This is a genomic window from Gottfriedia sp. NPDC058432, assembly GCF_042721555.1.
Taxonomy (GTDB): Bacteria; Bacillota; Bacilli; order Bacillales; family Bacillaceae_G; genus Gottfriedia.
Genome location: NZ_JBHXLC010000002.1, coordinates 194,261 through 251,931, shown reverse-complemented (window position 1 = coordinate 251,931; position 57,671 = coordinate 194,261). Strand labels below are relative to the sequence as shown.

Here is a 57,671-nt window from a genome sequence, read left to right as displayed (position 1 = left end):
ATTTTCAATGGAACGATTTCTAGGTAATTTCTTAGTTGTGTAGTTCCTTCCATAATAAGCGTTACGATATTACCGGTTCCTGATTTTCTTGCAAATCTAGGTCCAAGTTTAAAGATTTTCTCCAATACTTTCATTTTCATTTCGGTTGAAGCAATGTCCGCAAAATGCTCTGAACATTTTTGTTTGATCGTCGACATAATATATCGACAGACAAATGCACTGATGAAGAAAATAGTAGCGTATAAAATATCGCTACTATTTTTTCCATTGAACAATCTGACAATAGCTTGTGAAAGCATATATGCCTGAATAATGATTGCTGTTACTTGTATAATTGTTAAAAAAGATAGGATTATTAATAAACGATTAATCCCTTTATATTTAATAAGATCTTTTCCCATTAATAAGTCAAATCCTTCTCATCCACTCTTTTTCTGAACACATAATAACTCCAAATTTGATAACCTAATACGAATGGTAATAATGTACATGCAACTATTGTCATTACTTTTAACGAATAAGGACCAGATGAAGCATTATAAACAGTTAAGTCATACGTATTTTTGATTGAACTAATCATGACTCTTGGGAACAGAGAAGTAAACAATGTCCCGACTGTTAGTACAATACCAAGGCCCGACATAGCAAACGACCAACCATCTCGCTTTTTAAGGATGAATATTGTAGCAAGAATATAAGATACTACGATTAATAAAATAAGTGGAATTGTTATATGTGCTTTTACTTTAAACATATCCGTTTCAAAATATGCCATACCAGTAAAGGCAACTAAGAATAAGAACACTGGTATGATTACCATACGTGCTAGAGAACGTGCACGGTTTCTTAATTCTCCAACCGTTTTTAATGTTAAAAACATTAATCCGTGTAAGAGACATAGTAATGTCACAGTTACACCGCCGACTACAGTAAATAAATTAACGTAATCAGTAAACCCTGCAGAAATATTCATATTTTGATCAATCGGCATCCCCTTAAGGATACTTGAGAATAATACACCGAATAGAAATGGTGGTAATAAACTACCGAAGAAAATGACCCAATCCCAGGATTTTGACCATTTTGAACTTTCGACTTTCCCTCTAAATTCAAAAGCAACTCCACGCCCGATTAATGCCATTAAAACAAATACAAACGGAATATAATATCCACTAAACATTGTTGCATACCAATTTGGGAATGCTGCAAAAATTGCTCCACCTGCAGTTAATAGCCACACTTCATTTGCATCCCAAAACGGGCCAATTGTATTTATTAATATTCTTCGTTCAGTATCATTTTTGGCTAGTAGCTTTGTAGATATACCTACACCAAAATCGAAGCCTTCTAAAAAGAAGAACCCGATAAATAAAACTGCTACGAGTAAAAACCATAATTCATTTAACGCAATCATACGATTGTCGCCTCCCTTTCAAACGGATCGACCGTAGGAACTTTTTCAGTTTCAACATGGTGTGTTCCTTTTTTAATTTCTTTCACAAACAAGTAAACTAAAACAACTGCTAAAATTGCATACATTGTTGTAAAAGTTGTGATTGAAAAAATGAGTGATCCTTTTGAAACATTAGGTGATACAGATGCAGCAGTAGTCATTAAACCGAATACAGTCCATGGTTGACGACCTATTTCCGTCATAACCCATCCAGCTGTATTTGCAATAAACGGTAAAGAAATTAGTAAAATTGATGCCTTTAAGAATAGATTTTTTGATTCTATTTTTTTACGATAGCTAAAATATAAACCTAGCATCGCCATTAAAATCATGACCATTCCTGCTCCAGCCATAATTCTAAAGCTCCAGAAAACTGTATTAACTGGTGGAATATAATTTCCAGGACCATATAATTTTTCATATTGTTTTTGTAAAGTATTCATACCAGGTACTTTACCTTCGAACTTCTCATAAGCTAAATAACTTAATAAATATGGTACTTCAACCTCATATTTATTTTCTTTCTTTTTCGAATCAATCAGACCAAAGACCATCCAGCTTGCTGGGTCACCGCTATCTTTCCATAGCCCTTCACTTGCAGCCATTTTCATTGGCTGTGTTTTCATTAAATGTTTTGCTTGAGAATGTCCACTAAATGCAACACCAATTCCTGCAATTAGAGCGAACACCATTGCAAGATTAAACGCCTTTTTAAAAAGTTCTGTTTCTTGTTTTTTTAAGATTTTATACGCACTTACACCCGCAACAAATAACGCTCCAGTTGCTAATGCTCCAGCAATTGTGTGAGGAAACTCAACTTTAAGTTGTGGATTTGTAATGATTGCTAAGAAGTCGGTCATTTCTGCACGGCCATTTTTAATTGCAAAGCCTACTGGCTCCTGCATGAAAGAATTGGCTGCTAAAATCCAAAACGCAGACATTAAAGTTCCGAAAGCAACTAGCCAAATACACATTAAATGAATTTTTTTATTAAGTCGTTCCCAACCAAATATCCAAATTCCTAAAAATGTAGACTCCATAAAAAATGCTAAAAGTGCTTCAATTGCAAGTGGCGCACCAAATACATCCCCTACAAAACGGGAATATTCAGACCAGTTCATACCAAATTGAAACTCTTGAATAATACCTGTCACAACACCAACTGCAAAATTAATTAAAAATAAGTGCCCAAAGAATTTTGTTAACTTTTTATATTCCTCTTTATTTCGAAAAACATACAATGTTTCCATTATTGCTACCATAAATACTAAACCGATTGAAAGTGGAACAAATAAAAAATGGAAAATTGTTGTGGAACCAAATTGTATTCTTGCAAGCTCTAATACACTCACAGTACATCCCCCTTAGGATAAAAATCATTTCAAAAAAAATTTTCATTATGCCCGAGCAAAACTTTGAACATTTTTTCACAAATAATTCATTAAGTAAATTTTAGAGAACCACTCAATGGTACTCTTGTTACTTATAGTTTACTTTTTCAAAGGGGTTTTGACTTAATCTTATTTGTCTAAATAGTGTCTATAAATTGTCTATTTTGTGACATGATTCACATTCACTGTTTAAGTTACTTTTTTTTGATAAAATAGTCGCCACATTTTTATTCCTTATTACTTAGCTGATTAAATGAAAAAACATTATTGAAGCAATCCTATATTGGCTTTGCTTCAATATGTTCCGGTTAAACTAAATAGTTATTCAAATTAAAAGGTATTTACAATCTGATTATTTTATTTAACGGTATTTAAGATTTCCAACAACGTGAAAAAGAGCCTTCTTTCAAGGAAGGCTCTTTTTTGTATTAAATCAGAATACTAATGTTTTGAAAATGGAGTGTATCATGTCTGCAAACTAAAGTGTAATTACCAATTTTAATTATGAAGGTACCTAATTAAAGTAAAGAATCAAGTTATTTTTTCGTAATGTTTCCAAATTTGTCTATTCAATTTATCGAAAAGTTAGTAAAAACAATTACCAAGCCACATCGTTTTATTTAAGAAATTACTCAATTCAATAATGAAACGATTGTTTGTATAGATAATTGTTAGACTTAAATTGTTCTTCTCGACAGGAGCACAACACAATAATCTTAATTGGGGGATTTACAAATGAAAAAAACAATTACATTGACAGTTTTAATTGGATCTCTAATTTTTAATACACATACACATGCTGATACAAAACAATCTATTCAACAAAATCATTTATTTAATAATACCTTATACCAATACTTTATCTTACCTAAACTATCAATAGCGAAAACATTTTCTAATAAATTACCTTCAAATAATTCCATACAACTTAGTGAATTTTTTAAATCTAATATAGTAAGTAACCTTGACCAAACTATTAAAAGTTTTAAAGAGACGAGTAACAACAATAATCACCAACAAAATACAACAATAGAAATACAAAATATACCATTTAAACTTTCACAACCAATTACACCTAATATTCCACTAATACCTGTTCAACCAGTAACACCTAACGTTCCACCAAATCCTGTTCATCCAATAAAACCAAACGTTCCATCAAAGCCTGCTAAGCCTGTAATACCAAATGTTCCATCAAAGCCTGCTCAACCAGTAATGCCAAATGTTCCATCAAAGCCTGCTCAACCAGTAATACCAAATGTTCCATCAAAGCCTGCTCAACCAGTAATACCAAATGTTCCATCAAAGCCTGCTCAACCAGTAATACCAAATACTCCATCAAAACCAATAGATCCGGCACCTGAAAATCCATCTAAAATCGAAGTGCCTGCTTCTTTATCTGCATATGAATCAAAAGTTATAGAATTAACTAATATAGAGAGAACAAAAGCTGGTATAAAACCTTTTAAAGCTAATAATGAATTATCTAAAGTTTCTCGTATTAAGTCAAAAGACATGACTGATAAAAATTATTTTGATCATAACAGTCCAACTTACGGTTCACCATTTGATATGATGAAAAAGTTTGGAATTTCTTATAATCATGCAGCTGAAAATATTGCAAAAGGACAAAAAACTCCAGAAGAGGTAGTAAAAGCATGGATGAATAGTGCAGGACACCGTGCAAATATTTTGAACGCTAAATTAGATCAAATTGGTGTAGGTTATGACTCACGTTCTAATGCATGGACACAAATGTTTATTTCTCAATAAATTTAATTATATAAACAAAAGCATCATCGTTCTTGATGTTGCTTTTGTTCGTATATTCAAGTTAAAGAATACTAGCTATAGAAAGTTTTTTTATATATAAATTGATTACCGCATTTGTTTTACTTTTAATTGAATAGGTTATCTATTCCAAACAACTACCGGATAAAATATTAAAAACTCTTGGTCTTATAATGACTAAGAGTTTTTTTCATTAAGAATTAATCTGGTAATATTTCGTGTAAATGTAGTCTTTTAGTAAAGTATTGATCAATAAACTTTCTAATTCCAGTTAATTCAGCTTCGGTTGGAAACGTAGATATTTTTAAAACTGGTAAATGTTCCTTCAAAAATTGACCTTTTAATGTTGATATCACTAAATCTAAATGATTGTGTCTCTTAATTACATCTATATCTGATAAATCATAAATTTTTATATCAAGGTGTTTTCCAAAGTGATAATCAAGAAGTTCGTAAATATAATCCAATTCAATATAGGTTCGACAAATCAATACAGTATTGATCTTCATACTATTTTTTTTGCGAATTAAAAAGGCATGTACTAATAAAAACAATTCTAAAATTTCTAGTTTTCCATATGACATAGTTTCATTCTCAAGATGCTTTTTTACTAAATTACCAATTCCAATAAATAATGGATGTTCCTCGACGTAAGGTAAAAATGGAAGCGCAGTATTCATGCGAGTATCCGTATAAAACTGAGTATCATACTTTGTACGTTTAATTGTTGAAAAATATTTATAAAGAAAGTCATCATCCTGAGCTAAATCAAAGTGCAAATAATCAGATAATCCATTTAAAAAATGTACACGAGGATCTTCTTTATTCTCTTTCATTTTAATACGTATTTTATAAAGCTCTTCAGTCATATTATTTGGCATAACTTCACTTAAAAGGCAGAGACAAAAGTATAAAATTTCTTGTGTTTGTTGTTCTCTAGTTGGACACTTTTCCATAAAGGGAAACATTTTCTTTGCAATATCAAAATACGCAGTATTTTTATATTTATCATATATATCTTTAGAAAAAGAAATATAACACTCCATAGAAATTCTTAAATTAATAATTTCTAAAATAAAAGATAAACGTTGAATAGCTCCAAGATGAAGAGTAATCGAAAGATCAGTTGTATAATTTACAATTGCATCTCGAAAATTTTGGAGATCTATATTTTTTAGATCGTTTAGATAATCTAGACCCTTATATTCCAAGTATTGCATCATAAATCGACGTACCTTTTTCTCGTCACCACTTAATTTAAAAGGACTAGTATCAAGAGTAATACCAGCTTCTTCTACAACTTCTTTTATCTGATCCAACTGTCTATATACAGTTGATCTACTTATATGAAAAGCTGTCGAAATTTCATTAATCGTCACACCGTTATTAAGAATAATATACTCTAAGATTTGAAAATATGGATTCTCATTTTTCATATAAGCCCATATCCCCTCAAGGGTACCGTTCGGAGATTTAATTAAACGCGCTCCCTCTGTTTCACTTTTTTCAATGAACCACCCTTTAGGTAAAGCTGAATTTAAAAAAGTAATATCTCTCCAAATCGTACTTCGAGAATACCCTGTCTTCTCGGATAAATCTGCTAAACTACACCAACCATTTTTTTCAAAAAGAAAATAAATTAAACTTGCATGTCGTTCATCAAATCTGTTCATAATATCACCTAACGTTCTTTTATAAATAAGTATTTTATTTAGCTTTTCCATTTCAATAAACTGTTATAACAAGTGGAGAATACTACTTAATCATCACAAACTTTAAGGAATTATTGCATCAAACTTTCAGATACTCCCTTATTTTTTCCTCTGCACTTGATAGACTTATATATTTGGAACTTTTTAATTTTCTCATTTACCAGCGAATATTTTTTTAGTAAATTCCCCTTCATTTGTTCCTATAAAGTAATTTTTAATTCATTAGATAATGAATTAATGTCCCCGTTTGTATAAACGGAATAAATACGAACAAAATACTTTCTAGTATCGTCAAAACCAAGTGATTGAATTTCGTTTCCGCCATAAATCTTACTGGACTTTGAATACAATAAAAATGGATCAATAGCAAATTCCGTGCCACGTCCATCTGCTCGAAAGCCAATATCTTCTTTTTTAAAGTGCTGTTTTTTAGGATAGATCCCCTTACCTCTTGTACTCCAACTATTCTGATTTCCATCTACAGATAGATATTGATAGTAAATTCCATTAAATATAGCAATTAGGTACATAATTGCCTTGGAATCTGGATGCCAACTAATTGTAAAATAACCTGAAACGCCGTCATTATTTCTATTGGTTGAAACTATTGGCTTATCATAATCATTCGACTCGATATATTCGTGTGCACTCCTAATATTTCCTGGATTAGCAAAAATTGATCTGGAAGCAAAAGGTAAATAAACTTTCTGTTTTTTAAACAAAGAACTATTTAAGTTTGAATTTAGATGTCCGGTATGTGACATACATTTACACCTCCACAAAACATATTATTTATTTTAGTGTAATTCATAAAATACCTTACCTCTGCATCTTAAATGAGATTTCATATTTCAAATTAGAAATAATTTCCTTAAGTAACAATAATAATAATTTATAAAAAAGGATTGAAATCTTTTTTTATTAGACTTCAATCCTTTTTATTATTTTATCGTTTTAAGCTTCGATTTCACTTAATTGGTTTTTCTTTGATAATTTAACACGAACTGCAAAGGTTACATTTGTTAAGATAATGAATAACACTGCAAATCCACATAAATAGTAGACTTGATCCCATACAAACCCTTTGCTAACAGAACTAGAGATTAATTCTCTGAATCCTTTTATAGCATACGTCATAGGTAAATATGGATGAATCGTTTGGAAAAATGTTGGTGTTAATGAAATTGGGAAAGTACCTGAAGTTCCACCAATTTGTAATAACATCATAACAAACACTAAATATTGCCCTATATTTCCTAATGTAACAGTTAAGAATTGTATTAATGAAAAGAAGGTCAAGCTAGTAATCATTGTAAACACTACGAACAACCACACGTTTTTCACATCAAGACCCATACCATAAATTAAAACCATATCTGCTACGATCGATTGCATGATTCCCACGAAGATTAGAACGCTATATTTACTAAAGAACCAAGCTAATCCAGTAGTCGGAGCAATAGAATTCTTTCTCATCGGATAAACTGAAGTGAACATTAACCCACCTGCAAATAGCCCAATTGATAAGATATAAGGTGTTAAACCTACACCATATTCTTTTACATTATTCAATTTATGAGAAACTAGCTCTGTCGGTTCTGCAAAGAATTTATCGGTTTCATCACTTGTTTTAACTTTGTTTACTTCATCTCCACCATCTTTCAGAGATTTATGAAGTTCTGTTGTTCCTTTTGTTAAATCAGTAGCTCCTTTTAATAAGTCTCCAGACCCACTATATAGCTTATTTGTACCATCAGATAGTTGTTTAGAACCATCATTTAATTGATTGATCCCTTGGACTAATTGGTCCCCGCCTGTATTTAATTTACCTAGGCCTATTGAAAGTAACGAACTTCCTTCACTTAATTCCTTTGTACCATTGTATAAAGCATTACTTCCTTGAGCTAGTTGATTTGCTCCATTAGATGCTTCTTCCAATTTACTATTAAATAAACCTAAATTTGCATTTAATTCTTTTTGTCCAGCAAGTAGATTATTTGAACCTTCATATAATTGACCTTGTGCAGCTGCAATTTGATCAACACCATTTTTAATTTGATTACTTCCTTTTGATAGTTGATCTAAGCTATTAGAGATTGCTTGTAATTTCTGTAAATCCTCTTTACTTAAAGTACCATCTTGCAATCCATTCACAATTGATTTAAGTGCATCATTTGTAGCACCCAAATTCTCATTAAATCCCGCTTCATTTTTTTGAAGTTGGGTAGCGCCAGCATAAGATTGTTTTAATCCAGCATTTAATTGGTTACTTCCAGCTTCTAGCTTAGAAGAGCCGGCTTCGATTTTATTGCCGCCTCCGACTAGTTGTGATAGGCCATTATTTAAATCACTTGAACCAGCTTTTAATGTACCAGTTCCATCCAGAAGAGCGTTTAAACCAGTATTTAATTTATTAGCACCATCATTTGATTGTTTAATACCATCTGATAATTGTGTCGCTCCACCTTTCAGTTTTGTACTTCCATTTTCAAATGTGATCATGCTGTCATTTAATTTTTTTAAATTTTTATTTAAAACATCAGTTCCATCTGTTATTTTTGCTGCACCATCATTGATTTTACCTGCACCATCAGATGCTTTTACCATGCCATTTCCAATATCCTTGAAATTATCAAATACTGTTTTAGCATATTGTTCTGTAATTTCTTTTGAGATATTAGCATTTACTTCTTTCATTGCGGTTGTTCCAATTTGTGCACCTACGTAGTTTTTACCCGCATTCGTGTAATAATTTAATTTCATTTTTTTCGGTTTTTCGTCTAATAACGTTGCTGCATTTTTAGAGAAATTAGAAGGTAATTCGATGACTAAATAATATTTTTCATCGTTTAATCCTTTCATTGCCTCTTTTTTATTTGTAACTTTCCATTTGAATGACTTATTATCTTTCAATCCTTCTACAAAATCTTTCCCTACATTAAGCTTTTTATCATTAAACTCAGTACCCTTGTCATTGTTAACAATTGCAACAGATAGTTTTTCCGTTTTATTATAAGGATTCCAATAAGCTGATAAGAAAATTAATGAGTAAAGCATTGGCACAAGACCAATCGCAATGATTGTTGCAATTGTCATTGGCTTCTTAAAAATATTTTTCCATTCCTGTTTAAACACAAAATCACTCCCCTTTTAGACCAACTGACCATTTTTGTGTTTCGGTCAATTTATTGCATATAAATAGTCTAATACTCCTTTTATAAAAAAATTAAAGGAAATACTAAACCATTCTCTCGATTATTTTCAAGTTTATTCAAGACCTTTGTTTCCTATTAGCCCAAATAAAACTAATTGCACCATTTTATTTATGGCGTCGTCTGTAATATGCTTTGGGTCTTTATCCAAAACACTTTTTTGTAGATTAAGAATCGATATAATCGTCGTAATCATACTTAAACTTAAAATCGGAATTTCTAAATGAAAATTTGTTTCTTTCGCGTGCATTCTAGCTTCTATTTCTTCTTCAATTGGTGTTTTACGATAGATTTGTTGAAAGAAAATTTCTGATAGCTCAGGGTGTCGTAAAGTTTCACTGATCAAAATCTCAATTTGATTTCGATTCTTTTCCACCCATTTAATCCTTTTCTCAACATATAACCTAAGCAATTCTTCAATTGAAAGTTCACTAAAGTCCTCTTCCATCCAAACGTCTTGAATATCTGGTTTGACACAAGTAATCAATACATCCAGCTTGCTTTTAAAATACTTATAAATCGTCGCTTCGGAAATTTTACTTTCCTTTGCAATTTGATTAATTGTCGTACCATCATAACCATTTTTCGCAAATAGTTGGATAGACTTTTCTAGGATGTGATGTTTTGTTCTTTCTCCCTTATTCACTTTTTACCTCCATAAAAAACGTTGTTAAAAAGGCATTAACTCTTAGTATTTAGCGTGCTGCAAAAAAGTAAGTGTTTATTCACTTTTATAGTATATTAACCAAAATGAATTTCGTCAACAAAAAGTAAGTGAATACTTACTTTTTTAATCTTTTTTTAATGTTACCTTTTTTTTGGATAATCATTAAAAAAATCGTTGCCTTCATCGACAGAATAATTTATTATTACACTTTGTAGTCAAAATTATTGGATAATTTTGCTAATATTCTTACAAAGGAGAGGGATTCATGACAGATTTGGTTTCAGTACTCAACGACTATCTATGGGCTAAATTACTTGTTATTTTATTAGTTGCAATCGGCCTATTTTTAACAGTTTATTTAGGATTTATTCAGTTTAAATTCTTCCCTGAAATGATTCGATTATTAGTTGATGGTCGAAACAGAGACAAAGACAAAAAGACTGTTTCTTCATTACAAGCATTTATGATCGGAATGGCTGCTCGTATTGGTACGGGGAATATTGCTGGTGTTGCAACAGCAGTTGCATTAGGTGGACCAGGTGCAGTATTTTGGATGTGGTTAATGGCATTAATTGGTTCAGCTTCAGCATTTGTATAAAGTACATTAGCTCAGCTTTATAAAGTGAAAGATGGCTCTTCATGGCGTGGTGGACCTGCTTATTATATGGAAAAAGCTTTAGGTAATCGAAAGCTTGGTGTTATTTTTAGTATTTTAATTACTTTATCTTTTGGTCTTATTTTTAATGCAGTACAAGCAAATACGATTGCTGCCTCTATTAATAATGAATTTGGCGTAAATACAAAAACAACTGCGATTGTACTGGCTATTATTACAGCACTTATTATTTTTGGTGGCGTACATTCAGTTGCTAAATTCTCAACTGTTTTAGTACCTATTAAAGCTGGTGTTTACATTATTTTAGCTTTATGGGTAATGATTTCAAATTTCGATATTTTACCAGATGTATTTGGTGCAATTTTCTCTGAAGGAATTTTTACGTTTAAACAAATGTTTGGCGGCGTTATGGGTGCTGCAGTACTTCACGGTATTCGTCGTGGATTATTCTCAAACGAAGCTGGAATGGGTTCTGCTCCAAACGCAGCTGCAACAGCTGACGTTACTCACCCTATAAAACAAGGTTTTATTCAAGCTTTAGGTGTAATTGTTGATACATTTATCATTTGTTCATCTACAGCTATGATTGTATTAGTTTCAGGCGTTTATAAAACATCTGAATTATCAGGTATTCCATTAACGCAAGAATCTTTACGTGTAAGTCTTGGTGATTTCGCTGCAACATTCGTTGCAATTTCAGTATTCTTATTTGCATTAAGTACAATTATGGGTAACTATTACTACGGTGAATCGAATATTAGCTTCATGAAGCATTCGAAAAAATCAATTTACGTATACCGTTTTGCTGTAATTGGAATGGTGTTATTCGGAGCATTATATAGCGCTGAATTAATTTGGTCTTTAGCTGATATTTTCATGGGATTAATGGTACTAGTTAATCTTTACGCAATTACGCGTTTAGCTAAAGTTGTAAAAGCTTTATTAAAAGATTATGTTTCTCAAAAGAAACAAGGTTTGGATCCAGTCTTCTCTGCTGATAAAATCGATAACTTACCAGGTCGTGATCAGTTAGAGGCTTGGGTTGATGAGAAAGACGTTAAGAAAAACGTTGGATAATACATTCTGAGTATCTACCCTTCATCTTTTAAGATGAGGGGTTATTTTTTTATAACTCTTCCCTAAAAAAAAGCCACCAACGAATTATTGGTGAAGTTAGTTCATCTGCACTTAATTTTATATACTGTCCTAATCTGATTTTTCAAGAAGGTTTTTAGATTTTTTGTTACCTTCTCCTACTAATATTTTTATACCTAAATAAATCCCAAGTGAGTTTAATAGTATATCATCAATATCGAAACTTCCTACAACATATTTCTTTTGTAAAAATTCTATAAGTATGACTAATAATATAGAAACTAAAATACAAATAGAAACTTTCATCGTTCTATAAAAGTAATAATAAACTATACATCCTAGAGGAATAAAAATTACAATATTCCCCACAATATTTGAAAAGATATAAATAAAGTCAGCTTTACTGTCTAAATATCCTAAAATCGTTTTAAACGGTATATAATTGTTTCTATAATGATTTCCCAGTGAGTTTCTTGAAAAAAGAACAGAAACCAAAAATACTATATAAGTAAGTGTAAATGCTCCGAAACCAAATTTACTAATATAGAATTTCCTATTTTTTTTATAGTACAAACCCATATTTATGATTATATTAACAATTAATACTAAACATAAAAATAAACTATATCCCAAAAAAGCATTTGCATATGGAATAAGCCTTGAAAGAAAGTCTCCAAGAAATGCTCTCATAACAAAAAGTACAAATAATGTAGATATTAGTAATGTAAATAGATTATTTAGTTTTATTTTCATAAAAGCCAAGTTCCCTTACCAAAATTGGCCTTTAACACCTACATACGATTTATCCTCGCCTTTAATAACTTCAAATGAAAGTCTATACTGACCATTGCCTACCCCTTCTTGATATGTTACTGAAGTATTTCCACGAAATGTTTGTGAAGCACTATTTACAGGGAGGTATAACCCTACTATACTTTTCTTTAATGGTGTTATTTTAATTGATTTTCCCCCTGCACTATATTGTTCGTGTTTTACATGTAACCACCCTTTAGAAATATTAAATGCATTTTTCGATTCTAAATACCCAGTTAGTTTCCCATCATACTTCTGAGTCGCAGATGCTGATTCTACAGATTTTGCGAAAAAGGGAAGGGACAAACAAATTACAAAAATAATTTTCTTCTTCATACTGACGCTCCTTTTTTAAATTTTTTTGTTTATTAATCTAGCATTAGTTTCAATTAAAAAATCCAAAACTAATAAAATATTAATATATTTTTAATGTATCATTTTAAACTTGACCATCACCCGAATAATCTGAAAACTTTGTGTACTTTCCATATTTTTCATAGTTCTGTCACAATAAAGTAGTATTCTTCATATTTCCAACTAACACTTTCATAAAATATTTCACAAAAATAAAAAAAACCGTCCAAAATATCAGACGGTCCTCCCTCTTCATTATAAAGTTCCCTATCCTAATAAGCAGTCCAACCAGCATCACCAGTAATAACTGTACCATTAACAAAGCTTGATTCATCTGAAGCAAGGAATAAAGCTATTTCTGCAATTTCTTCTGGTTTACCTACTCGTGGATTTACTCCTAATCCTGCTTGAATACGTCCCATACCAAATTCGTTAATATTTGTCATGGAGGAACCGATATTTGTTTCAACTCCACCGGGAGCAATTGCGTTGCATCGGATTCCATTCGTTGCGTACATGAAGCCAGTATTCTTCGTGAATCCAACAACTGCATGCTTAGACGCTGTATAAGCCGCTCCAGCTCTCGCCCCTTGAAGTCCACCTGCAGAAGCTACATTAATAATAACTCCTTGCTCTTTTTCTAAAAAGATCGGTAAGACTTTTCTTGTTGAGCGCATTACACTTGTAGTGTTTACAGCGAAAACTCTTTCCCACTTATCATCTTCAATATCACCAGCAGGTTCAAAGTTATCCATAATTCCTGCATTATTAACTAGAATATCTAACGTACCAAAAGTATCTACGGCAGTATCAATTAGGTTTTGAATATCATTTTCTTGTGCTACATTTGCCATAATAGCTATAGCGTCCCCACCGTTTGATTTTATTTCTTCTACGGTAACATTTGCAGCATCTGCATTAATATCAGATACAACCACTTTTGCACCTTCTTTAGCATAAAGGGTAGCAATTGCTTTCCCCATACCAGAACCAGCACCAGTTACTACAGCTACTTTATTTTGAAGTCTCATGATTTTCCCTCCAATTAATTATGATGTATTATGCTTTAACTGTTACCTTTTTTAATTTTACTGTTGCCTCTTCAGAAGCTGCTTGTTTAACTTTCTTGATAAAGAAAGAAAGTAATAATCCAAGGACACCTATTCCAACAATCACCAGGTAAGCATCGTTTATTCCGTTAATTGAAGCTTCTTTTATAATTTGAGCTTGTGTTAATCCCTTAGAAGCCGCTGTAGGAATTAAATCCTGTATATGCGTTTTAGTACGATCTGTCATAATTGTAACTAGAAGTGATGTACCAACCGCTCCGGCAACTTGACGAACTGTATTTGTAATTGCGGTACCGTGTGCATTTAATTGCTTTGGAAGTTGATTCAAACCAGCTGTCTGAATTGGCATCATCATTAATGCCATACCGATTCGTCGTCCAGTGGACATTAGTACTAGATATGTGTAACTTGTCGAGTCCGTTAAGTTTGTAAAGCCAAGTGTTGTTGCAATTGTAATAATCATTCCGAAAATAGCTAGCCATTTCGCACCGACACGATCGAACAGCTTTCCAGTAACTGGCATTAAAAAGCCCATTACTAATGCACCTGGAAGTAATAGAAGTCCTGACTCAACCGGTGTATAGCCACGAATATTTTGTAAGTAAAGAGGAAGTAGCATCATATCTGCATACATTACCATCGTTACTGCGATATTAATAACTGTCGTTAATGAGAACATACTAAACTTGAATGCACGCAAATCAAGTAAAGGATTTTGCGAAACCATTTGTCTCCATGCAAAAAGGACAAGTGCCAATACACCGACAACAATCGTACTAATAACTTCTGAATTCGACCAACCTAAACTTCCAGCTCGGCTGAAACCGTAAAGCATTGCACCGAAACCAATTGTAGACAGTGTAACGCTAAGAAGATCAAATTTAGTTTTGATACGATCTGATACATTTCGCAGATAAATGAAACCAAGTACGATTACAAGAATAGCAAATGGAATCATTCCGTAAAACATCGTTTCCCATTTGTAATTCTCCATTATATAACCTGCAAGTGTAGGACCGATTGCTGGGGCAAATATTATCGCCAGCCCAACCATCCCCATTGCTCCTCCACGTTTTTCTGGCGGAAATAGCGTCAAAATAACGTTAGTAAGTAGTGGCATAATAATTCCTGCACCTGCAGCCTGAATCAAGCGTCCTGTTAACAGGACAGGAAAATCGGTCGCAATTGCCGATACAATTGTTCCTGCTAAAAAGATAATCATTGAAGCTTGAAATAGTTCACGTGTGGTGAAACGTAGCATTAAATAGGCTGTAATCGGAATTAATACACCATTTACTAGCATGTAGCCTGTTGTTAACCACTGTGCTGTTCCTGCCTTGATATGAAAATCAACCATTAGCTCAGGTATGGCAACACTCATAAGCGTTTGATTTAATGTTGCAAGAAAGGCACCTAAAATTAAAATGAACATAATAGGTCCTTTTTTTATCGAATTTGTGTCTATTCCCGTTGTTTTACTCAATCCCCCATCATTCCTTTCTCTCTTTATCATGGACATAATTTACAAAGTGTTTAATAATAAACATGATATAAATTAAATTATAATTAGTTAGTTCATTCTTACAACCGACAATATTTGAAGAAATGTATTGTAGTTATCACTCTTTTTAGTTTTGTAGTTAAAACTAAACATATTAAACACATTTAAAGAAATTGTAAATTTCATGGAAAAGGTGATTTGATTTGAAAGATAAAACAAAAATGGATCCTAGAATCATTCGTACACGTCAATTAATTAAAGACGCTTTTATCGATCTACTTCAGGAGATGGATTTAAACAAAATAACAGTTAATCGAATATCGGAGCGTGCAACAGTTAATCGAGTTACATTTTATCTACATTATCGTGATATACAAGATATGATGGAGAAAATGGCTTTGGAAATGGGTGAGAAGCTTGGACAAATTATGAGGGATTCACCAAACTATAATTCTATAGAAGAAACTGATTCGGTGAAGCTTTTAAACTTGCTTGAACATATTGCTAATAATGCAAAGTTTTATAAAGTAGTTCTTGCTTCTACTAAAACTCCAATCTTTACAGAGCAATTATTAAAAATCATTACTGAAACAATAACAAAACGAAGAGAAGTTGATTCTTTGCACATTAAGACAGATATTCAAAAGGATATTATTATCTGGTACGGGTCTTCAGCCCTAATTGGTACAATTGTATCTTGGCTAAGAAATGACATGCCTTATACCCCTCAGTATCTTGCTAAACAATTATCCCTACTTTTTAGAATCGGTAATAAGATGGCATAATTAGGAGAAACCTAACTACGTATAAAAACTGTAAGCGAACTTGCATACAGTTTTTTAGCCTTTTCTAACATAAATCGCTCAAAAATCGACAAATTAGTTTAATTATTAAAAAAATCTTTTAGAAAAAAAAAATTTATTTTTCATTAAACATAAATCTCTTCCCATATATGTAATAAGTTGGTAAATATGTAAATTATTGATTAGATAGCGCTATTTCACTCATCTCCAACTCTATAAATTTTACCGTAATTTTAATTTTCCTTAATATATCTTTAAGTATTACTTCACATGCTACACGCGTTTTCTAAATATACTAAATTTGTTGTTAAATGTAGAATTTTAGTATTAGGTACTATTTCTAAAATCTTGGATGGGAGGAGGACTTAGTTATGTATGAAGGAAAAATTATCAAATTTTATAGAGAAAAATACAAACTAACACAAGAACAATTAGGAAAAAACATTTGCTCCGTTACCCATATCAGTAAAATAGAATGTGCACAAACAAAGTACGCCCCTGAAATTATTAATTTATTATCAAACAGACTTGGAATTGATATGGAATTAGAAGTTGCTAATTTTATGAATATAAAACAACGATTACTTCACTGGCATGATGTTATCGTTATGCAGTTATTCGAAGAGATGGATCAGATCTACTATGAATTTGAAATGGAAGAATTAATCCAAATCTCTGAATATAATGATATGTATCAGTTGTTAAGAGCGAAATATTTTCTTGCGCACAGTAAATGCAATGAAGCTTATAAAATCATTAAAAAGCTACAAAAAAAAGAAGATAAATTAGCTCCATATGAAAGAAATTTATTAAAGCATATTTTAGGAATTTATTCTTTAGCAAAGCAAGAATACAGTAAGGTGATCGAAATTTTAAAGTCGATTGATAATACAGTTTATAAAAATCCTGAATATTTTTACCATCTAGCATCGGCTTACCATACTTTAAATTCTCCTGTGTTAGCCTATTATCATGCTGAAAAATCTCATCAATTTTTTAAGCAAATTAATAACTATCTTAGGGTAATTGATGCAGAGATGTTAATGATTATCCAGGTTCAAAGTGACACTTTAGAGGAAGAAATTATTAATCGTTTCAAAAATTTGATTAGAAGCTGTGAATTGTGTAATGCTCCTGATCGAAAAGCAAAAGCTTTGCATAATTTAGCCTATGTGTTTTATAGAGGTAAAAATTATAGGGAAGCAAGTAAATATTATAAACAGTCCATGATGCTAAAAGATCCAGAGTGTTCAACGTATTTACTATCGTTGGAAGGCTATCTTCGTAGTTCCTTTGATGGTGGTTTTTCTAACGTAGAAGAACTTGTGCATGACGCTGAAGCAGGCCTTTTCATAGCGAAAAAAAATAATTACATTTTATATATCCATTTATATAAACTTTTACTTTATTTATTAAAGTCAAAAGAAAAAGAGTATCATCATTATTTAAACAGTAAAGCTTTACCTATGTTTGAAAAAAATGGTTTTACTTTTTTAGTAGAACGCTCTAAAAAGGAATTATTTAATTATTATAAAAAGATGAATTTAAATGAACAAGCAATGGAGATTGCACAATTAATCGTAAATGCTTAGGACTTATATATTTTAAAAGTATGATTATTTGCAGATAAATACGCTGGATCTCATTTCGAGTACCAGTTTTTGATTTTTTCAAGAATAAAAAAAGAGACAAGAATACGAAGTTCTGTATTCTTGTCTTTTATTATTTTTAAGGGAAGTTTTTAATTTGAAAAAAGCCGATCTAATCGTTGCACTTTCATAAAGGGTGTTAATCAATCTTCGTAATGTCATAAGCACCCTTTTTGACTTTTTTGCTTGAGAGTAATTTGTACTGCTTGTTATTTCTTTACAACTTTAACCTTTGTTGCAGAACTTTCATTTCCAGTTGAATCCTTTGCATAGACAGATAATTCTGTACCTACTTTTTGTTGTTTAATTTGGATACTAAATATTCCTTTAGAATCAGCTTTTCCAGTTGCAATTACAACATCATTAATTTTTACAGTAATCGTTGCATTTGCTAAAGTTGAGCCCGAAATCTTTGGATCATTTTCATCGATTTGGTTAACATTCGGTTTATTTAGTGACCATTTTGCGTAAATTGTTGTGTCGCTCGATACTTTATCTGTTGCAAAATTCCATACTGTTTGACCTGCAGCGTCCTTGTACCATCCAGCAAAAGTGTAACCTGTTCTTGTTGGTACAGTTGGTTCAGCAATCATTGTGTTATAGTTTGCTTTTATCGCATCTACTGCACTTCCACCTTGGCTATCAAATTTAACTGTATACGAGTTAATGCTCCACTTAGCAAATAACTCTGTATCTGCTGTTACTTTATCTGTAGCAAAATTCCATACTGTTTGACCTTTAGCATCTTTATACCATCCAACAAAAGTGTATCCAGTTCTTGTTGGTGCTGTTGGTGCTGTCATAGTCGTGTTATAATCCACTTTCTTAGTTTCTACTAAGCCTCCATCTTGCTTGTTAAATTCTACTGTGAACTTATGAATCGACCATTTTCCGTATATTGTCTTTGCAGAATAGATCGAGTTTGTGAAATCCCAAGGAATTGTACATGCTTCATCTGCAAACCAAGCCAACTCATATCCATATACAGTTGGTTCTGTAATACGACGTACGACGATTTGGTCTTTTACTTCAAATGGAGCTTTTTCACCTTTTAGAACAAAGTGAATGATGTTTCCGTTTACGATTTTTTGCGTAACTGTAACATCTGCATATTCGTTTGCGCTAATGTTGATGATAAAATCGCCTATTTTTTTGAATACACTCTGATCAATTGTCAGTGTGCCATGTGTTGCATCGATTTTGTATTTTGTTGCGTCAATCGCTGTACCAACCACTTTGATACCCGTAATCGCATTTGCCCAATCTTTGTCGCTAAATTCGAGTGTGATCTCATTGCCTAACGCGTTATCAGTTGTATCTGCTGATACGATTGATGTTGCTAAGGCATATTTTGCATACAGTTTAATTGGTTTTGTGACAATGCTTGTGAAATCAAACGGAGTTGTTAACGCTTCGTCACTGTACCATCCCATAAATTTGTAACCAACTTTTGTTGGGTCAGTTGGCATTGTAACACGTGAGTCAACGATTTGCGGTTCGATTGCATCGCCTCCGTTTGTTTCAAATGTGACTGTGTAACCAATGACTTGGTCTGTCACCTGCGCGTCCAAATACCCTTCTGACGAAATGTTCACATTGACTTTTTGACCTGCTGTAAATAATGATTTATCAAGTGTAATTGAACCTTTGTGTGTTATTGAATCATACGTTAGTTTATAATCATACCCCGCATTTAGTACTTTTGAACCAATGCTGACTTTCTTGATATTATTTCGCCAAGTTCCGTCGTCTGTAAAGGCGATTGTAATATCACTTCCAACAACATTTCCTACGACATCTTTTGTGACTTGTGGTGGTGTTTTCATCCAAGCGATGTAATACGTTTCATTGTTTTTCAATACCTTACCAGTTCCTGTTGAAATTGGTACATCTTGTCCGCTTGTTCCGGCCGCATCATAATAAAGTGTTGGCATCATGGAAAGGGTGCCATTTTTTACTTTTGTTGCTGCTGTAGTCATATCAATACCAAATGCTTTTCCGTTGACTAGTTTGTCACTGAAGAATACATCACCTGGTGAATTTAATGTGCCTCCATTTAAATCAATGTGTCGGCGATAACCTAGCTTCACACTTGGAATTTGAACGGTTTCTCCTGTTGTTGACGTTAGTGTTAGTTGATAGCCAGTTGAACTTGGCGCTTGACTAAACGCAAACTTTTCAGCTGGATGAGCAGTCGCATAAGTTTCTGTCGCCGTTGTGAACGTTAACGTACCACTACCGTCACCATTATCAACTAAATTATACGTACTTGGATCTAATGTATACGTACTGTCTGTTGTTTCAAACGTACCATCTGCTTTCATTTTTTTGTACGTTGCGTCAATTTTTGCGATATCGTTCTTTGTCTTTAACCATGGTGTGTTCGTTGTATAGTCTGGGATTTTAATCGTAACAGGACCTTCACCCAGTACGGTACCACCTAAATTATCACCATCCGGTTTCGACACATCAACAGGTGAATAGTTTTGCGTGTAATTCACTTGCCATTTTGCAGCAACCTTTATATCTGAAGCATAGTTATTATATTCAACCCAAGGAGTCGTTAATGCACCCGTCACTGGATCGACATTATACCAACCAACAAAATTATAGCCAGGTTTGACAGAAAGTGGCGTACTTCGATTTGCAGAGATACTATTGAAAATAAACTGCCCTCCATTATATCGAGAGTTGCTTGGTTTAAATCCGAATGAAATTGGATTTATCGCGCTTCCACCTTTTGAGTCAAACGTAATGCCATATCCAATTGGTTGAGCAGCACTCGTGCCATCTGCACCAATCGTTACTGTCGGATAAATGGTTCCATCTAAACCGGTTGAGTTGATCTCGAATTTATACAATTGAGGTAAATAGTTCGTTCCACCTGGATTAATCGCTGCATTATACGACGTATTGACATTCGGATCAATTGTTGCATTTGTTTTAAATAAATCGGCTTTAAATGTAATTTTTCCTGGTTGTGAAATGTCGTAATAGGCATTCCCATTTCCATCTTTTAGATTCGTAATATCTAAGCCTGTTGTAAAATTTGCTGTTTTTACAACGATTTTAGTGATGCCATTTCGCCAATTTGCGTCATCACCAAATGTATAGTTAAACGTGATATCGTTTCCGATATGCGCTTTTGCTGGATCAGTGACCATTGGAATGGTAGGCGTTGGAATTGGCACTGATGCAATTGTAAAGCTATTCGTAACTGGTTGATAGCCAGTAGCCGTGATACGTACCGTGTACGTACCAGTCGTATTAAATAATGAACCATGTAATGCTAGTGTAGCTGGTACATTTACGATCCCTTGTATCGGGTCATTCTTGACGTAGCCGGATGTAATCGATATAGCTGGAACGGTTGTATTTGGTACAACTGCATTCGTTACGTCAGTGAAATTACCGCCTAGTCCTAATTCAATCTTTGTAATCGCTTTTCGCCATACAACATCATCTAACATGACATTGCTCGTTGGGATTAACGAAACAGTTGAACCATTTTTCAAGTCTTGTAAAGTTGGTAATTGCGTTACGGATGTTTTTTGAGTTGGACCTGCAAAATTTAGCATTGCCATAACTTCTTTTAGACCATTACCCGCAGATAAGTTATAGGTTTTAACTTTCGAATCATCAGAAGAAGCAGTATGTGTTCCTCTATTTGATGTAATCGATAGATTATCTGTCAAAGTAAGTTGTGGTTCTGGGACTACCTTACCTGCATCAACCGCACTTTGATTTTTCTGACCAAAGTTTTTAAAGATATAGTAAAAATCATTGTAATCAATATTACTGAAAGAGTAACTGCCAAATGAATTCAGTCCTGAGAAAGCCCAGCTAATGTCATTATTTCGATGCGCAGTAGAATTTGTAAAGAAATCCGCTTTTTCCTTAGAAGATGCTGATACACCTTTTAGAAAATCAAAATCAGCATATGCTTGGATTTCTGAAACTAAATCCTTCATATCAATCACATTATCGCCATTTACATCTCCACCAAGTAAAAGTGGTGTGTTCATCGATGCAAAATCAAAGTATGAGCCTGATTGATATCCGAATTTGTTGGAACCAATGACTGGCGTTGTTTGATATCCTTTAAAATGACCTGGCATATTCGTTTCAATTGAATACGGCTTGTCGCTTGCTTTCACAGTAATGGAATACGTACCTGTCGTTTGACTTCCGATTTGAACGGTGTTTGCGTTGCTTGTGTTATCCGTTACATACGTATTACCATCGGCATCCTTTGCCGTAACGATTGCACCTGAATCCTTCGTAATATTCGTAAAACTTCCGCTTAAACTGTTTGCTTTGAAGCTTTCCGCAAACAGACCTCCCGTCACTTGTGACTTCGGTTGTTTGACAAGTGGCATATTCGTTGGGAAAGCCGGAACGTCTGTGTCTTTTCCATCAATTGTGAAGCTCGATGTTTCGACAGCGAAACTTTCGTCAATTGGGCCAACAAATGCACTTGTATCTGTGTAAGTCAAATCTGCTACTAAAATCTTCATGTCTTGCGTGTCTTTCATCAGTGCGCCTGATTCAGAAACACCAGAAATCGTAACATCGATTGAATCTCTGCCTGTTTGTTTATCTAAATAAGGCTGACCAACTGTTAGTGTAGGTGTAATGCCTTTACTACTTAAATAGTTACTATATTCGTCAGAAAGCTTAATGTTTGAAAATTGAAGTATATGATCCGCCTCAATTGTAAAGGTACCGCCAGTCATTCCAATTCCATTTTTCGTCGCTAGTGATACTTTAAATGGTTTATTCGGTTCAACGACCACATTCCCTTTGCTTTCTAGTGCTGGGTCCACGCCTCCAGAAGCTGTGACGGTTAAATACGGCGAACCTTTTTTGATGAAGTAATACTTTTTCTTCGTTGAATACCAGTCGCCTGCTCCAGCATAGTCGGAAGGATAGATCACATACTTCATTCCACTTGCTTTAATGTCCTCAGGCTCTAAGCCAAAACTGAAACGACCGTTTCCATCCGTTTTAAAAATGTGTGTGACAAATGGACCATCTTGATAACCAAACACTGTGTTCTGCCCTTGATCGACAGGTGAAGGCTTAAGCGTATCGTAATCTTTTAATGTCGTTTCGCCATTATTTTTCATGACATCAATATTCGAGTCATAAACGGTTCCATAAAACTTTTTCACCTCTTGTCCTGGATTGTATCCTGTAGGGTCGATTTCATAAATACCCGGCTGCGAATCACTTTCCATCGTTAAGGTAGGTGCTTTGTAGTCGACATAAAGCGTGTCTTCTTTTGTGAACTTTTTCCCATCTTTGTCAGTTGCGATCATCTCAACCGAATAGGCACCTTCTTTTAGCACCGCAGGCGTTTTCCCGATTCCAGCTTGATCAAGTGAGCCATTATATGGTTTTGTAAATGGTAAATAGAGTCCATTAACAAGCATTGTTACAGGACCATAAACGACTCCAGGGCCAGCCCCACTTATATTACTCACATTTTGTACGACTCCGATATAGTTTCCATTTTTATCTTTCAATAGAACATAGGCACTATCCATTGAGCCGTTTACAGAAAAGGTATATCCTGATCCAGGTTGTCCCGCATTTGGGTTATAGTTTCCAGTATAACGCTCAGATAGTGTCATAGCCTTGATGTCTACGTTAAAATTAATTCCTTTTTCAGCAATCGTGATGGTAAATGGCATGCGGTATGATTCGTTCGCATCATTTGCATTCACAACATTTACATATCCTTCATACGTACCGTCTAATGCGTTTGCTGGTACGGTAATTGTCGCTTTCGCTTTCACTGAGCTTTTTCCGTCCACACTGACAGACGTTACATTTGACTCACCAGTCGAAAAGTCGATTTTCACATTATTTCCAGTACCTTGTCCAACTGGATTTGAACTCGCAAATTTTGTTGTGATGAACGTTGAACTTAGTTTGAACGTTTTACTTGTTGAACCTTGGTTTGTAATCGTGAAGTCTTTTGATTTGACAACATCATCAGAGCCGGTTTTCGCTCCTTCTCCTCGTCCATTAAAACCAAACGAGAAGCTACCTGTCGTGTTATCGATTGGCGTATACTGATCTTGCCCATCTATATTTGTAGTACTTGTTGCTTTATCTAATACTTGGATTTTGATATCTGAGTGCACCGCTCGAACTGGATCAACACGTCCTGCACCAACTTGGTACACACTGTATGTTTTTGAATCGGTACTCACGTCTTTTGCTGTATTCATTAATGCCGTTTTCACATCGGCTGGTGTGTAATCTGGATGTGCAGCTAATACAAGCGCTGAAATCCCTGTTACGTGAGGCGCAGCCATTGATGTACCTGACAATGATTGGTAGGCATATTTATAATCTTTATCACTATTTGGTTCCCACACATCGTATGGTTGAGTTGAGAAAATGTCAACACCTGGTGCGATGACGTCTGGTTTGATGCTCCAATCTTTTACTGGTCCTGTTGAACTAAACGACGCCAATTGATCAGCCGGTTTGTTGAGTGGGGCATCAAGCGTCATTGGGAACGTAATCTTTGCGTTCTGAGGATCGGCTTTGATTGCGCTCACAAGTGATTCACCTTGTGCTTGTGTAATAGAAATTGCATATACATTGTCAGCGCTAATCCCTAAAAAGTTTGGATTATACCCTTGGGTTTCTTCATCCGCTTGGTTATCCCAAATGATCATCCCTTTTGCCCCAGAATCTTTCGCATTGGCCATTTTTTGAGTTAATGTATCGACTCCGCGTTTCACAAGGGCAATTTTTCCGCTCATGTCTCTTCCTGCATAATCATCTTTGCTTCCTAGACCAACATCGACGATTGGAATCGACAATCCTTTGAACGCATCATCAGCGTCTGCAAAATGTTTCCCGAATAAACGCGCTTGATAAGGCGTATTACCGAATTTTACGGTTTGCACAGGAATTTGTTCTGGAACAGTACTTGCACCAACCGTAATGGCAAGTGGTGAAGTCCCTGGTGAGCCAAGTGTCGCGACGCCTGGTCCTGAATTTCCCGCAGAGATTGAACAAACGACACCTTGTAATGTTGCGTTGTTAATCGCGATACTAGTCGGGTAAAATGGGTCATTAATATTTGCACCGAGTGATAGATTCACTACATCCATTTTATCTTTTACTGCTTGGTCGATTCCGCTTAGTATGGCATAAGAAGAACCATGTCCACCCGGTCCAAGTACGCGGTACCCGTGAAGTTCTACATCTGGTGCAACACCGTCCGCTGAATAAACATTATTATTATTTGTTGTACTCGCTGCAATCGTACCGGATACGTGAGTACCATGCTCCGTAATATAATCTTTGTAATTAGGAGCCGGTAACCCTTCTTCTGGATTCGGATTTTCTCTTGCTGCTACCCAATCCGGATAGATCGTTTCCATCGGGTCATGATCATCTACTTGGATCACGGTTCCATCTGCATCCACTTTTGAGTTAATAAAGTCGTGCCCTTCATATAAATGACCGTCCGCATCGTGTGTTACTTTATATAAATCAGGATGGTTGTAATCAACCCCTGTATCAAGTACCCCGACTTTTACTCGTTGACCTTGTTTTGGACCTGACAAGAATTTCCCTGTGATTCCTTCAGCGTGTAGTTTATCGACACCCAATAATGAAAGCCCTGCAGTTGGTTTTCCGGTTGCTGTCGCTTCAGTCGCAGTCTGTGTTTCGCCAGATGAAGGCGTTCCTTCTTCTACTTCGTATTGAACCACTGACCAGACAGATGCAACGTCCGCCTGGCTGGCAATCGCTTCAACCATACTCGGTGGTACCGATAGTGCAACCCCGTTAAATGCATCCGTGTATTCTCTTGTGATGCGGATATCCGTCTGAACTTCTTTTCCACCAGTAATTTGCTTAGTTGGTTGCGTCTTGACAAACGCTTTAAATTTCGAATGTGCATCAGCAACTTTTTGTTTTGCATCTGAGTAATCAGCAACAAACGTCTGTGCACTTGCGCTTCCTTTTTCAAGTGATTGCTTTATGATTTGAATTTTTGCTGGATCCACTTTAAATTGAACGATGACGTCAATATTTTTTCCGCTTTTTAAATCTTTCTGATCGACGTGGATTTTTTGTGTGTTATCTGCACCAGTTAGCTTATTGATGCTCGCTTTTTGTTCTGGTGTTAATCCGGCCAAAATGCGGTTCACTTCATCTGCTGTAAATTTCCCATCAGATGGATTTTTCTGATCAACATTCGACTCCGCGTGTGCAAGAATGGTGCTTTGCGGTAAAACTATATTTAGCAACATCGCGCTACTTAACGCAACAGCCGATATTGTTCGTTTCTTTTGTCTCTTTTTCATGTTACTCCCCCCACTATTAGTCGTCCTGATAATTATTTAATATAATATTTAAATATATTAAATAATTATCTTCTGTGACTTAATAATACTTTAAAAAGTAATGAAGCTACATTGGGGGAATTTGCAGAAAATTGTAGTTAAACGACGAACAAAAACATTAGTAATGAAATAAAAATTATCATATTTTATCATTTTCCCTTCGAAACTAGTCTTTTCACCCCGTTTTTTCAACCTGATAGACCTAAAAATTCAGTTATATTGACTTTTTGGTAAATTAATATCAAAATAGTCAAATTTGGGGGAATTCTCACTATTTATTAAAATCTTGATTATGTATTTCTATATTCCATTATTTTTATTAATAAAATTTACTTTTTATTATTAATTTTTCGACATTTTTCCAATCTACGTTAATGGAAAATGAATTTCATGCTAGGTGATTCAATCTAATTCAATAAAAACGGAAGGAGTTTAAAAAAATAAAAACCTCTTAAAATCCAGGTATATCCGTGTTACTGTTGTATCCATGTTCGAAATACAGAATGCTCTACTCCGATAGGTTTCGAATGTTCCTTTGCTCTTCATCCCCTTCTAAGTAGCGTTTTATGGCAATCAATTTCTCCTCAATTGTAAATTTAATCATAAAAATGCACCTCCAAATATTAGACAGTGTCTAACATTTGGGGTGCACTTCATTTGTGTGAGATTTTACTATTCATGCCTGCTTTGTTTGTAATCCAAATTACCAGAAGATAGGGCAAATTTACATTCGATCAACATTTAAAATATGTACCTTGAAATGTGGCTTGATCTTCATTTTAGGATAGTCCGCTTCCCAATTTAAATTTTTCCAAATTTTCGGGTGAAACGCCTTAATCCTTTCGCCTATTCCAAGTATATCACAATTCGCTTTTTGCATGATTTGAATTGTCTCTAACGCTTTTTTGTCTAATTGTTTACCTAGTTCTTTTTCGGTTTTATTCACATATTTTGCATCAAGTTGGTGATATGATTTTCCTAATTTGATGACAACGATGTCGATGTTAACATTGAGATTCACATTTGGTGGTCTTTTTGATTGCTGTATCACACGAATCGTTGAAGTTCCTTTTTTTAATGAAAAGCTGTAACTTCGATAAGAGTTCTTTTCTTCACTAACTTTCTCTAATTTACCACTATATCGTTGTCTTCCTTTTTCTTTCCCGGTAATTAACATCATCATACTCAATTGTTTTTTATTAAGTTTTACATCTGTATTCTTCCCGTGGCTAAATAATAGCGCACCATCTAATTCTGTACCTTTCTCATTTTGTTTCACAACTGGAATCGCAAGACTTGATAATTCGTATTCTTTTGATTCTAATAATTGCATCATCGTTACACTATTAATGATATTATTTTTATCTAACGCCGAGTTAAACCTAACAAAATTACCAGCGAATTTTCCATTCTTTTTTGGAGTTGTCTTTAAAAATGTTGCTAAGTCCCCTTTGAATATTACAACCGGTGAGTTAATTGACGCATACGGTGCATGTAATAAAAAATCAAGTTGCAAAATTGGATCGCTTTTCATAAAAGATTCACTCATCAAATAAATCCCTGTGTTGATCCCTAAAAAAGGCGCTTGATCGATATACTGCCCTTGACTAACGGCTTCAATAACATTAGGTCCTTTTAAAGCAACCGTCTCAGAAAGTGGTTCACCTGTACCCGGACCAGTACTTTTTATGTTGGTGATGACATAATCTAATTCGACTTCACGATTCTTTTCATTCCAATTGAGTCCTGCTATATCGACAAATTGTAAATTTCTTAAAGGTAAGCGATCCCAACAGCCTGTTAAAAGGGGCAACAATAAAAGTAAAATGGCAACTTTTCTCATACTTTTGCCACCTTTTCACGTAGAATCGAACCAAGTAAAAGAAATGTTGGTATCACGACAATCATGATGAAAGAAAGTACATTGTGAACATCTGAATAACGAAACATTCGTTGACGATCAGCGCAAAAACAAGCAATGACAAAGCCAAAAACGCCAATCACCCAAACCAATAAAGAATGACGATTGATTTCTTTTTTTCGTATACTTGCGACATACCGTGCGGACAAAAACAAATACATATAGACGGTTGCTGTTATGACAGATATCCAAGTTGTGATAAAGACGATATCTAAACTCTGCACGACAGGCCATCTAAATTTACGAAGAATGAACACCATCGGTTCTGTGATAGTATCCAATTGGCTTTCGCTAAAATTATAGATGACGATGACGCTTACCAACACATAAAATAATGTCGTAATTCCGTTTGCAATTGACATCGCAAATAAAATCTCAATCTTTTTTTTGCACTGTACAAATGGAAAAACGTAAAGAAGTAATTCGAATCCAGTATACGCCCAAAATGTTGGAATCGAGTCCTTTAAGACCGCCCCGATACCATGTGTGCCAATCGGTAAGAAATGAAGCCAGTTCCCTTTCCCCATGCCACTTATGATGATAATCACCGCACAAATAACAAACAATGTGAGGACGGATTGTGAGACAGTCGAAATACTTCTTAAAGAAGATGATGCAGTATAGGCTGACATCAGAAACAAAAAACCGACAATTACAATCCAAGGTGTTTCATACAAAACCCACCGATGAAGGATATCTGTATATGAAATTACAACAATGATACAATTCTGTGCGCAAAAAAAGGCAAACAAAAAATTTAAAATGACACCAATTGGTCTTCCGACAATCTGATAGAGATACTGCTGAAATGTTAATGTAGGATAACGCTTACCTAGTCCATAAATCACAAATATCACTACTTGTGAGAACACACCTCCAACCAAAACAGACATCCACGCATCATGTCCTGTATGGCGAGATTCTGCGTATGGGATCGACAAAACGTGTGCACCAATTTGCGTTGTAATCACAAGACATATCAGTTGGTTAATTGAAATCTTTTTTAGATGGATCATCGTCAACTACCCCTTCGGATCATTTAGTCTCGTTAGATCTTTTGCGACACTTTCAATTGGTCGCTTTTTTAGAAGTTTGATTGGTGCTCGGAATAAGGTATCTTTAATCGCATCTTTGGTAAACCAAGCATAAAAATAAGGAATCCCTATCGTGTGGATCCGAGCTAAATGCGTCACTAACAAAAAGAAGCTAATCTCTAACCCAATCAATCCAAAAATAGACGCCATCACTAAGAAAGGATAAGTGATGATTCGTGCGACATTACTCATTTCGTATGAGGGAATAATAAAGGAAGATACACCCGTTAGCGCAGTAACAACTACCATCATATTTGAAATCAGATTCGTTTGAACAACGACTGTACCAATGACAATTCCGCCAACAACACCAATTGTTTGACCAATTGGACTTGGTAGTCGAACGGCTGATTCACGTAAGATTTCGAGCGTAACAAGCATGATCAACGCTTCTAAAATCGGAGGTAAAGGAACCAATTGCATTGAATTTTTAAGTGATAAGGCAATTTCAAATGGAATAATTCGTGGATCGAATGTGACGAGTGCTACATACAATCCTGGCAATGAAACGGCAAAGATGAAACAAGAGATCCGAAGGAACCGAAGCATACTACCAACAATCCAACCAACTTGATAGTCATCGGGTGTTTGGAAAAAGGACCAAAATGAGACTGGAAGAATAACACATTCCGGTGACCCATCTGTTAAAATAGCAATTTTTCCATCCATTAGATAAGATCGGATTCGGTCAGTACGTTCAGAGATGAGAAATTTTGGGAATAGAGAAAATTTATCATCATTTATTAATTCCTCAACAAAACCAGGTGACTCGACATAATCAATATCAATACTTTCAATTTTTTTCTCAAATTCCATTAAGACTACTTCGTTTGCTAATGAATGCAGGTATAAAACGCACACTCTTGAATTTGAACGACGCCCAATTGTGTAACTCTTAACGATTAAATCTGGCGTTTCTACTAGTTTTCGTAACATGTTTAGATTTGTATCGATATTTTCATTTAGTGCTTTATGAGAACCGCGTAAAACACGTTCATTTAATGGAATGGAAACGGTACGATCATTTGATAGTTCAGTGTCTAATAGATAACAGATTGTTTCTCCATATTTTTGAACTACTGTTTTTCCTGCAACTAGTGCTTTGGACACTTCTGATAACCATTCGGTTTCTTGACAATCTAGAATTGTGACCGCTTCACGAACACTGGTGTAATGGGTATGAAGCAACGGGCGGATGATGTGTTCTTGCACTAGGGTCGTATCAATCATTGATTTCAAATAATAAAGACGATACCATTGTTCACCAACTCTAACATCACTTGTTTTAAAATCAGATGTATGGAATAACATGTCTCGAATGTTTTTTTCATTTGCATCTAGAAGTGGTTCGATTTTCAAGGTGGATCCCTCCCATCCTAAAGTTATCCTTATTTATCCCCTTTTCTTTTGTTTCCCTTACTAAGCAATGAATGTTAATTTTGGATTAAAATACCAAATGGTTGTATTGATGGTCTATTTATCATGTACAAATCTTAACTAGGGAAGTTGATAAGACAAACAGTAAAGATACAAAAAAAGGAACGAAACGTAGAAACACTGATGCTTTTCGTTCCTTTTATATCAATTTGGGCCAGAATACCGTCACTTCAACACGTAGTGTAAGTGGGAATATTCATTCATTAACTGGGCGAAGTCAAACCCTGATCAATGATCGTACGCCTTAGCCATCGATGAATCCTCAGATTTACAACAGTGAATGGAAGTTTATATCGCACTCCCATTGTAGTGAACAAAGAAAACAAAAGCAGATAATGAAGTCCACATCGTAAAAGAAAAACAGTCGAACATGTTATTCATCTTTAAATATTTAATAAAACTATAATTAACTGTAGTTACTCCTAAATAGAAAAACCTCTTAAAACATTGATAAATCAAAGTTTTAAGAGGTTTTCGCATTAATATTTTTAAGCATAAAAAAACCACCAAACAGTATGTATTGGTGGAGACGGTGGGAGTCGAACCCACGTCCAAGAATATCGGCACTTAAGCTTCTACGAGCGTAGTCACTGTATTAGAATTTCGCATACCATTCGGCCCAATGACAGGCTTCCTGATAGCTAGTCTGATTAATCTCTTCCTTTCCCCTCAGACGGTGAGGTCCGGCGTAGCCCACTAATGAGTGAACCCCTCTAAGCTATGCACATGGGCGATACATAGGAGGAGCCTTTAGTGCAATTAAGCAGCTAAAGAGAAATTGTTGTTTTTGCCAGTTATTGGCTTTTGCGTTTTAACGAGGCCGACCCCTCGACTCGCAACTTAAGCTCGAACTACCCCTGTCGAATCCGTAACGTCCCCATATAAAATGCTCCCAGAACTTACTTGAGATCTGTTCGCTATGAGTGACTTACGAAGCATAAAGCAAAGGCTTCATAATTTATAAAAACTACACATCGTGCAATTTATGTTGCTGATTAACTTACAAACTTATTATAACATATCCACTTGAAGTTGCTATTAACAATTGTTTCTAATACATTAGTTTAGTTACCAATACTTCAACAATTATCCATTTTGATTTTTTGACGATCAGAACTTTAAGATAGTATCCTCTCCCCTCCTACGTAGAAACATTTTATGTCTAACTTCTAAACATTCCATTCATTTCTTTAGCTTGCCTCTATCCGAATCAACTTATATATTCACGATTGATAGATCGCCTTAGCTCACTATTTGATTGTTCTAATTTAAATTCAAGAAAGGTTATTATTTTATATAGATGAACGTACTAAAAATATAGCATATTTATAAAACTATAATTATCTGCAGTTACTCCTAAATAGAAAAACCCCTTTAAACACTGATATATCAATGTTTAAAGAGGTTTCATTATTGATATTTAAACAATAAAAAACCACCAAACAATATGTATTGGTGGAGACGGTGGGAGTCGAACCCACGTCCAAGAATATCGGCACTTAAGCTTCTACGAGCGTAGTCAATAGATTAGAATTTCGCATACCATTCAGCCCATTGACAGGCTTCCTGATAGCTAGTCTGATTAATCTCTTCCATTCCCCTCAGACGGCGAGGTCCGGCGTAGCCCACTAATGAGTGAACCCCTCTAAACTATGCACATGGGCGATACATAGGAGGAGCCTTTAGTGCAATTAAGCAGCTAAAGAGAAATTGTTGTTTTTGCCAGTTATTGGCTTTTGCGTTTTAACGAGGCCGACCCCTCGACTCGCAACTTAAGCTCGAACTACCCCTGTCGAATCCGTAACGTCCCCATATAAAATGCTCCCAGAACTTACTTGAGATCTGTTCGCTATGAGTGACTTACGAAGCATAAAGCAAAGGCTTCATAATTTATAAAAACTGCACATCGTGCTCGTTTGTGTTGCTGATTAACTTACAAACTTATTATAGCATATCCAACTCAAGTTGCAATTAACAATTGTTTCTAAAAGAAAAACAGAATTCCAGTGCTTCAACATTTATCCAATTAGATTCGCTGACGATCTCTGAATGCACGTTCCACTTCACGTTTTGCTTCTTTTTTCTTTAAATCATCACGCTTATCATATTGTTTCTTACCTTTACCTAATCCAAGTAATAGCTTAGCATAGCCATTTTTTAAATAGATTTTCAAAGGTACTAACGTATAACCTGTTTCCTTTGTATAACCGATTAATTTCACGATTTCTCTATTATGTAGTAGTAATTTTCTAGTTCGTAATGGTTCGTGATTATAACGATTTCCTTGTTCATATGGACTAATATGCATATTATGAAGCCATACTTCTCCGCTCTGAACACGTGCAAAGGAATCCTTTAGATTAGCTTTTCCAGCTCGTAATGATTTTATTTCAGTACCTTGTAAAACGATGCCAGTTTCATACGTTTCTTCAATAAAGTAATCATGATACGCTTTTTTATTTTGAGCAATTACTTTCCCTTCACCTTTTGGCATAAATAACACCTCTCTATCTTTACTTATTTTACCATAATTTATGTTTGTATACATAAAGCAGTGGACAAATTTATCCACTGCTTTTTACTTACTATCGTTTTTTATTACCTTTTGCTACTTTTTCGTAAAAAGGCTTGTTCTTTTTACTCTTGCTTTTGCTTTTCGTTGGATTAAAACGATCATCGCGTTTATTTCTCGATGATTTACCACCACGTCCGCTTTCTTTCTCTTCATTTCGAGGTGAACTATCGCCTCGTCTTCCACGAGAACGGCCACTGCGAGAGCTGTCTCCATTTTGATCTGAAGAACCTCTGCCGCGTCCACCTCTTCCTCTGCCGCCACCAGAGCCACCGCCAAGATTAACCGGCCCTCTACCGCCGCTTCTACGAGGTTTGTTCGATTTCATGCCAACAATTTCAAAATCGATTGCTCGTTCCTCTTTATTAACATTCACTACTCGAACAGAAACTTCATCACCGATTCTGAAAATTTTCCCTGTTCTTTCACCAATCATAGCGTACGTACGCTCGTCATAGTTATAGTAGTCATCTGATAAATCAGCAACTCGAACTAATCCTTCAATTGTATTTGGCAGTTCAATAAACATACCGAAATTTGTTACAGAGCTGATAATACCTTCATACTCTTCACCAATTTTATCAAGCATGTACTCTGCTTTTTTCAAATCATCGGTTTCTCTTTCTGCTTCAACTGAGCGACGCTCCATATTTGATGCATGCTCTGCGATTGCAGGTAATTTATCATCCCACTCACGTTTTGTCTCATTATCCATTTTTCCTTCGATTAAATATTTACGAATTAATCGATGAACAATTAAATCCGGATATCGACGAATCGGTGATGTGAAGTGAGTATAATACTCCGCTGCTAATCCAAAATGACCAAGATTATCAGCCTCGTATTTCGCTTGTTTCATTGAACGAAGCATAACTGTTGAAATGACTGTCTCCTCTGGTTGCCCATGAACCATATCTAGAACCTGTTGCAACGCTCTCGGGTGAATTTCATTTCCAGCACCTTTTACTGTATAACCAAATGATGCAATAAATTCAAAGAATCGTTGTAACTTTTCTTCTTTTGGATCCTCGTGTACACGATACATGAACGGTACATTTAACCAATGGAAATGTTCAGCAATTGTTTCATTCGCTACTAGCATAAATTCTTCAATTAGTTTTTCTGCAGTTGAACGCTCACGAATGACGACATCTGTTGGATGACCATCTTCATCAACTAAAACTTTTGATTCTTTAAAATCAAAATCGATTGCTCCACGAGTCATACGTCTATTACGTAAGATTTTCGCTAACTTAGCCATTTCCTCAAACATTGGGACTAACGGTTCGTAACGTTCACGTAATTCAACATCTTGCTCATCTAATATTTTATTTACATCGCTATATGTCATTCGTTCAGTTGTTTTAATGATACTTTCAAAAATTTCATGCTTAACAACTTCACCTTTTTGGTCAATTTCCATTTCACATGAAAGTGTAAATCGATTTACTTTTGGATTTAATGAACAAATTCCATTAGACAAACGATGCGGAATCATCGGTATAACTCGGTCAACTAAGTAAATACTTGTTCCACGATCATGTGCTTCTTGATCAATCGGTGAGCTATCTGTCACATAGTAAGTAACGTCTGCAATATGTACTCCTAACTTGTAATGACCATTTTCAAGCGCTGTTACTGTAACGGCATCATCTAAGTCCTTTGCATCTGCTCCATCTATTGTTACAATTTGTTCACCACGAAGATCGCGACGAGTGCCAATAGCTGATTCATCAATCTCATCCGGTACTGCATTTGCTTGATCCATTACTTCCTTAGGGAATTCTTGAGGTAAATCAAACTTATGAATAACCGATAGAATATCAACACCAGGATCATTTTTATGTCCAAGTACTTGGACTACAATTCCTTCTGCACTTTTCCCATTCTCTGGAAATTGAGTAAGTTCTACAACAACTTTATGACCTTCTACAGCACCTTGAGAATTGCTCTTTGTAATAAAAATATCGCTTCCGAATCGTTTATCATCAGGAACAACGAAGCCAAAACTTTTCTGAGCCTGGTATGTACCTACCATTTTCGTTTGACCACGTTCAATAATTTTTACAATTGTCCCTTCTCTACGTGCATCACTTTTTTCTTTTGTAATACGAGCTAAAACGATGTCTCCATGTAAAGCACCATTTAAATCTGACGGCGAAATAAATACATCTTCTGCCCCTGCTTCTTCTGGAATGACAAACGCAAAGCCTTTAGCATGGCCAGTTAATTTACCTCTTACTAAATGAGATTGATCAGGTAAGCTATATTTATTATTTCGAGAACGTACAATATAACCCTCATCTTCTAAAATAACGAGCGTTTTTACTACTTCTCGAAAGTCACTTGCTTCAGTCAGCTCCATAGCCTCTTCAATACCTTGAATATTTAAAGGCTTATAGTCTTCACTTTTCATCAATTCTAATAATTTTTCTTTCCATTGCTGATTCATAATTTTCCCTCCTTTTTTCTAACTCTTAAAGGATATTTAGTTTAAGTTTGTCCAGAAAGATTTCATTCTACCATTCCAATTCATTAAGAAATGCTAGTACATCTTCATGTAACATGTCTTTTTCCTGTCCAAGCGTAATAACATGTGTTGAATTTTCGTACCACTTTAATTTTTTCTGATCAGATTGCACTTCATTATAAATAATATTTGCGCTGTCAGTATTAATCATCTCGTCTACAGTAGATTGTACGACAAACGTTGGTGCATATACTGTATCAACATTTTCACGCACTTCTTTAATTAAACCTTGAAGAGCCTTTAATGTATTCATCGGAGTTTTTTTAAACTCTTCCATTTCTACTTCAATTTGTTCAGGAGATTTCCCTTCACGTTTTTTAAACTCTCTTGTGTAAGCTAAGACACCTTCATACATAATTTCTTCACTTTTTATATACATCGGCGAACACATTGTGACAATACCATTCAAAGGAACAGTATAACCTAGCTTTAGTGCAAATACTCCTCCTAAAGATAGACCTACCGCCGCAATTTTTTGATGTCCTTTATCCTTTAAAAACTGATAAGCTTCCATTACATCCTTCCACCAGTCTTCTGGTCCAGTATGAACAAGCTCATCTGGTGGTACACCATGTCCTTTATAGTGCGGTGCATGACAAGTATAACCTTGTTTTTCTAAAAAACGGCCAAGCATTCGTACATCCGCAGAATGTCCTGTAAATCCATGTAATAATAATACTGCTCGATCTCCACCTTCAAACGTAAATGGCTTCGGCATTGTTACTCTCATATATACTCACTCCAAAACTTTTCTATCCATTTTTCTTTCGTTACTTTTATATTATCTAAAATGATTTTGTTTATTTAAATTAATAATCGATATCTTCAATATAAATAATTGATAATAATATTTAACTAATTTTACGTAAAGAAATTGTTCTTTTATTTTACCTTTCAATTCAATAATTTACCAATAAACAGTTTTTTTAATTAACTAGTTATGATTTAATGAAAGGTGTGGTAATAATAATGTTGGTAATTTAACCAACAAAAGGAGGATACGTTATGTTTAATAATGTTGAAGAATTTATTACTGAATGGAAAATGGAAGAAGCAAACACAATCAAGTTACTAAATGCTATGACAGATGAGTCACTTGATCAATCAATTGGTGAAGATTTTAGCTCTTTAGGAGAATTAGCTTGGCATATAACTACAGCAATTAAAGCGATCATTTCACAATCAGGATTACAATTCGAAGCATCCATGAGCAAGGAAGAGATGCCAGCAACTGCGAAGGAAATTACTGAAAAATACGCAGAAGCAAGTAAAGCAATGGTTGAAGCAGCAGAAAAAGAATGGAAAGAAAAAGACTTAAATCAAATCATTAATGCTTTTGGATTCCTTGAAATGCCTATCCATGCATTACTACGTATGGCAATTTCACATCAAACGCATCACCGCGGCCAAATGACTGTATTAATGCGACAAGCAGGATTAGCTATTCCTGGAATGTACGGTCCAAGTAAAGAAGAATGGGCTGCAATGAAGGGATAATTTTTTGTGGCTAATTGTGGGACGACCTGGTTTTTAGGTTGTCTTTTTTATTACTCCAAATCGAACTACATAGTTTACAATTTTAGAAAAATAAAAAAGCCACCTTTTTGGTAGCTTGTTTTATTACAGTTTAAAATACGTTACAGCAATTGTTAGAATGAAGAATAAAACCGCTACAACAACTGTGATTCGTTGTAAAACTAATTCGAAACCACGAGCTTTTTGCTTGCCAAACAGTTGCTCAGCACCACCAGAGATCGCACCTGATAGGCCGTTACTTTTACTAGATTGAAGTAGAACTAAAACAATCATAAGTACTGAAACAATAATTAATAGTACAGATAAAAACGTATGCATTTCTTCACCTCCACAGTAAAATACTGTTACTTCCTATTCTACTATGAAGAATACTATACTTCAATATGAGAGTACAACACTTATTTAATGTTTTAAGATCGTTTCTTCAATCCAAGTTTTTACATCCTGATGTACTTCATCTTTATTTGTTTCATGAAGCATCTCATGGCGACCTTCTTCATATAATTTCAACTTTACATTTGAACATCCAATATCTTTATATAACCCATATACCTTCTTTACACCTTCACCATTTTGACCAACTGGATCTTTATCTCCTGAAAAAATATAAATTGGCAATGAAGTTGGTGTCTTCGTTACTTCCTCTTTACGATGTATAATTCCGATCCCTTTCAACAGTTCGCGATAATAGCTTGCAGAACAAATAAAACCACAATATGGATCTTTTATATAGCGATCAATCTCAGCTTCATCTCTTGTTAACCAATCATATTTTGTTTTAGGAAACTTAAAATGATTATTGAAGTTTCCAAAGGTTAAAAAGTCTAAAACCTTACTTCTCTTACTAGCTCCAATTAAAAATGCTTCTGCGCTTGAAATAAAAACTCCTAATTTTCTTAGTATTCCTGGATCGCATCCAGTTCCAGAAATAATTAGCCCATCGTATAGTCCCCCATTTAATTGAACAACTCGTCTGCTCAAATAAGATCCCATACTATGCCCAAATAGAATTAAAGGAATATCTTTCAGTTCTTTTCTAATCATCTTACTTATAAAAATGATATCATTAGCAACTTCATCCCAGCCGATTTCTTCACCAAAAAAACCTAAATCATCCTCAATAGCCGCTGTTTTTCCATGACCTCTTTGATCATGAACAAAGACTGCAAACTGATTATGAACTAAATATTCAATAAATTTTTCATAAGCTCCACCATGCTCTGCCATTCCATGTACAATTTGAATCACAGCAATTGGTTCAGCAGGAATATATTTTCGCAAATAGATTTTTGTTCGATCCTTCGCCGAAATTAATCCTTCCCAATTATTCATTTTTATGCCCCTTCATCTCATATGTTGTAAAAGATACTAATAAGAAAAAACAAGTGAAATAGATTATTTCTAATCGTATGTAATTAAATGTAAATTCATCACCTAATAGTCTCCAAAAAACAATTACTATTGTAACAATAACAATCATAAATGGAAGTAAATATGTTTTTATAGTATACCAAAGAAAATCTTTTAAGTATGCGAAAAATTTCATAATTATCCTCCCAACTTATTGCCATTCTTATCCATAATTCAATACTAATCCATATTTCCTAATTCTATAGTTTAATTTTTAACAATTTAGCATCAATTTGGTGAACTTTTTATGTCAAAGTTAAGCTCATATTTAGGATTTTAAACTAAGCATGTTTTGTATTGAAGTTTGAATTGAGATAAATACAGAATGAATGGGGGATTCGAAATGAAAAGAGGCATTCAAACATTTTTAAGCATTTTCTTTGCTATTGTAATGCTTGTCTTATTCGTCATATTTTTCATAAAAGACGATTCTTATCGCTATCCAATCGCACTAGGTGGCCTCGTTTGTGCACTCGTGCCACTCATATTAGATAAATTTTTTAAAATTCGATTTGCATTTTCGTTTATTCTCTCTTATTTTGCTTTTTTAATAGGGTCCCTATGTCTTGGTTCAATGCTTAGATTTTATAGCTTAGGCTGGTGGGATACGTTTTTACATTTTCTAAGTGGAACACTAGTCGCATTTTTAGCAATTGATTTATTGGGAAAATTGACAACGAAACAGTCTCAAAGCGGAATGTCAGCTGGATTCATTTTTCTATTTGTATTTGCATTCGGAGTATTTTGTGGAGCCTTATGGGAAATTTGGGAATTCAGTAGCGACCAATTTTTTGGAACTAATACCCAAGGCGGTGGTAATTTTGATACGATGACAGATATAATCGCAGACTCAATCGGAGCACTCGTTATCGCAATTGGGTTTGCTAGAAGGTCGAGAAAAAATAAGTAGATAGTTTCATTTCATTAAAGAACAGACATAAACTTCATAAAAAGGCCCACAAGAATATTAAATGCTTGTGGGTCTTTATTAATATCTTATTCCCTGCTTTTTCTGTCATTTAAAATATTTTGAATCCCTTTAATCCTACTCTTAATTAGTTACTATTTGGATCTGTATTATCAAGATAAGTTGAACCCACAGTCTGTGATTATTCTTCATCATCCCAAACATTATAAGCCAAATTAAACAATTCACTTTGACTATTATATTTCTCATCTCCAGTACTTTTTACATACTGATATACCCCATTTTCATCTTGCTCACGTGCTTTTGCAGTATCGAAGAGCATCATAAGTAAGATACTCATAATTCGCTTTTTTATATGATCAGCGAAAATTGGAAAAAAGATTTCAACTCGTTTTTCCATATTACGTGTCATTAAATCAGCAGATGATAAAAAGATTTTCTGCTCCCCATTATGATAAAAATAATAGATTCGACTATGCTCTAAAAATCGCCCAACGATACTAATGACACGAATATTTTCACTCACACCTTTTATTTGAGGACGCAAGCAGCAAGTTCCGCGAACAATTAAGTCAATCTTTACCCCAGCTTTAGATGCTTCATATAGCTTCATAATAATTTGCTTATCAGTTAAAGAATTCATTTTGGCGATGATTCTTCCATTTCCATATTGTTTATGAAAAGCAATTTCCTCATCAATCATTCGAATAAAATCATGACGAATACTATACGGAGCGACAGATAAATGCCTAAAGTCAGGCTTTTCCATAAACCCACTTAAGAAGTTAAAAAAATTTGTAGCATCTACTCCGATTTGTCGATTAGCAGTCATTAGTCCCATATCTGTATAAATTTTTGCTGTTGCATCATTATAGTTGCCAGTGCCCAAGTGTACAAATCGTTCAATTCTTCCATTCTTTTTACGAACAACGAGTGTGATTTTACTATGTGTTTTTAAATGAGTCATTCCATAAATAACATGGCAGCCCTCTTTTTCTAATTCCTTTGCCCAATGTACATTGTTTTCTTCGTCAAAACGAGCTTTTAACTCTACAAGAACAGTTACTTGTTTACCATTTTCTGCTGCACGCTTTAACGCCTCAATAATAGGAGAATCACCACTTACTCGATACAAAGTTTGTTTAATCGCTAAGACGTCAGGATCATTTGCTGCATCTAATACAAAATCTAATACCGGCTCAAATGATTCGTACGGATGATGAAGCAATATATCTTGTTCCAATATTTTTTCAAATATATCCTCATCAGTTTCAAGATCTTGTGGTGGCTGTGGGATTAATGTTTCATATACTAAATGCTCTTTATATTGTTCTAATTCCTTATAAAAACTAAATAAAAAGGTTAAATCTAGTGGACCATCAAGCTTATATACATCCTTACCGTGTACATCAAGCTCATCTAATAAATAGTTTAATATGTAATCACTCGCGCCAGACTGTCCAATTTCAAGTCGAACCGCCGAACCCCATTTTCGTTTTTTTAACTCTATTTCTATTTCACGAAGTAAGTCCCTCGCACCTTCTTCATGAATCGTCAAATCAGCATTTCTTGTAATTCTAAACTGCGCTACTTCTCGTACGATAAAACCTCGGAACAAAAGATGTATATAAGCAGTAATAGCATCTTCCAATAAAATATAACAATGCTTTTCATCAAGTGTAGGTATTGATATAAATCTTTTTAACAAAGAAGGGACTTGTACAATTGCAAATTTATTGCGCTTTTCTTCCTCCCCTGTCATATCTTCTAAATAAACTGCCAAATTTAAGCTTTTATTTAATAGCATTGGAAATGGTCTATACGCATCGATTGCCATTGGTGTTAATACGGGAAGTACTTGCTCTTCAAAGTAATTTTCTAAATAATCTTTTTGACGATCACTAAGCTCATGATATTTTACTAGATGAACATTCTCCTCTTTTAATTTTGGAATTAATGTTTCTGTAAATGTTTTATATTGTAAATTTACAAGTTCATGACCAACTGTTGAAATTTGTGAAAGTTGCTGTTTTGGTGTTAAACCAGCCTTATTTTCTGGCCTATTAAAACCTGCTTTTACTTGATCCTTTAGGCCAGCAAAACGTACCATAAAAAACTCATCTAAATTCGAACTAAATATTGCCAAAAATTTCAAACGTTCAAGCAAAGGATTATGTACGTCTAAGGCCTCTTCTAAAACACGTTCATTAAAAGCAAGCCAACTTAATTCTCGATTATTATAATATTGTGGATCTGCTAACTCTATTTTTCTACCACTATACTCTTTTGTCGCTATCATCATTTACACCCTTTTTGAACATATTCTAGAAATACGATCTCTTTATTTTTTAATTAATATCTACTCCATAATCCTACAATAATAAAATTTACCCATTATTAACGCCATGTTAATAAATTGTAAATATATGAAAAAATTGTTAATTCATGACAATTTTTAATTAAAATAAAAAAGCACAATCTGATTACTCAGATTTGTGCTTTTCAAAATGGATATATGTTGTTTTATTAAATAGTTTTTCTAATTGCTTTATCTGTTTTTCAGATTCAATTTCTTCAACTGTTGAATCGTCTATACATTTAAGTTGTACGATCAAGTCATCATTGTTTAATTTAAATTCAATATTCTTTACTACTTCTCTTTTCGATGCGTTTAGACTATTAGCAAACTTTAAAAGGATCCCTAAAAAGCGTAGTTTCTTAAGCTCATCCGCTGTAAACCACTCAAGAAACGGTTTAACATATTGCTTAAAGCTATTTTTATTTTTATATGAAGCCATTAAGGCAATTTTTATGCGATCTTTATGGCTTAATCCTTCAATTGTACGATTAGATAATAAATAGAAAGTATGCTGACTACTTGATTCTTCGTCTATGTATTGTCCAAGATTATAGACCCGAGTTGCTAGATTTATGTCTAATATATCTCCATACTTTATTTGATATAAATTGTATAAATTTATTTGCTCTACTAATTGGTTTACTAAAACCTTAATATGATTTACGTGATTTATATTTACATCATAATCTTTCTCTAAATCACTAAAACTTTTGTCTAATACATTAGGAAGTAACTTTTCTCCGTTTAATATACACTCTTCCATAAAGATACCATCTCTCAGGCCTTTATTACTGAAAATAAAGCTCTTTGCATTAACAATTGAATAAAGCTCTTTAAAGACCTCAATTGCAGGAAGAATGATATCAGCACGATCTTTTGATAGACCTTCCGTTCTTAAAATATGGTCAAACTCTAATGATGAAAGATGTTTTTTTATGAAGTTTATCTCTTCAAAATTCATCTCATATTGATGTATACCTGTAATCGGGTAATTAACCAAACTTTGATGGATTTGTACTACATTTCGAGCACTTCCCCCAACTGCGACAATCGGAACTTGCTTTTCTCTAAGCCAATCTAAAGATTCAAATTGCTTTTGTATAAATTGAGTAAGTTGCTTCATTTCTTCAGCAGTTGGAATATTGCTTGATATAAAATCCTGCTTTAAAGATAATGCTCCAAATGGAAAACTATGAAAATGGATCATTTCACGATTCTTAAAATAAGTTACCTCTGTGCTACCTCCACCAATATCAATTGTAACTCCCTCTTGTATTGGAGTAGAATTTACAACGGCAAGAAATCCATAAAACGCTTCATCATAACCCGATAAAATTTGTAATGTAAAATCAGTTTTTTCGGCCACTAGTTGAATCAATTCGTCTCGATTAATGGACTGTCTAATCGTTGCAGTCGCTACACATTTAACTTCACTAATTTTATGATGACGAGTGATTTCCTGAAACATCAGAAGTGTTTTAAGTAATATATTCTTTCCTTCAGTATTCAAAACTTCTTGATCATTTAAATATTTACGTAAACGTGCTACCGTTTTAATATTCTCAATTTCTTTTATACGCCCGCTTTTACTTTTTTCATATATAACAAGTCTGATTGTATTTGAACCTATATCAATGATGCCGTATTTCTCTTTCAAACTTCTCATCCTTTATTTAAATATTTAGTAAAATTTCTAGTTCCTCCATTATATCAATAGATAGGCAATAAATAATCCTTTCTTGTTGAATAGGTACTTTTGTCATACTATCAAATAAATTATCTATTCGACTAATTTACCAAGACTCTTTAATATTCAATTTTATTTTAAATTCACACTTGGATTTCAATGGTTATATACTCCTCGAAAGTCACAATAAAAAACCCGATTACTCTTAACGAATAATCAGGCTTTAATTAATAGTTTTCTGATTTTGCCTCAACTATGACATTCTTCATAATCTTGAACATTGGTACCATAATGATGATTCCAATAACAAATAATAATGCTGAAACTTGATAAATAGAGACTAAAGAAAAATGCTCCTTTAAAATCCCTGCCAAGCTCATTGTAATGACCATAGCTCCCATAAATAATGGTGTTAATATACCGTTTACCCTACCTACAAACTTTTCATCAGTATTTTTTAAGATGATTGTATTAATACCAATATGCAATGCAGGCATAAATAATCCGATAAAGAATTCAGCAACTAACGTTAGCCAGAATATCTCAGACCAACCTATTACAAATATTCCAATCGCATTGACCGCCATACCGATTAATAATAAAACATGCGGTGCCAACTTATTAGATATTACCATTATTAGGCCACCACCTATAATCATAGCGGCTCCATTTGCAGCAAATATCCATTGTAAATATTCCTTATCCAATCCTAGTCGCTCAGTTACTAAAAAAATCGCTAATGGATGTATAAGGCCTATACCTAATCCTGCTGCTGCAAATACTCCACCTAAATAAACGAGAATTTTACGAGACCAAACGTATTGGAATCCTGACTTCATCTCTTCCATTAATGATGTTGTATGTTCTGCCTTTTCTTCTTCTTGATCTTTAGGTAACCTTGTTAATACTAAAGCTGACATAAGAAAAGCAATACCTACAATTGCCATCGATACATGCATTCCAGCTTGTTGAAATACGAACGTACCTAATACTGGACCTAAAATCATAAAGACTGCCATCATCGTTTGAAATATAGACATACCTGCTTGCATTTGCTCACCTGGTACATGAACTTTAAATAACTTCATATTGGAAGGCTGAGAAAACTGGGACAAGATTGCTGAAACTAATGTAGCAAAAAACACAAACTTCCAAGTTCCATATAAAAGTGCTAACAAAATAACAAATATAGATACAGCACTTAAAAGATCGCACCAAATCATTGTACGCTTTGGTTTCCAGCGATCGGCAAAAGTTCCACCGATAAAAGAAAAAATAAAAATCGGCGCAAATTCAGCAACTGAAATCAGTGATACGGCTGTTGCATCGCCATTTGTCTTTTCCACAACAAATAATAATATTGCAAAATTACGAATCCAAATACCAACTTGAATAAACAAACCTGCTGAAAGAATCGTCTGGATAAAAGGATTTTTTAACAAAGAAGCCATTGAAGGATTTGAAGCTGTTGGAGTAGATGTAGACATTTTTTCCCCTCTCTTATTTTTAATTCATTCCGAATTAATCTCAATCAAACACAGGAACTAATGTTCGCGTATTCTTATTTTAACATTAGGATTCTTTAATAATCAATCCTAATTATTACAAATACAAAAATTATCTAACGGATCAATTAAATAGATGATGACACCACTTACATTAAATTTAAACTCATTGAAGAAAGAAAGGAAATTAATATCTGATCAGCAGCCTTACTCATTTTGTATGTATCAATTATTAGTAATCTAATAGATTTCACAGAAACAATTTATTCAACTCATTAATATTGACTTTTTATTGTTACAATTATATTATTACCCCTTTTATACTAAAACTTATCTTCTAACATGCTTTCACCTCTTTTTCTCACCACTCCATAATTTAATAATTTATTTCCTCATTAGACTTTACTTCGATACATTTTCTTAATCTTTTCATACTTGTTTCTAGATAATTAGTAATTAATTTAAGCAATGTACTACTCATTTATCTAGCTTTATTTTGATAGATTTGTGAACGCTTTTTATTGAGGTTTAAATCTTAATAATAATGACCACTTATATTATTAAACATCTTACTAATAAAGGAGGTTATATTTTTTATGAACAACAATAGAAAAAAAGTTTCTCAGTATTTGGAGAATATAGAAGAAAAAAAAAGATTCATAGTTGAAAAGTTTCTCGAAGATAATAAAAACTTTCTATTATTTGTATCATATCTAGAACATCCGGATATAGAAAAACAAAGAATTATAGATTCTTCTTTTAAAAAGTTTTTATTTGAATTTAGAAAGAAAAGTTACTTTAAAAGTCTAATACGCTATAAATCTATAGATTTCGATAAGCGAATAAATAAATTGAATAACAGAAATATATTATCAATAGATAAACCTATAAAACTGGACGTAATAAGTATAAAGAACAATATTATCGTTAATGAAAATCCTAATATCTATAGTAGCTTGGATTCTTTTGAACAAATAGAAAACGATGTCTTAAGAAGTGCAATAAAAACTTTAACACCAAAGCAGCAACAAATTATTAAATTAATATATTTTCATCATTTATCACAAACTGAAGCTGCTAGGATGACAAACTCTTCTCCCCAAAATATCAATAGAATTCATAAAAAAGCTATTGAACAAATTAAGTCTAAATTTAATTCATAAATGTTTGGAGTTGTGCTTTAATGCCTAGTCACGAGGATTTTCAAACTTTATTAGACGATCTCAAATTTTATATTAACAGCCATGTTAGGAAAGTAACTTATGCCAATCAAGAAGATTTAGCGCAAGAAATCAAAATATTAATCTACGAGAAATTTTTAAATATCAATAATATTATCTCTGAACCACCTGGTTTTTTTGAGTTTATAAACGAGCAAAAAATTGACAATGAAAAATAATATAAAGGAGAAAAAGATGCCTGAGGTAATACCTAATATTACATTTGTGATTTTCCAATAGTAGTACTTATTTAACTATTATATTGGTTTAAAAAAAGTAGAATTACTAGCACATTTAAAGCAATTAAAGGTAATTATAAACAAAAAGAATTAAGGAGTTAAATTAAATGAAAACTACTAAAACCTCCGAGTTTAGAACTCTATACAAAAAGTTTCAACCAATTTTTTTAAGTTATAACGATATTCAAGACCTATATCATGTATATACAAAGCAACCTCACAATACTAGAGATATAGTAGAAGATTTTGAATCTTTTGGGAAAGAAAGAATCTTACAGATATTATCTGAAACACTCGGAGCAAAATGTAACTTTACAATGTTTCAAGAAATAAATTTATTTAATATTGATGGTATAAAATCAATTTTTTACCATACTCTGAAAGATATAAAAATATATGAGATTTTAAATTTGTTAAAGAAAAAAGGAAAACTAAAATATGTTTTATATGTTTATAATCTTGATTTAAAAAATGGTAATAAGACCGAATTCGAACAAACTATACAAATAGCATATATCTGGTAAGGGTAAGGTATTCATACTAAAAATTTTAGATCCTTATTTAATTAATAAGGTTTTTTTGTTTGTTTACTTTAAAATTAACCTGACTTAAGAAACCCTCAACTATATCTACAACTTCATTATGCGTATTTTTAAATGAACCCAAATCTAGAAACTCTTTTATCTTTCCTCCTGCGGTTACAATCTTTACTAAAATTTTATCTTTTCCATAAATCATTATCGTTGTAACTAATTTACAACCTAAATTAATAGAAAACTTTTCAAGTATAAAAATAACCCCGTCGCTTAGTGCAACTTTTTCGATAATGTTAAAATTTTTAGCTCGAATGCATTCTTCCACATTCTTAAAATTAATATCTTTAAAACAATTAATACTCATAAACTCTTTCTCATATTTCCTCATTATAATACCTCCTATTTATTGTAATTTATATTATTATTTTACTTGATTTTACTAAAGTAATTTAACATCAAAAGTTACAAAAAAATGTCATTGATGTTAATCAATGACATTTTTTACTATTAGATGAATTGTGCAGTTTGTTTTGTTGTATAGCTCCATGCATTACCAGATGCAGAACCTGTAAATGTCTTATAAACCGCAGTTTTTATTCTTAAGTATTTATAGGTTCCACTTTTAAGCTTTGACATATTAGAAGTATATTTTGCATTATCAAGCGCTTTTTTAACACCATCTGCTGCCCCTAATAATGTTATTGCAATACCTGCTACTGCATAGATAGCTGCTGCAAAAAATACTCCTATTATCGTTACTACTATACCTGCCCCACCGAGACTTATAGCAGTTACAATATCTTTATAGCCTCCTGAATTTTTTCGAATAAATTCATCATTTAATTGTTTATATGTCTTATCAACATTACTTAAGTTTTTAACAAAAAAAATTTCTCCAGGAACTGGCATTCGAATCTCTCCTATTAATTTAATTTTTTAAAACAAAACATCAAAACCGGTATTTGTGTTTGTATATATAAGTGAAAGATTCAAGGATTTTTTCAACCTATGTGCAATAAATTAAAAAAATTTAAAATTAATCAATAAAAAAAAGAGAAGGTGACGATCCTTCTCTTTTTAACGTGTCTATAATGGATTATGTTTTTTTGTTAATGCACTTAGTTTTGATTCAATTATTTTCTTAAGTTGTAGAAAGATTTTAATCCTTGGTATACTGCGCTTTCGCCTAACTCGTCTTGAATACGTAATAATTGGTTGTATTTAGCGATACGGTCTGTACGAGAAGCAGAACCTGTTTTAATTTGACCAGCATTTGTAGCAACTGCGATATCAGCGATAGTGCTATCTTCAGTTTCACCAGAACGGTGAGAAACTACTGCTGTGTAACCAGCACGTTTAGCCATTTCGATTGCATCGAAAGTTTCAGTTAATGTACCGATTTGGTTAACTTTGATAAGGATTGAGTTTGCGATACCTTTTTCAATACCTTCAGCTAACTTTTTAGTGTTTGTAACGAATAAATCGTCACCTACTAATTGTACTCGGCTACCTAAACGTTCAGTTAATAATTTGTGACCATCCCAGTCATTTTCATCTAAACCATCTTCAATTGAAAGGATTGGGAAATCATTGCAAAGTTGCTCGTAGAAATCAACCATTTCAGCTGAAGATACGCCAGTACGTCCTTCACCTGCAAGATCGTATTTACCAGTTTCTTTGTTAAAGAATTCAGAAGAAGCAACGTCCATTCCTAAGAATACTTGCTCTCCAGCTTTATAACCAGCTTTATCAATTGCTTCCATGATTACTTCTAAAGCTTCACGGTTTGAACCAAGGTTTGGAGCGAATCCACCTTCGTCACCAACAGCTGTGTTTAAACCTTTATCATGTAATACTGCTTTAAGGTTGTGGAAAATTTCAGTACCCATACGAATTGCTTCTTTAAAGCTTTCAGCACCTACAGGTAAGATCATGAATTCTTGGAAGTCTACGTTATTATCAGCGTGAGAACCACCGTTGATGATGTTCATCATTGGAACTGGTAATTGTTTCGCGTTAAATCCACCAAGGTATTGGTATAATGGTAAACCTAATTCATCAGCTGCTGCACGAGCTACTGCCATAGATACACCTAGGATTGCGTTAGCACCTAATTTACCTTTGTTTTCAGTACCATCTACTTCAATCATACGACGGTCGATTGAAACTTGGTCAGTTACTTCGTATCCAACGATTTCTTCAGCTAAAATATCATTAACGTTAGATACAGCTTTCTCAACACCTTTACCAAGGTAACGAGATTTGTCTCCATCACGTAATTCAACAGCTTCGTATTCACCAGTTGAAGCACCACTTGGTACTAATGCACGGCCAAAACCGCCATCTTCTGTATAAACTTCTACTTCTACAGTAGGGTTACCACGAGAATCTAATACTTCGCGAGCATAAACATCAATAATCATTGACATAATAAAATCTCTCCTTTTAGTTGCGTTATACGCTTAATTAAAAACTTTTTATATTAACTGTTCACTTATTTAATAAGTGATTTACCAGTCATTTCTTTTGGTTGTTCTACTTTTAATAAATCAAGAACTGTTGGAGCTAAATCACCTAAAATACCATCTTCACGTAACGTAACACCTTCTTCAGTTACAATAACTGGTACAGGGTTAGTCGTATGAGCTGTCATAGGTTCACCCTCAGGTGTAATTTCTTCATCAGCATTTCCATGGTCAGCAGTAATGATCGCTTTTCCGCCTTTTGCTAGAATTGCATCAACTACTTCTCCTAAACATTCATCAACTGCTTCAATTGCTTTAATTGTCGGCTCAAGTTTTCCTGAATGTCCTACCATATCTGGATTTGCAAAGTTCAAGATGATTACATCATGCTTGTCTGCAGCAATCTCTTTAAGTAATGCATCTTTTACTTCATAAGCACTCATTTCAGGTTGCAGGTCGTAAGTTGCAACTTTTGGCGAGTTAATCAAAATACGTTCTTCACCCGGGAACTCTGCTTCACGGCCTCCACTAAAGAAAAATGTAACATGTGGATACTTTTCCGTTTCAGCAATTCGTAATTGATTTAACTTATTTTGAGCAAGTACTTCACCTAATGTGTTATCCAAATTAGTTGGTTTAAATGCAACATAACCTTGTACTGTTTCACTAAAATGTGTTAAGCAAACGAAATGAAGATTTTTTGGGAACTTACTTCCACGATCAAAGTCACGGAAATCATCGTTTGTAAATACATTTGAAATTTGTATTGCACGGTCAGGTCGGAAGTTGTAGAAGATAATTGAATCTTCATCACTTATTGTTGCAACTGGAGTTCCATCTTCTTTTACCATTACAGAAGGTAAAACGAATTCATCATGGATACCATTCGCATACGAGTCTTCAATTAATTCATAAGGACTTGTATAAGTTGGTCCTTCTCCATATACCATTGCACAATAGCATTTTTCTACGCGATCCCAACGTTTGTCACGGTCCATGGAATAATAACGGCCAGAAATTGTTGCAAATTCTCCGACACCATATTCTTTAAATTTTGCTTCTGTTTGATCGATATATTTTTTAGCTGTAGTTGGACCAACATCTCGTCCATCAAGGAAAGCATGTAAATATACCTTTTTCATACCTTCTTCAGCAGCTAATTTTAATAAAGCAAACATGTGATTAATATGGCTGTGAATACCACCATCAGACAGTAAACCAAAAATATGTAATGCTTTATCTTTTTCTTTTGCACTTTTAATTGCATCGATGAATGTATCATTTTTTTCGAATTCGCCTTCACGAATAGCCTTATTTACACGCGTTAAGCTTTGATAAACAATTCGTCCAGCTCCGATATTCAAATGACCAACTTCAGAATTACCCATTTGTCCTTCAGGTAGCCCTACTGCTTCACCGCTAGCAGTTAATTGTGCGTGAGGATATTTATTCCAATATCTATCATAATTTGGTTTCTTCGCTTGTGCAACAGCATTTCCAAATGTTTCATCGCGCAAACCAAATCCATCTAGGATAATTAACGCTACTGGTTGTTTACTCATTACTTAACAGCCTCCAATAATGCAAGGAAAGAAGCTGGTTCTAAACTTGCTCCACCTACTAACGCACCGTCAATATCAGGTTGAGCCATATATTCTTTAATATTTTCAGGTTTTACACTGCCACCATATTGAACACGTACAGATTCTGCAACAGTTTCATCATAAAGACTTGCTACAACATCACGAACAAATTTACATGAATCTTGTGCATCTTTTTCTGTAGCAGATTTTCCTGTTCCAATTGCCCAAATCGGTTCATATGCAATAACTAAATTCTTTACTTGCTCATCTGTTAGACCTGCAAGATCAGCTGTTAATTGAGTACGAATAACTTCCTCAAATTTACCGCCTTCACGTTCTTCAAGCGTTTCACCACAGCAAAGTATTGGCGTAAGGCCGTGTTCGAAAGCTTTTTTTGTTTTACTATTAATAAACTCATCTGTTTCGCCATAATATTCACGACGCTCAGAATGTCCGATAATCGCATAAGTTACGCCTAAATCTTTAAGTGCTACTGGGCTAATTTCTCCAGTATAAGCACCACTATCTTGATCACTTACATTTTGAGAACCAATTTTTAATTCAGTTCCTTTTGTACCGTATAACATAGGTGCAATAAATAATGCAGGAGCACAAACTGCTGAATCTACTTTATCAGATGATGGAATGCTATTTTTTACTTCTTCAACAAATGTCATCGCTTCGTTAAGCGTCTTATTCATTTTCCAGTTACCTGCGATAATTGGTTTACGCATGAGAAACACCTTCCTACAATTGGTAAGACATAACATCTTACTCTATTTCAATTACTAAATATTGTAAAGCTTTAAGACTTATTTATCGTTTAATACCGCAACTCCAGGAAGCTCTTTACCTTCCATAAATTCTAATGAAGCACCACCACCAGTAGAAATGTGGCTCATTTTATCTGCTAAACCGAATTTTTCAGCAGCAGCAGCTGAGTCTCCACCACCGATAATTGAATACGCATCAGAATCTGCTAATGCTTGTGCTACTCCTTTAGTACCTTGAGCAAATTTATCGATTTCAAATACACCCATAGGTCCATTCCAAATGACTAATTTAGAGCTATTAATGACATCTGCATAAAGAGCAGTTGTTTTTGGTCCAATATCAAGAGCTTGCCAATCCGCTGGAATACCATCAATATCAACCTGTTGCGTATTAGCATCTTCACCGAATTTGTCAGCAATAATTGCATCAATTGGCATATAGAATTTAACGCCTTTAGCTTCGGCTTTTTGCATAAATTCATTAGCTAAATCAATTTTATCTTCTTCTAAAAGAGATTGACCGATTTCATAGCCTTTAGCTTTTAAGAATGTATAAGCTAAACCGCCACCAATAATTAAGTTATCTACTTTTTCTAATAAGTTTTCAATTACACTAATTTTATCTCGAACTTTCGCTCCACCGATAATAGCTGTAAATGGACGCTCTGGATTAGAAAGTGCTTTACCTAAAACGCTTATTTCTTTTTCCATTAAGAATCCAGCTACCGCAGGAATAAATTTAGCAATACCAGCAGTTGTAGCATGTGCACGGTGTGCAGCACCAAAAGCATCATTTACATATACATCAGCTAAAGAAGCAAATTCTTTTGCTAGAGCTTCATCATTTTTCTCTTCGCCTGGGTAGAAACGAACGTTTTCTAATAATAAAACATCGCCTTCGTTCATTTTGCTAATTGCTTCTTGAACTTTAGGTCCGTATGCTTCATCAGTTTTAATTACGTTTTTACCTAATTTTTCGCTTAAACGTGTAGCAACTGCATTTAAACGCATGTCTTCATTTACTTGTCCTTTTGGACGTCCTAAGTGAGATGCTAAAATAACTTTTGCTCCGTTTTCTATTAAATACTGAATCGTAGGAAGAGCAGCACGAATACGAGTATCATCAGTTACTTCTCCGTTTGCCATCGGTACGTTAAAATCTACACGGCAAAATACGCGTTTCCCTTTTACATCAATGTCATGTAATGACTTTTTGTTCATAGTAGGTGCCTCCAGTACTGTTTTTATTCATCCATTCAATTTCACTGGTCGATCCGTCTCATACAAAGTCGTATCTATTCTGTGATATTGTCACCGCAATTTTAACAGATTATGTACATCAATTGGAATTTATTTCTAGAGTATTTTTTTATATTGTGTTGGATTAGTGACAAAAGAGGATTTTTATCAAACAAAAGAGGGGAGGAAATTCCCCTCACCCTCATATTAATTTTTATTAAAAATTATAGACCTTTTGAAGCGATGTGAGCTACTAAGTCAACTACACGAGTTGAGTAACCAGTTTCATTATCGTACCAAGAAAGGATTTTAACCATGTTGCCTTCCATAGTCATTGTAGATAATGCATCGATTGTAGAAGAGTTTGTGCAACCGTTATAGTCGATTGATACTAATGGCTCTTCAGAATATCCTAAGATACCTTTTAATTCACCTTCAGAAGCAGCTTTAAATGCAGCATTTACTTCTTCAGCAGTTACTTCAGCGTTTAATTCTACTACTAAGTCAACTAAAGATACGTTAGCAGTTGGTACACGTACAGCACCACCGTTTAATTTACCTTTTAATTGAGGTAATACTAATGAAACTGCTTTAGCAGCACCAGTAGTTGTTGGAATCATGCTCATTGCAGCAGCACGTGCACGACGTAAATCTTTGTGTGGTAAATCAAGAATTTGTTGGTCATTTGTGTATGAGTGAACAGTTGTCATCATACCACGTTTGATACCGAATTTTTCGTCTAATACTTTAGCAAATGGAGCTAAACAGTTAGTTGTACAAGAAGCATTAGAAATTACATTGTGGCTAGCTGCATCGTATTTGTCATCATTTACACCCATTACGATCGTGATATCTTCATTAGAAGCTGGTGCAGAGATGATTACTTTTTTAACTGATCCACCTAAGTGTTTTTCAGCGTCTTTTTTATCTGTGAAACGACCAGTAGATTCTACTACAACTTCTACTCCGTAATCGCTCCAAGGTAAAACTGCTGGGTCACGCTCAGCAATTACTTTAATTTCGCTTCCGTTAACAACGATTGAATCGCCATTTACTGCTACATCAGCGTTTACTGAACCGTGTACTGAATCATATTTTAATAAGTGAGCTAAAGTTTTAGCATCTGTTAAGTCATTGATTGCTACAACCTCTACGTTTGGGTTGTTTAAAGCTGCGCGGAAAACCATACGTCCGATACGTCCAAATCCATTAATACCAATTTTAGTTGCCATTTTTAATTTCCTCCTTTTAATAGGTAGAATCTCTTTTTATTTTAAAGGGAACATCCTTTAATTAACTCTTTTGCTGCTCCTTCGTCTGTGACGAGGATGTTTACATGACCTTTCTTTAAGAAAGAAGCCATTGCTTTAGCTTTAGAAGATCCTCCAGATACTGCAAGTACATATGGTATATTCTCCAATTCATTCAGTTGTAAACCAATTGTTCTTACTCTGTAAACAACTTCACCATTCTCATTAAAGTAATATCCAAATGCCTCTCCTACAGCTCTAGATTCAGTTAAGATTTCTAACTGTTCTGATGAAGACTGTCTTCGCTTAGCCATCGTAAATGCATCTCCAATGCCGTGTACAACAATTGAAGAAGATCGAATTAAATTTAGAACCTCTTTTACTCTTGGTTCTTCCATCATAGTGAGATAAGCTTCTTCACTAAGTTCATCTGGTAAATGTAGTAAACGGTAATTACCTTTTGCCATTTCAGCCATTTTTGCACAAATTGTATTTGCTTGATTTCTTACTTCTTCGCCTAAGCCGCCTCGCGCTGGCACAAATAAGGTATTTAATTCTTTAGAGTCATCATTCATCATTTCAGCTACGGCAGCTAGAGTGGAACCACCAGTAACAGCAACAATATTATTTGTTTCTAGCCTTTGGTTTATACAACCTACAGCCGCTCGACCCATCTCCTTTTTTACCCAGTCCAGCTCGTCACTATCGCCTGAAACAACAATCACTTCCTTAAGATTAAATGTTTCCTTAAGCAAGTCTTCGATATTTTTCAGACCGAATAGTTCACGCATTGGTTCTTCTAGGTCTAGAAGTAAGCTTAGTCCTTCATCCGTTAATGTCATGCCCGAAGATGCAACATTAATCAGTCTTTGCTCTTTTAATAAAGCAACTTCTGATCTAAGTACTCTTTCTGTTAAACCTACACTTGCAGACAAATTTCTACGACCGATCGGCTGCATAATTCGTATATATTGTAGGATTTGAAATCTTTTTTGGATAACGGGTATTAGATCAGGTAATAATTTTTGTTGTAGCTTTAAAACTTGGTTCATTTTCATCTCCTCTTTCACAGAGTATTCACTTGGGTCTAAATGTGTCCCACTATGACATATTATGTCCCACTTGTTATAAAAAAATTACAGCGTTTTTCAACGTTGTTTTTTTGAACAAGATTTACTCCAGAAGTGAAATAACCCTGCTACATTTACATTGTAACAGGGTCAATCATTTCTTTCAACTGATAACTACCCATTTATTGCATTTAATATGTCAATTTTATGAATTCTACCGTATGCAACAGTTTCCCCATTCATTTGAATGACTGGAATCATTAGTTGATATTCCTCTAATAATGCATCATCAGAATAAATATCAATTTCATTTACTTCGATTTCATAATCTGATTGGAGCAAATGAATTGCCTCTTTTGCCTCTTCGCACAATCCACATTTCTCTTTTGTAAATAAAGTTAACTTAATCGACATCTAATTCTCCTTTTTAACTAAAGCGCTTTCGTTTTGATGAACCAGGAATTCTAAGTATGTCTCTATATTTAGCTACAGTTCTTCTAGAGATTTCCACTCCATGTTTTTCAGCTAATAATTCAACTAGCTTTTGATCTGAAAATGGTTTTTCTTTGTTTTCTTCATCAACTAGCTGCTTAATGAAAACCTGTACACTCGTTGATGCAAGCTCCTCACCATCTACACTTACACCTTGATGGAAGAATTTCTTCATTTCAAACAAACCAAACGGTGTCTGGACATATTTGTTTTTACAAGTACGGCTTATTGTTGACTCGTGTAATGAAAGTTCTTCCGCTATCTCTTTTAAAGTAAGAGTTTTTAAATTTGCAGGACCTTTTTCAAAAAAAGCAATTTGCTTTCGAAGAATACAATTCATTACTGATAACATCGTTGATTTTCGTTCTTCCAAACTTTTCATTAACCAGTTAACTTGATTATTTTTATCCTTTAAATAAACTGATACTTCTTTCTCATGTTGACCATTTAAAATTGAAGAATATTCATTAAGTACTTTTAAACGCGGCATAATTTTATCATTAATAAGTACAACAAATTCTCCGCCTATTTTTTCGACTGTTAAATCAGGCGCTACATAATTTACTTGGTCTTGGAAATAATTTAAACCTGGTCTTGGCTGAAGGGTTAAAATTAAGTCAATTTCCCTTTGTAAATCTGGCAAGCTAATCTTAAGTTTCTTCGCTATTTCTTTCCAGTTTTTATTAACAAATAGATCAAAATAATCTTTAATGACCTGTTTTGCAATAGTTGTGTCAACTTCAAGGCCATTTAGTTGAATCAATAAGCACTCTTTAACAGATCTTGCTCCAACTCCTGAGGGTTCAAAACGTTGAAGTATTTCAATGCAGATTTGTAACTGAACGAGAGAAATATTTAAATCATGTATAAGCTCTTCATCTGATTCCATCAAAAATCCATTTTTATCTAGGTTATAAATCAAATATTTAATAATTTTATATTCCTCATTATCAATTTTCAACTCATTTAACTGACTAACAAGTTCTTCTTGTAAAGTTTCTGTTCTTCGAGTATATAACTCCATTCCTTGTCCGTTGGAAGTAGTTTGTTGTTTGATTTTTGAAGAAGTGTAATCGTTATAAGGAGTTTCGACTTCAATTAAGGGATTTTCTAATGATTGCTCAAATAAAAAATCAGTAAGTTCTTGGGCATTAAATTGAAGCATTGTAATGGCTTGTCGTAGTTCCTGAGTCATTGCAAGTTTCAATGATTGTTTTTGCATTAAATTCATTTCCATACTACTTCACTCCCTTATTACTATTTTACTCGATATTTAACTTTTTCATAGTACTTGACGAATTGTTATACTAATTTAAATAT

At 33.9% G+C, this 57,671-nt stretch carries 42 protein-coding genes, 2 other RNA genes and 1 pseudogene (1 of these 45 cut by a window edge); 9 read left to right on the top strand and 36 right to left on the bottom strand.

The window, feature by feature from the left end; all coding sequences use genetic code 11:
* The 3 genes in view from cydD to ACFWM3_RS03435 are tightly spaced (each overlapping or abutting the next) and all read right to left on the bottom strand, a layout consistent with a single transcriptional unit that may run on beyond the window.
* A protein-coding gene (gene cydD, locus ACFWM3_RS03445; RefSeq protein WP_390310232.1) for a thiol reductant ABC exporter subunit CydD crosses the window boundary here: on the bottom strand, window positions 1-401 show its start. It extends 1,303 nt beyond the left edge of the window; only the first 401 of its 1,704 coding nucleotides appear in the window; its start codon is at window positions 399-401; its stop codon lies off the left edge, out of view.
* Window positions 401-1,414 (bottom strand): cytochrome d ubiquinol oxidase subunit II, encoded by a 1,014-nt coding sequence (gene cydB, locus ACFWM3_RS03440; protein WP_056468941.1) that lies wholly within the window; start codon window positions 1,412-1,414, stop codon window positions 401-403. Before cydB ends, cydD begins: the two co-directional genes overlap by 1 nt.
* Window positions 1,411-2,805: a cytochrome ubiquinol oxidase subunit I gene (locus ACFWM3_RS03435; RefSeq protein ID WP_390310230.1), complete on the bottom strand. Its 1,395-nt coding sequence runs from the start codon at window positions 2,803-2,805 to the stop codon at window positions 1,411-1,413. Before ACFWM3_RS03435 ends, cydB begins: the two co-directional genes overlap by 4 nt.
* A 774-nt stretch (window positions 2,806-3,579) precedes the next feature.
* Here ACFWM3_RS03435 and ACFWM3_RS03430 point away from each other — a divergent pair.
* The gene (locus ACFWM3_RS03430) at window positions 3,580-4,617 is read left to right on the top strand and encodes a CAP domain-containing protein (RefSeq protein WP_390310228.1); all 1,038 of its coding nucleotides are present in this window, start codon (window positions 3,580-3,582) and stop codon (window positions 4,615-4,617) included.
* Between the two features lie 218 nt (window positions 4,618-4,835).
* On the opposite strand, the gene ACFWM3_RS03425 is transcribed toward ACFWM3_RS03430, so the two are convergent.
* The 4 genes from ACFWM3_RS03425 to ACFWM3_RS03410 form a co-directional block, all read right to left on the bottom strand.
* Window positions 4,836-6,308 (bottom strand): BglG family transcription antiterminator, encoded by a 1,473-nt coding sequence (locus tag ACFWM3_RS03425; RefSeq protein WP_390310226.1) that lies wholly within the window; start codon window positions 6,306-6,308, stop codon window positions 4,836-4,838.
* Between the two features lie 239 nt (window positions 6,309-6,547).
* Window positions 6,548-7,111 (bottom strand): hypothetical protein, encoded by a 564-nt coding sequence (locus tag ACFWM3_RS03420; protein ID WP_390310224.1) that lies wholly within the window; start codon window positions 7,109-7,111, stop codon window positions 6,548-6,550.
* A 190-nt stretch (window positions 7,112-7,301) separates the two neighbouring features.
* Entirely contained in the window at window positions 7,302-9,482 is a 2,181-nt protein-coding gene (locus ACFWM3_RS03415; protein WP_390310222.1) for a YhgE/Pip family protein, read from the bottom strand.
* Window positions 9,483-9,614: 132 nt separating this feature from the next.
* Window positions 9,615-10,205: a TetR/AcrR family transcriptional regulator gene (locus tag ACFWM3_RS03410; RefSeq protein ID WP_390310221.1), complete on the bottom strand. Its 591-nt coding sequence runs from the start codon at window positions 10,203-10,205 to the stop codon at window positions 9,615-9,617.
* Between the two features lie 286 nt (window positions 10,206-10,491).
* Between ACFWM3_RS03410 and ACFWM3_RS03405 the strand changes: the two are divergent.
* A pseudogene (locus ACFWM3_RS03405) lies at window positions 10,492-11,919 on the top strand (alanine/glycine:cation symporter family protein).
* 129 nt (window positions 11,920-12,048) lie between these two features.
* Here the strand turns inward: ACFWM3_RS03405 and ACFWM3_RS03400 are convergent.
* The 4 genes from ACFWM3_RS03400 to ACFWM3_RS03385 all read right to left on the bottom strand — a co-directional run bounded on the left by ACFWM3_RS03400 (window position 12,049) and on the right by ACFWM3_RS03385 (window position 15,606).
* Window positions 12,049-12,690 (bottom strand): VanZ family protein, encoded by a 642-nt coding sequence (locus tag ACFWM3_RS03400; protein ID WP_390310219.1) that lies wholly within the window; start codon window positions 12,688-12,690, stop codon window positions 12,049-12,051.
* Between the two features lie 15 nt (window positions 12,691-12,705).
* The gene (locus ACFWM3_RS03395; RefSeq protein WP_390310217.1) at window positions 12,706-13,086 is read right to left on the bottom strand and encodes a hypothetical protein; all 381 of its coding nucleotides are present in this window, start codon (window positions 13,084-13,086) and stop codon (window positions 12,706-12,708) included.
* 290 nt (window positions 13,087-13,376) lie between these two features.
* Window positions 13,377-14,135: an SDR family oxidoreductase gene (locus tag ACFWM3_RS03390; protein WP_056468993.1), complete on the bottom strand. Its 759-nt coding sequence runs from the start codon at window positions 14,133-14,135 to the stop codon at window positions 13,377-13,379.
* 28 nt (window positions 14,136-14,163) lie between these two features.
* The gene (locus tag ACFWM3_RS03385; RefSeq protein WP_286131637.1) at window positions 14,164-15,606 is read right to left on the bottom strand and encodes a DHA2 family efflux MFS transporter permease subunit; all 1,443 of its coding nucleotides are present in this window, start codon (window positions 15,604-15,606) and stop codon (window positions 14,164-14,166) included.
* A 290-nt stretch (window positions 15,607-15,896) separates the two neighbouring features.
* On the opposite strand from ACFWM3_RS03385, the gene ACFWM3_RS03380 reads away from it, so the two are divergent.
* Together ACFWM3_RS03380 and ACFWM3_RS03375 are read left to right on the top strand one after the other, a co-directional pair.
* Window positions 15,897-16,460: a TetR/AcrR family transcriptional regulator gene (locus tag ACFWM3_RS03380; protein WP_390310377.1), complete on the top strand. Its 564-nt coding sequence runs from the start codon at window positions 15,897-15,899 to the stop codon at window positions 16,458-16,460.
* Between the two features lie 389 nt (window positions 16,461-16,849).
* Window positions 16,850-18,070: a helix-turn-helix domain-containing protein gene (locus ACFWM3_RS03375; RefSeq protein ID WP_390310216.1), complete on the top strand. Its 1,221-nt coding sequence runs from the start codon at window positions 16,850-16,852 to the stop codon at window positions 18,068-18,070.
* Between the two features lie 266 nt (window positions 18,071-18,336).
* Here the strand turns inward: ACFWM3_RS03375 and ACFWM3_RS03370 are convergent, their stop codons facing one another.
* From ACFWM3_RS03370 to ACFWM3_RS03330, 9 genes are all read right to left on the bottom strand, one after another.
* Window positions 18,337-26,466: an InlB B-repeat-containing protein gene (locus ACFWM3_RS03370; RefSeq protein WP_390310214.1), complete on the bottom strand. Its 8,130-nt coding sequence runs from the start codon at window positions 26,464-26,466 to the stop codon at window positions 18,337-18,339.
* Window positions 26,467-27,229: 763 nt separating this feature from the next.
* A complete protein-coding gene (locus ACFWM3_RS03365) occupies window positions 27,230-28,348 on the bottom strand; it encodes a Ger(x)C family spore germination C-terminal domain-containing protein (RefSeq protein ID WP_390310213.1) in 1,119 nt (372 codons plus the stop codon).
* Window positions 28,345-29,442 (bottom strand): GerAB/ArcD/ProY family transporter, encoded by a 1,098-nt coding sequence (locus tag ACFWM3_RS03360; protein WP_390310211.1) that lies wholly within the window; start codon window positions 29,440-29,442, stop codon window positions 28,345-28,347. The genes ACFWM3_RS03365 and ACFWM3_RS03360 overlap by 4 nt, the downstream gene beginning before the upstream one ends.
* A 6-nt stretch (window positions 29,443-29,448) precedes the next feature.
* Window positions 29,449-30,879: a spore germination protein gene (locus tag ACFWM3_RS03355; protein WP_390310209.1), complete on the bottom strand. Its 1,431-nt coding sequence runs from the start codon at window positions 30,877-30,879 to the stop codon at window positions 29,449-29,451.
* A 599-nt stretch (window positions 30,880-31,478) separates the two neighbouring features.
* Window positions 31,479-31,836: a transfer-messenger RNA gene (gene ssrA, locus ACFWM3_RS03350) on the bottom strand.
* A gap of 574 nt (window positions 31,837-32,410) precedes the next feature.
* Window positions 32,411-32,768, bottom strand: a transfer-messenger RNA (tmRNA) gene (ssrA, locus tag ACFWM3_RS03345).
* 215 nt (window positions 32,769-32,983) lie between these two features.
* Window positions 32,984-33,451, bottom strand: coding sequence for an SsrA-binding protein SmpB (gene smpB, locus ACFWM3_RS03340; protein ID WP_390310207.1), 468 nt, complete (start codon window positions 33,449-33,451; stop codon window positions 32,984-32,986).
* Between the two features lie 91 nt (window positions 33,452-33,542).
* Complete coding sequence (gene rnr / locus ACFWM3_RS03335) at window positions 33,543-35,981, bottom strand: ribonuclease R (protein WP_390310205.1); 2,439 nt, start codon at window positions 35,979-35,981, stop codon at window positions 33,543-33,545.
* A 67-nt stretch (window positions 35,982-36,048) separates the two neighbouring features.
* Window positions 36,049-36,789 carry an alpha/beta hydrolase gene (locus ACFWM3_RS03330; protein WP_056469924.1) on the bottom strand — a complete coding sequence of 247 codons (741 nt, stop codon included), beginning with the start codon at window positions 36,787-36,789 and terminating at the stop codon, window positions 36,049-36,051.
* Between the two features lie 275 nt (window positions 36,790-37,064).
* Here ACFWM3_RS03330 and ACFWM3_RS03325 point away from each other — a divergent pair, with 275 nt between their 5' ends.
* Window positions 37,065-37,556 carry a DinB family protein gene (locus tag ACFWM3_RS03325; RefSeq protein ID WP_390310204.1) on the top strand — a complete coding sequence of 164 codons (492 nt, stop codon included), beginning with the start codon at window positions 37,065-37,067 and terminating at the stop codon, window positions 37,554-37,556.
* A gap of 123 nt (window positions 37,557-37,679) precedes the next feature.
* Here ACFWM3_RS03325 and secG read toward each other — a convergent pair whose 3' ends face one another.
* From secG to ACFWM3_RS03310, 3 genes are all read right to left on the bottom strand, one after another.
* The gene (secG, locus tag ACFWM3_RS03320) at window positions 37,680-37,913 is read right to left on the bottom strand and encodes a preprotein translocase subunit SecG (RefSeq protein ID WP_025569105.1); all 234 of its coding nucleotides are present in this window, start codon (window positions 37,911-37,913) and stop codon (window positions 37,680-37,682) included.
* 84 nt (window positions 37,914-37,997) lie between these two features.
* Entirely contained in the window at window positions 37,998-38,927 is a 930-nt protein-coding gene (locus tag ACFWM3_RS03315; protein WP_056469918.1) for an alpha/beta fold hydrolase, read from the bottom strand.
* The gene (locus tag ACFWM3_RS03310; protein WP_056469914.1) at window positions 38,920-39,141 is read right to left on the bottom strand and encodes a hypothetical protein; all 222 of its coding nucleotides are present in this window, start codon (window positions 39,139-39,141) and stop codon (window positions 38,920-38,922) included. Before ACFWM3_RS03310 ends, ACFWM3_RS03315 begins: the two co-directional genes overlap by 8 nt.
* Before the next feature lie 207 nt (window positions 39,142-39,348).
* On the opposite strand from ACFWM3_RS03310, the gene ACFWM3_RS03305 reads away from it, so the two are divergent.
* Window positions 39,349-39,915, top strand: coding sequence for a DUF2238 domain-containing protein (locus ACFWM3_RS03305; RefSeq protein ID WP_390310202.1), 567 nt, complete (start codon window positions 39,349-39,351; stop codon window positions 39,913-39,915).
* Window positions 39,916-40,114: 199 nt separating this feature from the next.
* Here the strand turns inward: ACFWM3_RS03305 and ACFWM3_RS03300 are convergent, their stop codons facing one another.
* The 3 genes from ACFWM3_RS03300 to ACFWM3_RS03290 form a co-directional block, all read right to left on the bottom strand.
* The gene (locus ACFWM3_RS03300) at window positions 40,115-42,232 is read right to left on the bottom strand and encodes an RNA degradosome polyphosphate kinase (protein WP_390310200.1); all 2,118 of its coding nucleotides are present in this window, start codon (window positions 42,230-42,232) and stop codon (window positions 40,115-40,117) included.
* Between the two features lie 184 nt (window positions 42,233-42,416).
* Window positions 42,417-43,958 carry a Ppx/GppA phosphatase family protein gene (locus tag ACFWM3_RS03295; RefSeq protein WP_390310199.1) on the bottom strand — a complete coding sequence of 514 codons (1,542 nt, stop codon included), beginning with the start codon at window positions 43,956-43,958 and terminating at the stop codon, window positions 42,417-42,419.
* A gap of 248 nt (window positions 43,959-44,206) precedes the next feature.
* On the bottom strand, window positions 44,207-45,466 hold the full coding sequence (locus tag ACFWM3_RS03290) for an MFS transporter (protein ID WP_390310197.1): 1,260 nt from the start codon (window positions 45,464-45,466) through the stop codon (window positions 44,207-44,209).
* Between the two features lie 614 nt (window positions 45,467-46,080).
* On the opposite strand from ACFWM3_RS03290, the gene ACFWM3_RS03285 reads away from it, so the two are divergent.
* The 3 genes from ACFWM3_RS03285 (at window position 46,081) to ACFWM3_RS03275 (ending at window position 47,467) form a co-directional block, all read left to right on the top strand.
* Window positions 46,081-46,647, top strand: coding sequence for a sigma-70 family RNA polymerase sigma factor (locus tag ACFWM3_RS03285; RefSeq protein ID WP_056469897.1), 567 nt, complete (start codon window positions 46,081-46,083; stop codon window positions 46,645-46,647).
* A 20-nt stretch (window positions 46,648-46,667) separates the two neighbouring features.
* On the top strand, window positions 46,668-46,883 hold the full coding sequence (locus tag ACFWM3_RS03280; RefSeq protein WP_056469894.1) for a hypothetical protein: 216 nt from the start codon (window positions 46,668-46,670) through the stop codon (window positions 46,881-46,883).
* 167 nt (window positions 46,884-47,050) lie between these two features.
* Window positions 47,051-47,467 (top strand): hypothetical protein, encoded by a 417-nt coding sequence (locus tag ACFWM3_RS03275; RefSeq protein WP_390310195.1) that lies wholly within the window; start codon window positions 47,051-47,053, stop codon window positions 47,465-47,467.
* A 37-nt stretch (window positions 47,468-47,504) separates the two neighbouring features.
* Here the strand turns inward: ACFWM3_RS03275 and ACFWM3_RS03270 are convergent, their stop codons facing one another.
* The 10 genes from ACFWM3_RS03270 to rpoN form a co-directional block, all read right to left on the bottom strand.
* Window positions 47,505-47,867 carry a hypothetical protein gene (locus ACFWM3_RS03270; RefSeq protein WP_056469890.1) on the bottom strand — a complete coding sequence of 121 codons (363 nt, stop codon included), beginning with the start codon at window positions 47,865-47,867 and terminating at the stop codon, window positions 47,505-47,507.
* A 119-nt stretch (window positions 47,868-47,986) separates the two neighbouring features.
* Window positions 47,987-48,388: a hypothetical protein gene (locus tag ACFWM3_RS03265; protein ID WP_390310193.1), complete on the bottom strand. Its 402-nt coding sequence runs from the start codon at window positions 48,386-48,388 to the stop codon at window positions 47,987-47,989.
* 224 nt (window positions 48,389-48,612) lie between these two features.
* On the bottom strand, window positions 48,613-49,908 hold the full coding sequence (gene eno / locus ACFWM3_RS03260; protein WP_390310192.1) for a phosphopyruvate hydratase: 1,296 nt from the start codon (window positions 49,906-49,908) through the stop codon (window positions 48,613-48,615).
* Window positions 49,909-49,973: 65 nt separating this feature from the next.
* On the bottom strand, window positions 49,974-51,506 hold the full coding sequence (gpmI, locus tag ACFWM3_RS03255) for a 2,3-bisphosphoglycerate-independent phosphoglycerate mutase (RefSeq protein WP_056469881.1): 1,533 nt from the start codon (window positions 51,504-51,506) through the stop codon (window positions 49,974-49,976).
* Window positions 51,506-52,261, bottom strand: coding sequence for a triose-phosphate isomerase (tpiA, locus tag ACFWM3_RS03250; protein WP_097973509.1), 756 nt, complete (start codon window positions 52,259-52,261; stop codon window positions 51,506-51,508). The genes gpmI and tpiA overlap by 1 nt, the downstream gene beginning before the upstream one ends.
* Before the next feature lie 78 nt (window positions 52,262-52,339).
* Window positions 52,340-53,521, bottom strand: a complete 1,182-nt coding sequence (locus ACFWM3_RS03245; protein WP_056469877.1) for a phosphoglycerate kinase — start codon at window positions 53,519-53,521, stop codon at window positions 52,340-52,342.
* A 242-nt stretch (window positions 53,522-53,763) separates the two neighbouring features.
* The gene (gene gap, locus ACFWM3_RS03240; RefSeq protein ID WP_056469875.1) at window positions 53,764-54,771 is read right to left on the bottom strand and encodes a type I glyceraldehyde-3-phosphate dehydrogenase; all 1,008 of its coding nucleotides are present in this window, start codon (window positions 54,769-54,771) and stop codon (window positions 53,764-53,766) included.
* A 41-nt stretch (window positions 54,772-54,812) separates the two neighbouring features.
* Window positions 54,813-55,841 (bottom strand): sugar-binding transcriptional regulator, encoded by a 1,029-nt coding sequence (locus ACFWM3_RS03235; RefSeq protein ID WP_056469873.1) that lies wholly within the window; start codon window positions 55,839-55,841, stop codon window positions 54,813-54,815.
* A gap of 192 nt (window positions 55,842-56,033) precedes the next feature.
* On the bottom strand, window positions 56,034-56,267 hold the full coding sequence (locus tag ACFWM3_RS03230; RefSeq protein ID WP_390310375.1) for a glutaredoxin family protein: 234 nt from the start codon (window positions 56,265-56,267) through the stop codon (window positions 56,034-56,036).
* Window positions 56,268-56,286: 19 nt separating this feature from the next.
* Window positions 56,287-57,588, bottom strand: coding sequence for an RNA polymerase factor sigma-54 (gene rpoN, locus ACFWM3_RS03225; RefSeq protein WP_390310189.1), 1,302 nt, complete (start codon window positions 57,586-57,588; stop codon window positions 56,287-56,289).
* Window positions 57,589-57,671: the final 83 nt, after the last annotated feature.

Bases quoted from the DNA above. Each gene is read 5' to 3' on its own strand.
- cydB (WP_056468941.1), bottom strand. From the start codon at position 1,414: ATGATTGCGTTAAATGAATTATGGTTTTTACTCGTAGCAGTTTTATTT.
- ACFWM3_RS03430 (WP_390310228.1), top strand. From the start codon at position 3,580: ATGAAAAAAACAATTACATTGACAGTTTTAATTGGATCTCTAATTTTT.
- ACFWM3_RS03425 (WP_390310226.1), bottom strand. From the start codon at position 6,308: ATGAACAGATTTGATGAACGACATGCAAGTTTAATTTATTTTCTTTTT.
- ACFWM3_RS03420 (WP_390310224.1), bottom strand. From the start codon at position 7,111: ATGTCACATACCGGACATCTAAATTCAAACTTAAATAGTTCTTTGTTT.
- ACFWM3_RS03400 (WP_390310219.1), bottom strand. From the start codon at position 12,690: ATGAAAATAAAACTAAATAATCTATTTACATTACTAATATCTACATTA.
- ACFWM3_RS03395 (WP_390310217.1), bottom strand. From the start codon at position 13,086: ATGAAGAAGAAAATTATTTTTGTAATTTGTTTGTCCCTTCCCTTTTTC.
- ACFWM3_RS03390 (WP_056468993.1), bottom strand. From the start codon at position 14,135: ATGAGACTTCAAAATAAAGTAGCTGTAGTAACTGGTGCTGGTTCTGGT.
- ACFWM3_RS03385 (WP_286131637.1), bottom strand. From the start codon at position 15,606: ATGTTCATTTTAATTTTAGGTGCCTTTCTTGCAACATTAAATCAAACG.
- ACFWM3_RS03380 (WP_390310377.1), top strand. From the start codon at position 15,897: ATGGATCCTAGAATCATTCGTACACGTCAATTAATTAAAGACGCTTTT.
- ACFWM3_RS03375 (WP_390310216.1), top strand. From the start codon at position 16,850: ATGTATGAAGGAAAAATTATCAAATTTTATAGAGAAAAATACAAACTA.
- ACFWM3_RS03370 (WP_390310214.1), bottom strand. From the start codon at position 26,466: ATGAAAAAGAGACAAAAGAAACGAACAATATCGGCTGTTGCGTTAAGT.
- ACFWM3_RS03365 (WP_390310213.1), bottom strand. From the start codon at position 28,348: ATGAGAAAAGTTGCCATTTTACTTTTATTGTTGCCCCTTTTAACAGGC.
- ACFWM3_RS03360 (WP_390310211.1), bottom strand. From the start codon at position 29,442: ATGATCCATCTAAAAAAGATTTCAATTAACCAACTGATATGTCTTGTG.
- smpB (WP_390310207.1), bottom strand. From the start codon at position 33,451: ATGCCAAAAGGTGAAGGGAAAGTAATTGCTCAAAATAAAAAAGCGTAT.
- rnr (WP_390310205.1), bottom strand. From the start codon at position 35,981: ATGAATCAGCAATGGAAAGAAAAATTATTAGAATTGATGAAAAGTGAA.
- ACFWM3_RS03330 (WP_056469924.1), bottom strand. From the start codon at position 36,789: ATGAGAGTAACAATGCCGAAGCCATTTACGTTTGAAGGTGGAGATCGA.
- ACFWM3_RS03325 (WP_390310204.1), top strand. From the start codon at position 37,065: ATGTTTAATAATGTTGAAGAATTTATTACTGAATGGAAAATGGAAGAA.
- secG (WP_025569105.1), bottom strand. From the start codon at position 37,913: ATGCATACGTTTTTATCTGTACTATTAATTATTGTTTCAGTACTTATG.
- ACFWM3_RS03315 (WP_056469918.1), bottom strand. From the start codon at position 38,927: ATGAATAATTGGGAAGGATTAATTTCGGCGAAGGATCGAACAAAAATC.
- ACFWM3_RS03310 (WP_056469914.1), bottom strand. From the start codon at position 39,141: ATGAAATTTTTCGCATACTTAAAAGATTTTCTTTGGTATACTATAAAA.
- ACFWM3_RS03305 (WP_390310202.1), top strand. From the start codon at position 39,349: ATGAAAAGAGGCATTCAAACATTTTTAAGCATTTTCTTTGCTATTGTA.
- ACFWM3_RS03300 (WP_390310200.1), bottom strand. From the start codon at position 42,232: ATGATAGCGACAAAAGAGTATAGTGGTAGAAAAATAGAGTTAGCAGAT.
- ACFWM3_RS03295 (WP_390310199.1), bottom strand. From the start codon at position 43,958: ATGAGAAGTTTGAAAGAGAAATACGGCATCATTGATATAGGTTCAAAT.
- ACFWM3_RS03290 (WP_390310197.1), bottom strand. From the start codon at position 45,466: ATGTCTACATCTACTCCAACAGCTTCAAATCCTTCAATGGCTTCTTTG.
- ACFWM3_RS03285 (WP_056469897.1), top strand. From the start codon at position 46,081: ATGAACAACAATAGAAAAAAAGTTTCTCAGTATTTGGAGAATATAGAA.
- ACFWM3_RS03280 (WP_056469894.1), top strand. From the start codon at position 46,668: ATGCCTAGTCACGAGGATTTTCAAACTTTATTAGACGATCTCAAATTT.
- ACFWM3_RS03275 (WP_390310195.1), top strand. From the start codon at position 47,051: ATGAAAACTACTAAAACCTCCGAGTTTAGAACTCTATACAAAAAGTTT.
- ACFWM3_RS03270 (WP_056469890.1), bottom strand. From the start codon at position 47,867: ATGAGGAAATATGAGAAAGAGTTTATGAGTATTAATTGTTTTAAAGAT.
- ACFWM3_RS03265 (WP_390310193.1), bottom strand. From the start codon at position 48,388: ATGCCAGTTCCTGGAGAAATTTTTTTTGTTAAAAACTTAAGTAATGTT.
- eno (WP_390310192.1), bottom strand. From the start codon at position 49,908: ATGTCAATGATTATTGATGTTTATGCTCGCGAAGTATTAGATTCTCGT.
- gpmI (WP_056469881.1), bottom strand. From the start codon at position 51,506: ATGAGTAAACAACCAGTAGCGTTAATTATCCTAGATGGATTTGGTTTG.
- tpiA (WP_097973509.1), bottom strand. From the start codon at position 52,261: ATGCGTAAACCAATTATCGCAGGTAACTGGAAAATGAATAAGACGCTT.
- ACFWM3_RS03245 (WP_056469877.1), bottom strand. From the start codon at position 53,521: ATGAACAAAAAGTCATTACATGACATTGATGTAAAAGGGAAACGCGTA.
- gap (WP_056469875.1), bottom strand. From the start codon at position 54,771: ATGGCAACTAAAATTGGTATTAATGGATTTGGACGTATCGGACGTATG.
- ACFWM3_RS03235 (WP_056469873.1), bottom strand. From the start codon at position 55,841: ATGAACCAAGTTTTAAAGCTACAACAAAAATTATTACCTGATCTAATA.
- rpoN (WP_390310189.1), bottom strand. From the start codon at position 57,588: ATGGAAATGAATTTAATGCAAAAACAATCATTGAAACTTGCAATGACT.